The organism is Bacteriovorax sp. Seq25_V (assembly GCF_000447795.1).
Taxonomy (GTDB): Bacteria; Bdellovibrionota; Bacteriovoracia; order Bacteriovoracales; family Bacteriovoracaceae; genus Halobacteriovorax_A.
On sequence record NZ_AUNI01000016.1, the window covers coordinates 1 to 57671 of the forward strand.

53 protein-coding genes (1 of these 53 running past the window's edge) are annotated in these 57671 nt (G+C 36.5%); 26 read left to right on the top strand and 27 right to left on the bottom strand.

Annotation, left to right across the window (positions count from 1 at the left end; all coding sequences use genetic code 11):
• Positions 1-130: 130 nt before the first annotated feature.
• Together M900_RS10190 and M900_RS10195 are read right to left on the bottom strand one after the other, a co-directional pair.
• Positions 131-1270: a hypothetical protein gene (locus M900_RS10190; protein ID WP_021274835.1), complete on the bottom strand. Its 1140-nt coding sequence runs from the start codon at positions 1268-1270 to the stop codon at positions 131-133.
• A gap of 15 nt (positions 1271-1285) precedes the next feature.
• Positions 1286-2812 carry a hypothetical protein gene (locus M900_RS10195; protein ID WP_157680632.1) on the bottom strand — a complete coding sequence of 509 codons (1527 nt, stop codon included), beginning with the start codon at positions 2810-2812 and terminating at the stop codon, positions 1286-1288.
• Positions 2813-2926: 114 nt separating this feature from the next.
• On the opposite strand from M900_RS10195, the gene M900_RS10200 reads away from it, so the two are divergent.
• Together M900_RS10200 and trxB are read left to right on the top strand one after the other, a co-directional pair.
• A complete protein-coding gene (locus tag M900_RS10200) occupies positions 2927-3124 on the top strand; it encodes a hypothetical protein (RefSeq protein ID WP_021274842.1) in 198 nt (65 codons plus the stop codon).
• Between the two features lie 41 nt (positions 3125-3165).
• The gene (gene trxB, locus M900_RS10205) at positions 3166-4089 is read left to right on the top strand and encodes a thioredoxin-disulfide reductase (protein ID WP_021274792.1); all 924 of its coding nucleotides are present in this window, start codon (positions 3166-3168) and stop codon (positions 4087-4089) included.
• Between the two features lie 55 nt (positions 4090-4144).
• On the opposite strand, the gene M900_RS10210 is transcribed toward trxB, so the two are convergent.
• Positions 4145-6091, bottom strand: a complete 1947-nt coding sequence (locus M900_RS10210) for a sigma 54-interacting transcriptional regulator (protein WP_034732398.1) — start codon at positions 6089-6091, stop codon at positions 4145-4147.
• Positions 6092-6184: 93 nt separating this feature from the next.
• Between M900_RS10210 and M900_RS10215 the strand changes: the two genes are divergently transcribed.
• Both M900_RS10215 and M900_RS10220 read left to right on the top strand, forming a co-directional pair.
• Entirely contained in the window at positions 6185-7903 is a 1719-nt protein-coding gene (locus M900_RS10215; RefSeq protein ID WP_021274840.1) for a hypothetical protein, read from the top strand.
• A 110-nt stretch (positions 7904-8013) separates the two neighbouring features.
• Positions 8014-8841, top strand: a complete 828-nt coding sequence (locus tag M900_RS10220) for a hypothetical protein (RefSeq protein ID WP_021274854.1) — start codon at positions 8014-8016, stop codon at positions 8839-8841.
• Between the two features lie 49 nt (positions 8842-8890).
• Here M900_RS10220 and M900_RS10225 read toward each other — a convergent pair whose 3' ends face one another.
• From M900_RS10225 to M900_RS10245, 5 genes are read right to left on the bottom strand one after another with little or no spacing between them, the layout of a single operon-like run.
• Positions 8891-9805, bottom strand: coding sequence for a mevalonate kinase (locus M900_RS10225; protein WP_021274822.1), 915 nt, complete (start codon positions 9803-9805; stop codon positions 8891-8893).
• The gene (gene mvaD, locus M900_RS10230; RefSeq protein WP_021274833.1) at positions 9798-10874 is read right to left on the bottom strand and encodes a diphosphomevalonate decarboxylase; all 1077 of its coding nucleotides are present in this window, start codon (positions 10872-10874) and stop codon (positions 9798-9800) included. Before mvaD ends, M900_RS10225 begins: the two co-directional genes overlap by 8 nt.
• Positions 10864-11892: a GYDIA family GHMP kinase gene (locus M900_RS10235; protein ID WP_021274848.1), complete on the bottom strand. Its 1029-nt coding sequence runs from the start codon at positions 11890-11892 to the stop codon at positions 10864-10866. The genes mvaD and M900_RS10235 overlap by 11 nt, the downstream gene beginning before the upstream one ends.
• A gap of 16 nt (positions 11893-11908) precedes the next feature.
• Positions 11909-13225: a hydroxymethylglutaryl-CoA reductase, degradative gene (locus tag M900_RS10240; protein WP_034732412.1), complete on the bottom strand. Its 1317-nt coding sequence runs from the start codon at positions 13223-13225 to the stop codon at positions 11909-11911.
• Between the two features lie 9 nt (positions 13226-13234).
• Entirely contained in the window at positions 13235-14254 is a 1020-nt protein-coding gene (locus M900_RS10245; protein ID WP_021274844.1) for a type 2 isopentenyl-diphosphate Delta-isomerase, read from the bottom strand.
• A gap of 138 nt (positions 14255-14392) precedes the next feature.
• On the opposite strand from M900_RS10245, the gene M900_RS10250 reads away from it, so the two are divergent.
• The gene (locus M900_RS10250; protein ID WP_021274855.1) at positions 14393-15547 is read left to right on the top strand and encodes a triacylglycerol lipase; all 1155 of its coding nucleotides are present in this window, start codon (positions 14393-14395) and stop codon (positions 15545-15547) included.
• On the opposite strand, the gene M900_RS10255 is transcribed toward M900_RS10250, so the two are convergent.
• Positions 15544-16233, bottom strand: coding sequence for an SAM-dependent methyltransferase (locus tag M900_RS10255; protein WP_021274800.1), 690 nt, complete (start codon positions 16231-16233; stop codon positions 15544-15546). The two genes, M900_RS10250 and M900_RS10255, sit on opposite strands and share 4 nt — an antisense overlap.
• Complete coding sequence (locus M900_RS10260; RefSeq protein ID WP_021274834.1) at positions 16233-17180, bottom strand: phosphatase PAP2 family protein; 948 nt, start codon at positions 17178-17180, stop codon at positions 16233-16235. The genes M900_RS10255 and M900_RS10260 overlap by 1 nt, the downstream gene beginning before the upstream one ends.
• A 46-nt stretch (positions 17181-17226) precedes the next feature.
• On the opposite strand from M900_RS10260, the gene M900_RS10265 reads away from it, so the two are divergent.
• Positions 17227-18387, top strand: coding sequence for an RNA methylase PF01170 family (locus M900_RS10265; RefSeq protein ID WP_021274821.1), 1161 nt, complete (start codon positions 17227-17229; stop codon positions 18385-18387).
• On the opposite strand, the gene M900_RS10270 is transcribed toward M900_RS10265, so the two are convergent.
• Positions 18369-19553 (bottom strand): U32 family peptidase, encoded by a 1185-nt coding sequence (locus M900_RS10270; protein ID WP_021274809.1) that lies wholly within the window; start codon positions 19551-19553, stop codon positions 18369-18371. The genes M900_RS10265 and M900_RS10270 overlap by 19 nt on opposite strands.
• A complete protein-coding gene (locus tag M900_RS10275; RefSeq protein ID WP_021274818.1) occupies positions 19550-20746 on the bottom strand; it encodes a U32 family peptidase in 1197 nt (398 codons plus the stop codon). The genes M900_RS10270 and M900_RS10275 overlap by 4 nt, the downstream gene beginning before the upstream one ends.
• 71 nt (positions 20747-20817) lie before the next feature.
• Between M900_RS10275 and M900_RS10280 the strand changes: the two genes are divergently transcribed.
• Together M900_RS10280 and M900_RS10285 are read left to right on the top strand one after the other, a co-directional pair.
• Complete coding sequence (locus tag M900_RS10280) at positions 20818-21954, top strand: hypothetical protein (RefSeq protein ID WP_021274845.1); 1137 nt, start codon at positions 20818-20820, stop codon at positions 21952-21954.
• Positions 21951-22385 (top strand): Crp/Fnr family transcriptional regulator, encoded by a 435-nt coding sequence (locus M900_RS10285; RefSeq protein ID WP_021274853.1) that lies wholly within the window; start codon positions 21951-21953, stop codon positions 22383-22385. Before M900_RS10280 ends, M900_RS10285 begins: the two co-directional genes overlap by 4 nt.
• Positions 22386-22417: 32 nt before the next feature.
• Here M900_RS10285 and M900_RS10290 read toward each other — a convergent pair whose 3' ends face one another.
• Positions 22418-23404 (bottom strand): malate dehydrogenase, encoded by a 987-nt coding sequence (locus M900_RS10290; protein WP_021274831.1) that lies wholly within the window; start codon positions 23402-23404, stop codon positions 22418-22420.
• Between the two features lie 150 nt (positions 23405-23554).
• On the opposite strand from M900_RS10290, the gene M900_RS10295 reads away from it, so the two are divergent.
• The gene (locus M900_RS10295; RefSeq protein ID WP_021274827.1) at positions 23555-24163 is read left to right on the top strand and encodes a hypothetical protein; all 609 of its coding nucleotides are present in this window, start codon (positions 23555-23557) and stop codon (positions 24161-24163) included.
• 52 nt (positions 24164-24215) lie between these two features.
• On the opposite strand, the gene M900_RS10300 is transcribed toward M900_RS10295, so the two are convergent.
• Positions 24216-24530, bottom strand: a complete 315-nt coding sequence (locus tag M900_RS10300) for a helix-turn-helix domain-containing protein (RefSeq protein WP_021274806.1) — start codon at positions 24528-24530, stop codon at positions 24216-24218.
• A gap of 413 nt (positions 24531-24943) precedes the next feature.
• Entirely contained in the window at positions 24944-26251 is a 1308-nt protein-coding gene (locus M900_RS10305) for an amidohydrolase family protein (RefSeq protein WP_021274813.1), read from the bottom strand.
• A 32-nt stretch (positions 26252-26283) separates the two neighbouring features.
• Here M900_RS10305 and M900_RS10310 point away from each other — a divergent pair, with 32 nt between their 5' ends.
• The 4 genes from M900_RS10310 (at position 26284) to M900_RS10320 (ending at position 29200) form a co-directional block, all read left to right on the top strand.
• Complete coding sequence (locus tag M900_RS10310; protein ID WP_021274810.1) at positions 26284-27615, top strand: nodulation protein NfeD; 1332 nt, start codon at positions 26284-26286, stop codon at positions 27613-27615.
• A complete protein-coding gene (locus tag M900_RS17970; RefSeq protein ID WP_021274847.1) occupies positions 27608-27742 on the top strand; it encodes a hypothetical protein in 135 nt (44 codons plus the stop codon). Before M900_RS10310 ends, M900_RS17970 begins: the two co-directional genes overlap by 8 nt.
• A gap of 160 nt (positions 27743-27902) precedes the next feature.
• Positions 27903-28655 carry a slipin family protein gene (locus tag M900_RS10315; RefSeq protein ID WP_021274850.1) on the top strand — a complete coding sequence of 251 codons (753 nt, stop codon included), beginning with the start codon at positions 27903-27905 and terminating at the stop codon, positions 28653-28655.
• Entirely contained in the window at positions 28655-29200 is a 546-nt protein-coding gene (locus M900_RS10320) for a hypothetical protein (protein ID WP_021274851.1), read from the top strand. The genes M900_RS10315 and M900_RS10320 overlap by 1 nt, the downstream gene beginning before the upstream one ends.
• Here the strand turns inward: M900_RS10320 and M900_RS10325 are convergent.
• Positions 29197-29577: a hypothetical protein gene (locus M900_RS10325; protein WP_021274814.1), complete on the bottom strand. Its 381-nt coding sequence runs from the start codon at positions 29575-29577 to the stop codon at positions 29197-29199. The two genes, M900_RS10320 and M900_RS10325, sit on opposite strands and share 4 nt — an antisense overlap.
• A gap of 140 nt (positions 29578-29717) precedes the next feature.
• Here M900_RS10325 and M900_RS10330 point away from each other — a divergent pair, with 140 nt between their 5' ends.
• On the top strand, positions 29718-30533 hold the full coding sequence (locus M900_RS10330) for a TIGR02147 family protein (protein ID WP_021274841.1): 816 nt from the start codon (positions 29718-29720) through the stop codon (positions 30531-30533).
• A gap of 4 nt (positions 30534-30537) precedes the next feature.
• On the opposite strand, the gene M900_RS10335 is transcribed toward M900_RS10330, so the two are convergent.
• Genes M900_RS10335 through M900_RS10345 form a run of 3 tightly spaced genes read right to left on the bottom strand, consistent with a single transcriptional unit; the run spans position 30538 to position 36710 of the window.
• Positions 30538-33294 carry a S8 family serine peptidase gene (locus M900_RS10335; RefSeq protein WP_021274826.1) on the bottom strand — a complete coding sequence of 919 codons (2757 nt, stop codon included), beginning with the start codon at positions 33292-33294 and terminating at the stop codon, positions 30538-30540.
• Positions 33294-36389, bottom strand: coding sequence for a hypothetical protein (locus M900_RS10340; RefSeq protein WP_034732399.1), 3096 nt, complete (start codon positions 36387-36389; stop codon positions 33294-33296). Before M900_RS10340 ends, M900_RS10335 begins: the two co-directional genes overlap by 1 nt.
• 24 nt (positions 36390-36413) lie before the next feature.
• Positions 36414-36710 carry a hypothetical protein gene (locus M900_RS10345; protein WP_021274839.1) on the bottom strand — a complete coding sequence of 99 codons (297 nt, stop codon included), beginning with the start codon at positions 36708-36710 and terminating at the stop codon, positions 36414-36416.
• 190 nt (positions 36711-36900) lie between these two features.
• On the opposite strand from M900_RS10345, the gene M900_RS10350 reads away from it, so the two are divergent.
• Positions 36901-37308 (top strand): hypothetical protein, encoded by a 408-nt coding sequence (locus tag M900_RS10350; RefSeq protein ID WP_021274830.1) that lies wholly within the window; start codon positions 36901-36903, stop codon positions 37306-37308.
• 28 nt (positions 37309-37336) lie between these two features.
• On the opposite strand, the gene M900_RS10355 is transcribed toward M900_RS10350, so the two are convergent.
• The 4 genes from M900_RS10355 to M900_RS10370 all read right to left on the bottom strand — a co-directional run bounded on the left by M900_RS10355 (position 37337) and on the right by M900_RS10370 (position 42984).
• The gene (locus M900_RS10355; RefSeq protein ID WP_021274791.1) at positions 37337-39151 is read right to left on the bottom strand and encodes a GMC family oxidoreductase N-terminal domain-containing protein; all 1815 of its coding nucleotides are present in this window, start codon (positions 39149-39151) and stop codon (positions 37337-37339) included.
• Positions 39152-39320: 169 nt separating this feature from the next.
• Entirely contained in the window at positions 39321-40919 is a 1599-nt protein-coding gene (locus tag M900_RS10360) for an SDR family oxidoreductase (protein WP_021274808.1), read from the bottom strand.
• 20 nt (positions 40920-40939) lie between these two features.
• Positions 40940-42013, bottom strand: a complete 1074-nt coding sequence (locus M900_RS10365) for an RluA family pseudouridine synthase (protein WP_021274812.1) — start codon at positions 42011-42013, stop codon at positions 40940-40942.
• 107 nt (positions 42014-42120) lie between these two features.
• The gene (locus M900_RS10370; RefSeq protein ID WP_157680634.1) at positions 42121-42984 is read right to left on the bottom strand and encodes a hypothetical protein; all 864 of its coding nucleotides are present in this window, start codon (positions 42982-42984) and stop codon (positions 42121-42123) included.
• A gap of 363 nt (positions 42985-43347) precedes the next feature.
• Between M900_RS10370 and M900_RS10375 the strand changes: the two genes are divergently transcribed.
• Genes M900_RS10375 through M900_RS10415 form a run of 9 tightly spaced genes read left to right on the top strand, consistent with a single transcriptional unit; the run spans position 43348 to position 51793 of the window.
• Positions 43348-43959, top strand: a complete 612-nt coding sequence (locus M900_RS10375) for a GbsR/MarR family transcriptional regulator (RefSeq protein ID WP_021274849.1) — start codon at positions 43348-43350, stop codon at positions 43957-43959.
• Positions 43956-45194: a beta-ketoacyl synthase gene (locus M900_RS10380; RefSeq protein WP_021274793.1), complete on the top strand. Its 1239-nt coding sequence runs from the start codon at positions 43956-43958 to the stop codon at positions 45192-45194. Before M900_RS10375 ends, M900_RS10380 begins: the two co-directional genes overlap by 4 nt.
• A gap of 18 nt (positions 45195-45212) precedes the next feature.
• On the top strand, positions 45213-45458 hold the full coding sequence (locus M900_RS10385) for an acyl carrier protein (protein WP_021274802.1): 246 nt from the start codon (positions 45213-45215) through the stop codon (positions 45456-45458).
• A gap of 49 nt (positions 45459-45507) precedes the next feature.
• A complete protein-coding gene (locus M900_RS10390; RefSeq protein ID WP_021274856.1) occupies positions 45508-46887 on the top strand; it encodes an NAD(P)/FAD-dependent oxidoreductase in 1380 nt (459 codons plus the stop codon).
• A 15-nt stretch (positions 46888-46902) separates the two neighbouring features.
• Positions 46903-47934 (top strand): 3-oxoacyl-ACP synthase III, encoded by a 1032-nt coding sequence (locus tag M900_RS10395; RefSeq protein WP_021274828.1) that lies wholly within the window; start codon positions 46903-46905, stop codon positions 47932-47934.
• On the top strand, positions 47934-48824 hold the full coding sequence (locus tag M900_RS10400; protein WP_021274797.1) for an alpha/beta fold hydrolase: 891 nt from the start codon (positions 47934-47936) through the stop codon (positions 48822-48824). The genes M900_RS10395 and M900_RS10400 overlap by 1 nt, the downstream gene beginning before the upstream one ends.
• The gene (locus M900_RS10405) at positions 48802-50430 is read left to right on the top strand and encodes a fatty acid CoA ligase family protein (protein ID WP_021274837.1); all 1629 of its coding nucleotides are present in this window, start codon (positions 48802-48804) and stop codon (positions 50428-50430) included. Before M900_RS10400 ends, M900_RS10405 begins: the two co-directional genes overlap by 23 nt.
• Positions 50427-51398: an NAD-dependent epimerase/dehydratase family protein gene (locus tag M900_RS10410; RefSeq protein ID WP_021274807.1), complete on the top strand. Its 972-nt coding sequence runs from the start codon at positions 50427-50429 to the stop codon at positions 51396-51398. Before M900_RS10405 ends, M900_RS10410 begins: the two co-directional genes overlap by 4 nt.
• Positions 51399-51406: 8 nt before the next feature.
• Positions 51407-51793 carry a response regulator gene (locus M900_RS10415; RefSeq protein WP_021274799.1) on the top strand — a complete coding sequence of 129 codons (387 nt, stop codon included), beginning with the start codon at positions 51407-51409 and terminating at the stop codon, positions 51791-51793.
• Here M900_RS10415 and M900_RS10420 read toward each other — a convergent pair.
• Complete coding sequence (locus tag M900_RS10420) at positions 51767-53824, bottom strand: hypothetical protein (protein ID WP_021274852.1); 2058 nt, start codon at positions 53822-53824, stop codon at positions 51767-51769. The genes M900_RS10415 and M900_RS10420 overlap by 27 nt on opposite strands.
• A 280-nt stretch (positions 53825-54104) precedes the next feature.
• On the opposite strand from M900_RS10420, the gene M900_RS10425 reads away from it, so the two are divergent.
• Positions 54105-54842: a glutathione peroxidase gene (locus M900_RS10425; RefSeq protein ID WP_021274803.1), complete on the top strand. Its 738-nt coding sequence runs from the start codon at positions 54105-54107 to the stop codon at positions 54840-54842.
• Positions 54843-54967: 125 nt separating this feature from the next.
• Positions 54968-55735 carry a TSUP family transporter gene (locus M900_RS10430; RefSeq protein WP_021274795.1) on the top strand — a complete coding sequence of 256 codons (768 nt, stop codon included), beginning with the start codon at positions 54968-54970 and terminating at the stop codon, positions 55733-55735.
• Here M900_RS10430 and M900_RS10435 read toward each other — a convergent pair.
• The 3 genes in view from M900_RS10435 to M900_RS10445 are tightly spaced (each overlapping or abutting the next) and all read right to left on the bottom strand, a layout consistent with a single transcriptional unit that may run on beyond the window.
• Positions 55732-56796, bottom strand: a complete 1065-nt coding sequence (locus tag M900_RS10435; RefSeq protein ID WP_021274798.1) for an AI-2E family transporter — start codon at positions 56794-56796, stop codon at positions 55732-55734. The two genes, M900_RS10430 and M900_RS10435, sit on opposite strands and share 4 nt — an antisense overlap.
• Positions 56797-57210 (bottom strand): thioesterase family protein, encoded by a 414-nt coding sequence (locus M900_RS10440; protein WP_021274825.1) that lies wholly within the window; start codon positions 57208-57210, stop codon positions 56797-56799.
• Positions 57210-57671: the 3' portion of an enoyl-ACP reductase gene (locus M900_RS10445; RefSeq protein ID WP_021274843.1), read on the bottom strand. The gene runs 333 nt beyond the window's last position; 462 of the gene's 795 nt are visible here — the last part of the coding sequence; the start codon falls outside the window, past its right edge; the stop codon is at positions 57210-57212. The genes M900_RS10440 and M900_RS10445 overlap by 1 nt, the downstream gene beginning before the upstream one ends.

The following is a 57671-nucleotide window of genomic DNA, read 5'->3' on the forward strand; positions in this document are numbered from 1 at the left end:
CAGAACTATATGCAAGATCAGGCATAATGGAGGAGTTGTATTTAACTGAAATTACAGATGAGATTTTGGTGTTAAATCAAAAATTGAATATTTATTTTTAAAATTTAACACCAATACACTGGGGCAATTACTAGAGGAAACGATATGATAGACCAAACATCACACGTGGCCCAGAAAGAGAAAACTCGTCAGTTACCACCTCAGTCCCCTCTTCGACATCAAATGAAGAAGCTCCTTGATAGTAATCAAGCTTTGCGATAAAGCCAAACTCTTGATTCATCAAGTACTTTGTCCCAAGACCAACAGAAATAAAAGTTCCACTTCCTTCAAGAGTCCCAGAAGTATTACTTGAAGAGGACGTGCTTACGTTATCTTGGACTTCAAGTGATACAGTTGAAATACCAAAGTTCGCATCAGTAAAGAACATAAAAGAATTCGTTACAAATGGACCTTTACCAAAGTAATAACTAATACCGCCACCCATATCAGAGATTGATGTGATATTGTTGACACCTGTTCCAGCAGATGAGTTCGTCATTGAGTAATGAGCTTTAATAGAGATATTTTTAAAGAATGAAGTTGCTTCAGGGAAGTATTTTTCCATACCAATTGAAAAGTTCATACTTGAACTTTGTGCATCATAATCACCAGATTGGTTACTGTACGTTCCGGCAAGAGAGCTTACACTCAAAAGTGAATAGACTTCGAGACCATGTGAAGATCTCCCGGCCCTTGCAAGTGGAGATTTTCCAACTGGAATATCTTTAATAGAAGTGTTATCTTCAGACATTTCCATATCACCATCTTTCATCAAGGCACTGACTTCGTCAGAGTCTGATCCCGAGCTAGCCACTTTAGAAGTTGTTATTTTATATCCGGCATTTATATCATTTGGCTCGCCAATTTCTGAGTCTCCAGAGTAGAGGCCACGGATACTTTTTGTTTTGTCGTCAGTAAGTTTTACTGCGGATGAAATTTTAAGATTAATTACATTATTTTTGACAATTTCGTCAGGATGGATCAAGCGGTAGACGGCCCAGATTGAACGAGAGGGAGAAGCTTTTACAACAACTCCACGAGCAATCACTCCTTTTGTCAAAAAGAACTTTGCGTGATCTCCAACGACAAGTCCATCTTCGAGTCCTCTGTTTACAAGTAAAGTTTTCTTCGAAGATGAAACTTCTAGTACTCGAAGAGTGAGTTTCTCGTCTATTTCCAAGGCGTTCGTTGCTGTAGAGAATAGTAGTGATAAAAATAGTAAATACTTCATAAAAAATCCTATCTTTTAAAAGAAAAAACTTAATCCAATATCTGCTTTTACATTATTAATTGTTGTGCTGCTTGAAATTTCATCATCAAGAGATGATATTGCCTGAAGCTTTGTCGTTTCAACAGAGACTTTAAAGTTAAAACCAAAGCCAAGGCTTGAATATAATTCGTAATCACGAGCAGCCGGTGCGCGATATTTCGCTCCAAAGTGAAGAGATGGAAGGGCCAAGACTTCATACTCATAATCTTTTGTAAGGTTAATAGAAGTCATATCACCATTACCTCTTTTGATTCCTGCTCCGACGTACATTGAGACACGATTTCTTGAATGTGGGTAATTGTAGAAATAGTAATTTAAATGGCCAGCAAGTGCACCGTAAGTTACGCGACCATTGATTCCTCCGACATCAACATTGAGTGTTCCTTGTTCAATCAGCATATCAATACTTAAGCGAGAAAAACTTTCGCTGGCGCGAACAAGGTGAAGTTCGTAGGCTAGGCCAAGAGTAAAACCATTGCTTTGGTGAGATGGGTCTTCATTTGTATAATTTGAGGTAAGATTAGAGCCTAAGAATAATGTAACTTCATTTCCAGACTTAAATAACATTGAATTTTCGCGCCGAACTTTCTCACGAGCAATACCAGTTTTAAGAAGGTAAGTTTGAAGTTCTTCCTTTCCCATGTCCGCTGACCAGAGAGGACCATTTTCTTTAATCATGATTTTTGTAGATTCAGGGATATCAGATTTTTTTGTGATCTCTTCGTAGTACTCGTTAGACATATTTGCAATTGAACTTGGGGCATCAGAAGGTTTTCTGACACGTACACCGTTGTAATAAAGCTGTTCATATCCATACTCTTTAGATGTGATGCTTTTAAGTTGAGCTTTATTTTGTTCCTTTGCGATTTTTTGTTTGTATTCGCCTGTCTTTTGTTTGATATCAATTTCTGCCTCATCAGCACGTAGGAATTTAACTTCCTCATAATCATCATCAAGTAATATATCTGACTTATTTCTAAGAGAAATTTCTTTGATATTGAGTCCTACTTTATTATCAGGGTCTTCGAGATCGTAGATGCGAGTTTGCTCGACATCATTTTTCATGACAAGATCTTGTGGCAACTTACTAACTTGAGACTTTGTCAGTGCCTGTTTAGCTTTTGCATTTTCAAAAGATTTTACTTTGTAACTAGGGGTAACACCTTCACGGCCAGCGATAGTTTCACGTCGAAGATTGAGAGAGTATTTTTGTCCCTCAACAAAATTCTCCTTGTCTGCATCAGGAAAGTGCCAGTAAGAAAAGCTTGGAAAAACTTTCAAAACCTTCCCAGACGAAACCTTTTCAAACTTAGGAACCTCGAGACTACCGCCAATTTTTGCAATCTCAGCTGTATCATCGACAACGAGACCACCAAGGCTACCGATGTTAAGCTTAACCGTCTTACCGGAGTCGCTTTTGCCCTGCAATATGACCTCACGGGCCGCAGAAACAGAAATTGCTAAAAAAAGAGTCAAAATTGTCGTTTTTATTATAATTTTCATCTTATTTATAAGGATAACAAATGGAAGTATTTCAATCAATGTGGTAACCTTTTATCTATCTTAATATTACCTTGCACTATGTTAAAAAATAGAGTTTAAATTTGGAGTGAAAACGTGGCCAAGAGAAAAAAGCAAAAGCAGATTTTCCGTTATGATTGTACAATGACAGGAGAAACTTATAAGACGACTCGTGAGGCTCCTAGCCCAGACGATCTAGTATCAGTTCAAGCTTACTACGAACTAAATCCAGAAGAAGATGACAGACCAGCTGACATAAAGAAAGAACTTGGTGTTGAAAGCTCTGATTCGTAGTTATTTAGTCAGATATTATATTCAAATTCAAGGAGAAGAAAATGTCTCATAGAAAACTAATTATCATTGGTTCGGGACCTGCTGGTTATACTGCAGCCCTTTATGCTTCTAGAGCAGACCTAAAACCACTTGTGATCGAGGGGCATGAGCCAGGTGGACAATTAACGACAACAACAGAAGTTGATAACTTTCCAGGATTCCCTGAGGGGATCATGGGGCCAGAGCTTATGGCCAACATGAAGAAGCAAACTTTAAGATTTGGGACAGAGTATTTAACATCTCTAGTTACTGATCTCGATACTTCAAAAAGACCATTCACTCTAAAAACTGAAAATGGACAAGAGTTCACTGCAGATACAATAATTTTAGCAACTGGTGCCTCAGCAAAATATCTAGGGCTACCAAATGAAAAAGCACTTATTGGACGTGGTGTAAGTGCTTGTGCAACTTGTGACGGCTTCTTCTACAGAGACAGAGTCGTGTATGTAGTTGGCGGTGGTGATACAGCAATGGAAGAAGCAAACTTCCTAACGAAGTTCGCATCAAAAGTTTATATCGTTCATAGAAGAGATACACTGCGAGCTTCGAAACCAATGCAACAGAAAGCATTTGATAATCCAAAAATTGAATTTGTTTGGGATAGTGAAGTTTGTGAAATTATCGCAAACGATGCTGGAGTTAATGCAATTAAAATTAGAAATCTTAAGACAGGCGAAGAAACAGTTCGTGAAACAGATGGTCTTTTCATGGGAATTGGTCACAAGCCAAACACAGACTTCCTTAAAGGAAAAGTAGAGCTTGATGAGCATGGTTTTATTGTAACAGGTAAGCATCCAGATACATCTGTTCCAGGTATTTTTGCATGTGGTGACGTTCAAGATTCATACTACCGTCAAGCGATTTCGGCTGCGGGGAGTGGGTGTATGGCCGCAATTAGAGCAGAGAGATTTTTAGAAGATAACTAGAATTTATCAAAATTCAAAATAATAGAATAGGGGCCTGATTGGCCCCTTTTTTATGTTAAGAAACTTTTCTTTGTAATACCTGATCGACCATATCGCTACCGACTCCAAAGAAATGGATGGCCTTATTATGTGCATGGTATAGTCTTTCTTCAAATTCAGAAAGTTCCATATTAAATATTGCAGGAATTTCATAAGGGCCAAGTCCTTCATTAAGTAGCGACTCAGTATAAAAGTAGAAATAAAGCTCTTCTATGTCGCCATTTTCGTAGAGAGATTTATCTTCAACCATTTCATTATTCAGTTCGATACCAAAATAGAAATCATCATCAATCTCGCGATCGATCAATGGCATGATGCGAGTTCGTTTATAGTTTAAAGTTTTTAAGTCTTGCCCCATAGTAATTAATCGATCAATCGCAATTTTTAACTCACTGATATTTCCTGGCCAGTCATAATTCATGAAGTGTGTACAAACGTCGGCACCAAGTTTTTTTGGAGATAATCCCTGCTGAGTACAAATTTGAATGACAAAGAATTTTGCAAGGGGAATAATATCCTCACGTCTCTCTTTTAATGGAGGAATGCGAACTTCCTTCTGTGCAAAGAATTGAATCAAAGGTTGATATGTTTCATTGAAATGAGAGAGTAGGGCCCTCGATTCTGTTGTTGTTGCAAGAAAACGAATATCTTGCCTGATTTTAATCTTATTAAAAATATACTCTCCTAATTGATAATTTAAGAAATTAATATCTTTAAATACAATTGTCCCACCACTATAAAGCTCAAGAAGCCCTGTGTGCGAATGATTAGAATCAAGAATCTTATCGACGTCAGCAAAAGTCTCGATATCATGACAATTGATATGGCCAATTCCATACTCTGATCTTTCACTACTTTTATGTATATTTACCGCCATTAACTTTTTACCAACACCATACTCACCAGAGATGAGAATACGATCATCATTTCTTGCACATTCAAGAATAAATGAATTTAAATATTGATTATCATCACTAGGTCCAATCAAAAGATTTTTACTAAGCTTTGACATATACTTTTTAGATAACAGCGCGATTGTTTCATCTTCTTCTGTCGAAAGAGTTGTCCCAACGACATTTGAAAAGATTGAAACTTCAAAAACACATTGATCAGTGAATGCATCGTTAAAAGATTTATTCGCAAATTCAACAGCACCTATAATACTTCCCGACTTATCAATTACGGGATAAAGGATGAAGTTCTTGATATCTTTGTCATAAAGTGCAAATTGAAGGTTATAAAATGGATCTCTAACACTTTTGGCCGTTTTTTGCATACAGACAGTTTCAGTATCACGAAGTGTTGCCATAGATCCAACCACCGGTAGCAAAGTCTCCATCACTTTACCTGTACTGAAGTCAAAAATACTCACATCATTCATACCATTTTCGAAAATGTAGAACGTAAAAATTTCTGCCTCAATACTTCGCTTAACTTCATTTGCAAAGATTTCAATAATCTTATTAGATTTAATATGTGCCTGAAATAACTTAAATAGATCAAACAAAATTGTGCTGTTAAAAGACAATCTATTATCATCTTCTAATTGTAAAGAATCTCGACTTTGAGCAACGTCACCTTCATTTTGAATCATGTCCAACATAAGAGCTTTAAGACGACTTAGCGATAGTGAATGGAGATAATATGATATTAACTCATTAGAAAAATCTTCATCGATATTGAGGTATTCTAAACCAACAAGATACATTCCACGATGTTCGTAGTAACTACTTGTACGAATAACTCGAGCGTTAACTTCGAACTTTCTTTTCTTGATGACCAGAGTAAGATCCAGCTGACCTGAAATTTCTTTATCAATGGCAAAAGCACAACCTTGATTTGAAATATTGACTAGCTTGATATGTGAGTTACTGTAGTTATAAACTTTGCCTCCACTAAAGGCCGTTATTTCAAAGTCATCATGCTTATCTACTGGAATTCTGTACTGTCTTAGTTTTTTCAAGTGTTTAACCTCGTTAATTGCTAATTCCCCTATCGGTTCAAATACACCTAAACTTTAGTCAAGTATTGCCGATAAGTAATAGGTGAGGTTTAAATGAAAAACAGTCTACTTAACTATCAATTTTTTAAGTCATACCGCTTACCCCTTGAGAAAAATGACAAGGTCTACGCAGATATATTCTCAACCACTTTCAACTCAGGTGCTTGCAGACAAATAGAAATTGAATCAATTAATCTTTCTGGACTAAACTTCACATCAAAATCTTATTTCCCTCATGGTGAGGATGTTGAGATACAAATCTACACTAAAAGAATTTTTAATAACTGGGATTTTTCACTTAAAGGAAAAATTGTAAGAAGCTTTATTAGTGAATCTAAAAAAGGCGAAGTTGTCTACGGTGTACTACTTGAGAGACAGAGCAAAGATAGTGTCCTCAATTACTTTTTGAAAGATTTTCTAAATCATTATTCTGAGACAAAATTAATTAAAAATATACAAATGGCCTGTTCACTTTCTCGTACAGTTGGTGCCGGCGAAAGTGTTGAGCTATTTTCACTTTTTAATTCTATCATTCAAGACTTTCAAGAATTGCCCCTTGATAACTTTCTACAGGACCTGCAAACATCCTTTCGTTGTGAAAATTATCATCTCTTCTTATACAATCATACAAAGAATAAGCTTGTTTCATACCGAAGCTCAGCAAAAGAGAATTTACTAAAGACCGATATGAAAAACAATATCTATATGGTCTACGAAAATAACGTCATTTCAAATTTGTCCCTTGCTGAAAATGATATAAATAGGGAGAAAACCAAGACACTACTCGCCTATCCTGTTTACAATTTAAAACATAATGTTGTTGGCGTCATAGCCCTAACAAACACAACAAGTGGAAATGCATTTACTGCTTTTCAAGAGTCGTGCATTAGACTTATTTCACAAATTATTTCTTATCATGTAAAAGATTTTGCGACGAATATTAATTTCGAAATAAATCATAAAGATATAAAATCAGACCTATTCCTAGGACAAAATAGGACTTCACTTGAGATTAAAAATTCGGCAGACTTGTTAAGAAATATCACAAAGAATGTCTTCATACTTGGAGAACAAGGTTCAAGAAAAAACGAACTTGCAAAATATCTCCATGAATCAGGGAAATTTAAATCAGAACAACTTAGATATATTAATTTTGACTCTCCTGATAAAATCAATACATTCTTTGAAAGTATTGACGACAATGAGCTATTTGAAAAAGGGACAATCATTATCAATGAGATTGGAAACCTGAATCACTCACAACAGATCAAGTTATATGACTTCTTGAAAAATTTAAATATGAGAGTCATTAGTCTTTCATCTAAAGAATTATATCATCGAGTAAAAACTGGAGCATTTTCAAAGAAACTCTACTTCTATATTGCAGATATTTACCTACATATCCCCCCTCTTAGAAATAGGAAAAACGATATACTGGAAATAGCTGATATTATTTTATCTGAAGAGCAAAATAAGAGAGGACATAAATTAACGGGATTTGATGAACAAGCAACAAGAAATATTCTTGAATATAATTGGCCAGGGAATTTAACTGAACTACGAAATGAAATAAAGAAGGCCGTAATTCGATCAAATGGCAAAGAGAGTCCTGTGCTTAATCTTCGAAAACAACAAAGCGACTACAAGGCACAGAAAAACAAACTCTTATTTAACTTATTGAAATCAATAGTTAAACACTCCGACAAGAGCATTGATTACCAGGCACACACTGAAACGCTCAACTACTATATCCGAGCAAAGAAGTCTGCATGACAAAAAATGTAAGATGAATCTTTTGACAAAGCATATTCAAAAATAGAATAATTTATTCAGAGGTTTGATCACGGATTGATCAATAAATCGAAAATGCCAAGGAAGGTAAAATGACATCACTTTTTAACTACGCTTACTTAAGTGTATCCTTTGAAAGAGAAACAAGAACTTGCAACGTAAAAATTCTTAACTCCGCAGGTTTCAAACCACAAGTCTTAGCCGCTGAATTAGAAAAGTTTTTTGACTGGCTCACCTCTCGAGTTGAGATCTACTCAGTCGTAATCGAAACGCAATTCAGTGATCTCGAATTATTAAGTAAGGACCTTCTTAAAGAATTAACAGAAGTTGAAGTTTATAATTATCTCAAAACTCTTCAAAGAGTATCTTATGGACAATTAGTTCTACCACAAACAATCACATGGAATGTCGAAGGTGTCTTTGATCAGTGTGCATTCGAGCTAATGGCGGGAGCTGACTTTAAATTTATTTCACAAAACTTTAAAGTATCTTTCGACTCATTAACAAAAGGAATTTGCTCATTCAATGGATGTGCTATCAACTCACAGCTGACAAGTTCAAATTACTATAAAAAAGTGGTAATGAGTTCAAGTGAGTTAAACTCTACAGAGTTAATTGAAAGTGGCCTTGTATCTTTTATTTTCAATGAAATAAAGTTTAGATCACATATCAACGCAATAAAGTCGCAATCGCCAATCACTAGAATCCAATTCAAGAGATCAATCAATGATTCAATCATCAAGGAGATGGATGAGATTATGGCCAGTGAGTTGAGTTTCTCTAAGGCGGCACTAGCTATTGGAGACTGGAAGAACTGGGCTTATGATCAAGAATTTCACAACCCAAGAGAAGTAGGACGAAGCTTAAAGTCGATACCAACAATGGCCGACTCAAAAAAAGCTCCAGCAATGGCAAATTAAAACTGATTTTGAAAGATAAGAGAACTGCTCTTTTGAAATAAGAGAGCAGTTAGAAATAAAATAGTGGTCTAACCTCTGCCGAGCAGAAATCTTCACTTAGTTTCGAAATATCACGAGTAATTCCAAGTAGGAATCCTCCCCCACCTGCTCCACATAGCTTTAAGTGGTAATTTCCAGTTTTTAAACCAACTTCCCACAGTTCTTGAAAAAGATTTGGAATCATTGGCCTAAAATGCTCAAATTGAAAGTTCGATAGCTCTTCCATTGCGGTATAAAGCTCTTCCGTATTTCCATTTAAAAAGTATTCGATACAACGATTTGATATCGGACTAAGTACGCGGTCACAAAGATAAGCAAAGTCTTTAGAAGAGCATTTTTCAAGGAATAGATTCACAAGAGGTTCTGTTCTTCGCGTACGCCCAGTATTTAAAAGAAAAATTGCACCAGGACCATTTTCATATTTAGGGATTTCAACTTTTGATAGGCTACCAGAGTCTCCAATGAGAATTGCAGAATTAAGATAACTAATAACAGGATCGATTCCAGAGCTTGAGCCGTGAAAATGTGATTCCATTTTACTAAAGCAGTCTTTTAAAAATTTGATATCTTTTTTTTGCTCATCACTAATCTTTGCATAGCGATCAAATACGGTCGCACAAAGGGCACCAGAGCTTCCAACACCATATCCAGGAGGGATTGAAGAGTCAAAAATTAAACCACCCGAAATATCAAAACTAAAAGACTTATCATCAAATTCAAATCCAAGCTCATCTTTTTCAATAAGTCTTTTCATATACTTTGAAAAGGCCTGCAGTTCGGGATCAATTGAACGATTTTTATCTTTTTGGAAAATAAGGTGTCCATCAAATAATGCATATGGCAGAGCAAGAGCATTGGACTTTCTAATAACCGAATATTCGCCAAAAAGTAGAACCTTGGCGCCAAAAGTTCTCTTGTTAAGCATTGAGGCTCCTACTTCCCTCACCCATCTTGTCATGAAGAATAAATTCATTCTCACATAAAGGCTGAATCGACTTTTCAAGGAATGAGCGAATTTCCTCTACATTCTCATTTAAATAAAGAATGTGGACGTTTGGTCCAGCATCAAGAGTGAAGCAAATATTATGACCTGTCTCGGCCCTAAACTTTCTAATTCGAGAAATGGCCTCGAGAGTATTAGGCTCCATTAAAATAAACGAAGGAGATGAATTCATCATTAGACCATGTAGTTCAAGCGCTTCACTTTCAACGATCTCAGCAAACTTATCAAATTCGCCATCCCTAAGTGCTTTTAGAAGCATTTGAAGATTATTTCTGGCATTTGCAAATCTCACTTCTGCAAATGGATGCGTCTGCATTAGAGCATGCCCGGCCCTTGAAGAAACAACTTTCTCAGATTTTGATACAATCGCGATTGAGTCATGAATTCCTTCAAACTTTGGATGAAAATCTAAATAAGAAATTCCATAATCATCACTCGATTTAGATAGCCCCTCAGCTTTTCCCCATACCGACATTTTTGGAAACAACGAGCGACAAGCGCTCCCCGAGCCAAGCCTCGCAACATAAGATGCCTTACTTAGGTAATACTCATCCTCAAAAAGTTTTAGCGATAAAAGCTTCTCAATTTCCACAAGCGCAAGTCCTAGCGCACTCATACTTGATGCGGAAGAAGCAATTCCAGAAGAGTGTGGAAAAGTATTTAGTGAGTCTATTGTGAAATGATAATTCACAAGAAATGGAAAGAGAGGTGTTATTTGCTCAAAAAAAACAGCTATCTTCTCCTTGAATTTCTCGTTCGGAGCCCCTTCAAAACTAAAATCAAAATCAATTCCTGAGGACGACTTCTTTGCAAACTGAATCGTTGTTCTTGTGTGTGCATCGTCGAGAGTAATACTAATTGAAGGATTACATGGTAATTGATTTCCATGCTTGCCCCAATATTTTACGAGAGCAATATTAGATGGAGAGATAACACTTACCTCTCCATTTAAAACATCTTTTTTTAAATCAAAATTTTTATTAGTGAACATTATGTGAAGTACCGATTGTATTTTCAGAATTAAAAACAAGCTCAGAATAAGGTATAACAACTTTTAAGCCATGAACTGAAAAGTAGTTTTCAACATACTCTTTCGTCTCTTTAGTACTTGCTAGGATGAAATCTCCACCCCAAGCTCCGAGAGACTTGACCTCTCCAAGGAAATCTTTGAACAGACGTTCTTTTATCGGTGTAAGACCTAAGTTCTTTCCTACTATTTCCTCGTGCGCGTTAATTAAGAAATTAAATTCATCAACAGTTTTTGAAATAGAGATAGAATCTGTTAAATCACTAACTGCCTTGATAATTTCAGGAGCATGAGGTTTTCTTGAATTATAATACTCAATCGCAGAGCGAGAGTTTTGTTTCTTATCGAGATAAATAAAATATAAATTCTCTTTAAATTCTGGATCAAAAAGAACTGGTGACCAATTAGGACCTTCGTTCGTCTTCTGATAGAATATTGGCCCGTCACTTTGAGCACAAGCAATATCATACCCAGAACCACCCAGAGTATTAAATAGCAGCTCAAATGGCGATACGTACGCCCATGTAGCAATATTGTGAATCAGTGTCGAGCTCGAGCCAAGCCCCCAATTAAGTGGGAAGCCAAGTTGTGTTTCAACGTGAACATCAAGATCTTCTCTTAAAAAGTGTGCATTTTGTTTTCTCACACTTTGAAGAATATTTTGAAGAACAAGAACCTCAGGTGTCACTTCTCCTTCACTTACAATATTAAATTGCCAAAATTCAAATGTTGCTTCAAACCAAAGTTTTCCTGATGGATCATAAGATTTCCAGTAAAGTCTTGGTCTAAATGATGATGAATATTTTACTGAAAGAGACTGACCAACTTGCGTAGGTAAGCCAAGGGCCTTAGCTCCATCTAGCACAAAGTACTCTCCACTGAGTAATACTTTCCCGTGCCCATAGAAATATTGATCTCTCTCAGGGATCTCAATTCTATTTGTTCCAGGTATATATTTTAAAATATGTTCGCCTTGTTGCATTTTATCTTCCCTAATTTTAGTGTAGACCTCTAAGTTTTTCCAAAACTTCTCTTACCGATTTAAAAGACACTACTTTTGATTCAAATTCTTTACGTACGATTTCTTTTTCTACTTCTGTTGCTTCAAGTTGATTAAGAATATTCATCAGGTGCATCTTCATGTGACCTTTTTGAATACCGCTTGTAACGAGACTTCTTAAAGCTGCAAAGTTCTGAGCAAGACCAACACTTGCACAAATCATCATTAGCTCTTTTGCACTTGGACCACCAAGCATTTGAAGAGATAATTTTGAAAGAGGGTGTAGCGAAGTTAATCCGCCGACAGTACCAAGAGAAAGAGGTATTTCAATCTCAAATCTAAACTGATTATTATTGACTGAACACTTCGTTAAACTACGATACTGTCCGTCACGAGCAGCATAGGCATGCCCACAAGCTTCAATAGCTCTGAAGTCATTACCTGTCGCGAGAACAACACCATCGATACCATTGAAGATACCTTTATTATGAGTAGTAGCACGATATGGATCTATTGTTGCGATTCTAACTGCACGATGAAATTTAGAGATAAACTCATCGGCACTCATTCCGTTACTTGGATCGTTTAATTCTTCAACTCCACATTCAACCCACGCCTTAACAAGACAGTCAGGAGTATAATTAGAAAGAATACACATTACTATTTGAACATCTCTTTCATCATCCGAGAATCCATAATAATTAGGAATTGTCGATTTAAGAAACTGCCCAAGCGACTCAAGTACAGAGTTAATGAAGTTTGCACCCATCGCATCGCAAGTTTCAAAAGAAACTTTTAATTGATAGTAACCAGGTTCTTGCTCTGTTAGATTGATTAATTCAATGTCTTTTAGTCCACCTCCACGAGCTTCCATATTCATTGTTAATGGAGCAACATGTGCGAACATTTTTTCTTTGTTAGCATTGAAGAACTTTATTAGATTTTCAGTTTCACCATTCCAAATGAAGTGAACCTGTCCAAGCTTAATTGTTGAAACAACTTGAGCGTGAAAGCCTCCACGCGTAGACCAAAACTTTGCAGCTTTTGAAAGAGCAGCGACAACAGAACTTTCTTCAATAACCATTGGGATTATTTTTACTTCGTCGTTTAAAACAAAGTTAGGAACAAGTCCGTATGGAAAGTAGAAATTTGAGATTGTATTTTCACTAAACTCATCAAAGATTTGTTGGGCATCAAGATCCTTGTGCCAAAACTCTTTTAATTGACTCTTAACTCTCTGACTTCCTTGAAAACATGTATCAACAAGATAATCAATTTTTTCGAGTTTATTTAACTTTGAAAAACCTGAAACCATTTCCAAGCTCTACTCCTTCACAGAAAGATATCGAGATGCGACTTCAAGCCCTCTAATCATTTCCGCAGTAAATTTTCTAAGTTTATCTATACCTTCGTTTGCTGAATTCAAAAACGGTGAGGCCATACCAAAGACAGCATTCCCTTTCGAAAGGGAAATTAAATAATAGCCGTCTAAATAAGAGCGTATCCCACCAGAGATAATGAAGTTCTTGCAAAGAACTTTATCACCTAATCTATCAATTATTTCGTTCGAGATTTCTACCATTTCTAGCGCAGTATGTCCAACAAAGCTTAGTTCTTCATGAGTGGATAAGTCACTTGAATTACGTTGTTTTTCCATAAGTGCGAAATTTGTCCCACCAAAAGCAGCAAACTCAATAGCAGCAAGAGGCAAACACATTAGGGACTCGAGAGATTTTGGACCTAATCCTTGACCCACTTCCTTAATGATCACAGGAATCTGCGTAAGTTCAAGAAGCTTTTTCACTGTATCAATTGGTGCTTGCTCAATGATATCACCTTCTGGCTGAAACCATTCTTGTAAAGGATTAATATGAACTATTACTCCGTCGGCACTTAGGGAGGTCACAAGTTTTTCGATAGCAGCTATATCATTATTTTTTAAAAGCTGTTCAACTTGAGCGATCCCAAGATTTGCATAAAAAGGAAGAGCGTCAGTCAGACGAGGTCTGAGATTAAAATCTTCAAAGTATGTTTGATCTGTTAGAAGCTGACGACAAGAGCCTAGCCCCATACCTAGTCCGAACTCCGAAGCAACTGTTGCTAAATTTTCATTAATATATCTCGCATCACCAGTACCACCAGTCATTGAACTTATCCAAATCGGGGCACGCATTTCTTTTCCAAGAAACTTAGAGGCCTTAAAATTTTTAAAAAATGAGAAATTTGAAAGCATTGGCTCATAATTAAAACGTTCATCAACCATCAGTTCTGATGTTTGGGAACTATTAGTCAGCGCTAGATGCTGATGCTTTCTATTACTTGAGTTTTCTGTTGTTTCGACCATGGCACAAAGTAGCAAAATTCTAATAATTTTACTAGTTTTTACTCGTCTTAGTATTTTTTATAAGACTTAGACGATCAACAATTTCAAGCACTTAAGTGACATAATAAAGAAACATTAAATTATTCCGATTGAACAAGTATGAAAAAATTAAAAATACTTATAGCACTGATGATCGTGATGACAGGAAACACTATCTACGCGAACTCCTGCGCTCAAACAGAAAACATTGTTCTAATCCATGGAATAGCTTCTGATAAAGGAACCTTTGGACATATGAAGTCGGCGCTTGAAGCAGACTTCGAAGGATGTGCAAAAGTTCATGAATTTGAATATGCAACAGGTGATGATAAGAAAACTATTTTTGATTTTTCTGATTCACTCGATCAATTCATCACATCATTATCAATAAAGCGTGAAGATAAAATTTCTTTTATTATGCACTCTCAAGGGGGACTTGTAGGCTTAGCTTATCTAAGAAAAATTCAAGACCGGCCACTCTTTAAACAATTAAGATCTTTTATTACACTCGGTACTCCTTTTCACGGAGCACTCATTGCAAAGGTTGGAAGAGATGCTCTTTTTCTTGGTGGAAAAATAAAAGAAAGCAAAATATCCCCTTTTGGGAAAAAAGAGCTAGAGGGAATGACCTATGGTTCTGCGACATTAAGAGTATTAAAGGAATCTCTCTTTTTATTAAAAAAGCTTAATACGCTAGCAATCGGCGGTTTTACACGCTTTAAAAGAGGCATTTCAGAAAGTGATTTAGTTGTTCCTATCTATTCTGCAAATCCAAATAATATTTACGTTGCGCCAAATGGTAGCGAAATAAATGAAAATGATATTCCATTTATTAGTCTCAATGCTCAACATATTCGTGCGCTTGGGAAAGGTATTTCTTATATTGAAAAGTCATGTCGGGATTCTTTAAGAAGATGTAAAAATCCAGTAGCACAAGCGATAGCAAAGAAACTTGTTGGTATTGATGCACGTGAAGAGAATATTGATATTGAAGAGAAAAGTTTTAGAGTTAATCTTTATATAAAATCAGCGAATCGCCCTTATGTAATGGCGAAGAAAAGTAGTGATACAAAGAAAATTAAAAGCTCATCACTATTTAACCTTACCAAGAAAGTTTATAAAAACCTCTATTCAAAAACTATCTATGGAAAGACGAGTAAAGGAAGTACAGAGATCAAAGTCGTCATTAAAAATCTGAAAGGAAAACATAAGGAACTCACTGTTCCTGTCCAATCAGGTAAGACAAGCTATGTCGATGTTAATCTCGATAGCTAGTCTAAAATGATTATAAACTCACGCTTCACTTCATCAAGCTTCTTTAAAATCTTCGATGCCTTCGCGTAGAGAAGCTCTTCACTAGAACTGTTAAGGTCCATCCCAAGGAAAAGCTTTCTTTTTGGCATCACCTCATCAATTTCTTCGAGAGTTCGCTTTAAACGATATGGAGTATCCATAAGAATCACGGGATACTCTAATAAACTATATTCATTAAGAACTCGTTTTCTATCATCTCCATCCTTTGGAAGAAAACCTGTAAAAAGAAATTTTGAACAGTCAATTCCAGAGAGAGCAACGGCAAGGGAAATAGAGTTTGAGTGTGGTGTACATGTCACTCTTATTCCAGCTTCGTGGGCAAGACGAACCAAAACTTGTCCAGGATCACAAAAAGCCGGAAGTCCCCCATCACTCATAAGATAGGCGTTTTTTCCTGAGTTTATAAGGGAGATAATTTTAGGGGCGAGCTCTCTTTGAGTATGTTCATTGAACTGAATGAATGATTCAATTGATTCACGAGGAAGACCAAAACGTAACCAACGACGACGACATGGCTTAAGATCTTCTATTAAAAGAATAGAGTTCTGTTCATCAGCACTGGCCTTCATCAATAAATCAAGAGCGATAGGCTCTAATGGACTCTCTTCATCAATTGGGGTTGCAATTAAAAATAATGTACCGGCCATTAAAATCTCCACTTCCTATGTCTTCTAATATCAATATCAATTGGAACTATAAAGTAAGCTAATTTATAACAAATAAACGCAAATGGAAATGCGCAAAGAACATCAAGTAGATAGTGATACTTTAATGCTAAAGTTGCCTGAATCATTCCGACACAGAAAAGAAGAAAGATATAACGATAATGATTTTTAATTTTAAACATCCATATTGTCACAAGAACAGAAATTCCTGTGTGCCCAGAGGGAAAGCAATCAATGAAATTAGGGTGCGAATTTAGAACAATGTTGTTAAAAAATACACCAAAAGCTGACAACGGTAGTGAAAGCTCCTTCACACTGGCAAGAAAGTACTGAGGACCAGAAACTGGAACCAGAACATACAAGAGAAAGTTAAAAAAGAAAAAAATCATCAAAGAGGCAAAGAACCTTCCTATCTTGTACTTATTCCTTTCGCTTAATTGTTGATAGTAGAAAATTCCACCAAGAAAGGGAAATAGAAAATAAGTCATATATGAGAGTTGCAAAAAATCATAATAAAGAGATTGAAGAGGACCTAAAAAGCTAGTCACCTTCAAGAAAAAAGCGGCAGAGGTAAGACCAAGTATTTGCAAGTCAAGGTCAGCAAAGTACAGATCGTAACGAGTAAGTCCACCAGCAAGCTTATCAAATGTCCCAACGAAGACGTAATTAAAAATAATACAGCAAGTGAGAAAAAGGGTGTTTATCAGAAACCGATGAACATTTCTTAGTCGATGAATATAAGCTTCTAGGGAGATAAGAAATAAAATTAAGATAACAGGGAGTAGTGGCTCAATAATAATTGCTTCAAAAAAAAGTAAACAAATAAAGAAAATGAAAACTTCAAACAGAGAGACCCAAAGACCTATTCGTCCAAGGCCAAAGTCTCCCCTATAGTCCTGCCAAGCTTTTTGTATTTTTGATTCAAACATCATTGAATTATAACAATATTTAAAAAAATACGCTATACTAGAACTTATGGAAAACTACACTCAACTATTCCTTGTCATCATCCCAGGACTTGAAGGCCTAGCGATGGATGAAATTAAGAATAAAGTTCCACTGGATATCTCTTCAAACTGGAATGCCCTTGAAATTCACAAGGGTGGGATTTCTATTAAGACAAATAATATAAGAGATATTCAAACTCTCCATCGAATATTAAAAATACCGACTCGCATTCTAATAAGACTCTCGACATTTAAAGCAAAGGATTTCCCTAAACTTTACAAACAGCTTTTGAAAATCGAATGGGCAAACTACATCCCTTGGGTTCTTCCAGAGTTAAAGTTTTCAAGTTTTAATGCGAAGTTATTTGACGATAGAAAAGTGAAAAAAACGCTCATCGATGCCATTAATGATCAGACCAAGGCCAGTCCTCCCAAACTCAAATATAAGGATCTAAAGTGGCAGGAGTGCCCAACTGTTTATATTAGAAATGAGGAAAATGAAGTTACAGTAAGCCTTGATCTAACTGGAGAGCGTCTTGATCGTCGTGGAAAGAAGCTTTTAACAACCAAGGCCCCAATCAGAGAATCAATCGCGGCAGCAATGTTTCAAAATATTACAAACCTTTGTAAGGACAGAGCTTCGTCGCTCACTCTCTTCGATCCAATGGCCGGCAGTGGAACGATTCTTTTTGAAGCTCATGATTTTAGCTTTACAAATCCAAGGCATTTTAACTTTCAAGAGATGCCTTTTTTCTTTAAGAATCAATTCTCACAAAACGTAGAAATGCTCCCCGCGAATCTTGACCTTATCAAAATTCTAAGCAATGACATTGATGAAGAAGCGGCCAATACTCTTAAGGAAAACGCACAAGAATATGATATTGAGAACCTTTCGGTTCTGACCGGAAACTTCTTTGAAAAGAAGTTAGATGAACTTAAAGGACAAGATAATCTCGTAATCCTTTCAAATCCTCCATATAATAAGCGAATAAAGACAGATGTGAAAATGGATGAGTTCTTAGAAATGTTTATGAAAAAAGCAACAGAGCTGAGTCCAATTATAATTTGTATTATCACCCCAATCGAGCACCCAATTCCAGTTCTCCCAAATTACAAGAGAACTGAGCTTAAACCCGTTTTAAATGGTGGTCTCGAAACAAAGATAGTCTCTTACGTTAAAAGCTTGTAGACCATTGTTTTAACAGAAATCGCTGAGACATGAGGGATGAGAACAATGTCCCCAGACTTAGCACTTTCGATATCAAGTAACTGACTATTTCTTAGAAAGTTTATTTTAACTTTTTTCTCTCTGCCATCAGGAGTAAGAAGAGATAATTCATCTCCTAGCTTGAGAGTCACGTCACGACCTTTGATAATCAGAGCAATATAGTTTTTCTTATTTACATCAATAACTTCACCAACGAAGTTATCATCTTGTCTCACAATTCTTTGATTCTTCAATTTTTTAAAGAGAACATCACTCTTGTTAACATGGAAAAAACCACGAATGACTGTTCCTGGATAGCTATCTTTGACCTTTTGGACGAAATCAGAATCAAACTTGTCGTTCAAAGATGCTACGTCTTTTAAAATACTCTTATCTTCAATGTGACGGATATCAATTCTTAAAAAATCCAGCCCAATATCTTTTAGCTCATCAATATACTCAAGAATAAAATGATCTTTAGTATTAAACATAAAAGTTCCATGGACATTTTCAATCACGGGAAAACCCTTATGGGCAGACTCCTCGCTTGAAGCACTAACTTCAACAGGAATTTCGTTTACTTGATAATACTCACGCTTCTCTTCTTCAAAAAGTGGAGTTACTAACTTTCGTGGCGTATAAAAAAGAAGAATGCGACCAACACCAAGAAATTCAATTTCAAGTCCTAGCTTCTCAATATACTCTTTGATTGTTTCTTTATTAAGTTCAAGAGAGAGAATAACACGCTTTAATCTCTCACCTAGAAGCTTCTTCCAAACTTCGATTGAGCGATAATTATGGTAAGCACCACTTTCTAAAATAAGTTGAATATCAATAGTTGGAAAATTATCCTGAACATAGCTAACAGCTCCAGGGTCTTGTATTCTGATTGCTGTAAAGTTTTTAAAATCAATACGACCAATATGTGACTTTACCATATTAAAGTCAGTCTCAGTCATTAAGATATCCCATTCAAGAATAGGACGAATTCCCTCTTCATTTAATTTTGTAGCAAGAGAATTGAGTTCATCAATTTTGAGTGTCCCAATTTTTGAAAGTAGACTTGGAGCAAGGATCGCTTCGTTATAGCCAGCATCCTTTAGGATTTTAATATCTTCAAAACTATTTACATACGAAACTAATTTCACTGTATGACCTTTCTTCTTAAAAGGTTATTCCCATCAATTCCTGGAACAAATGGAATTTTAACAATGGAACCAGGATTAGATCTCTCAATATTCTCTCCTAGTACGTTCTTTATAAAATCAATATTAAACGAAACAGATGGTCCCTTAAATGGAAGAACTTCTAACTGATCTCCAACATTAAATGCACTTTTTACTTCAACAAGTAGAAATTTTCCTTCAACTGCTTCAAGAACAGCACCAGTTGCAGCGTATTCTTTTATTTCATGTTCCCTATCGCTATAGATAGTATCAGCACCTGCTGGGTTTATCAGAGATGCTTCCGTATATGCACGGTGAGTAACTTTATTAAGCTCGGCCTCCCAACGACCAAGATCGTCGCTGAGGAAGTTTCCATGTTCACGATAATAGTCCAGGGCTTCACTATATACTTTAGAAATTGTTCCAGCATAGAGATAAGACTTCATTCTTCCTTCTACTTTTAATGAATCAATACCTGCATCGATAAATTCTTGAAGGACACGAATTCCCTCAAGGTCTTTAGAGCTCATGAAAAAGCTATTTTTTGCTTCCATGTCAGCGCCTTCAAGCTTATATTCGAAACGACAGCTATGAGCGCAACCACCACGATTACTATCACGGCCTTGTGTATAATTTGAGATGACACAGTTTCCAGAAAATGCCATACACATTGAACCATGAACAAACATCTCAATCTCAATATCAGCTTCTTTTTTAATCTTGCCCGCGTCTTTTATTGTTACTTCTCGGCCAAGAACAATTCTTGTCACCCCAAGTTTTTTCCACATTTTTGCAGCTTCTACGTTGAGGCAAGATGCTTGTGTCGAAAGATGAATTTCAAGCTTTGTATTTTGACTAATATACTCAATTACTCCGGGGTCAGAAACAATAACCGCATCAACTCCAACTTCATCGAGATAAACAATAAATTCATGGAGACCGTCAAAGTCTTTGTCATGGAAGAAACTATTTAGAACAACATAGACGAGTGCACCCTTTCCATGTGCATACTCAACACCTTCTTTAATCTGTTCGACTGTAAAGTTCTCTGCTGCCGAACGAAGGCCAAATTTTTGTCCGCCTAAATAAACAGCATTAGCACCGTAATTAACGGCAACTTTTAATTTATCTAAACTTCCCGCCGGTGCTAATAACTCCGGTGTCCAATAATTCATAAATAGGCTCCTTTATCCATCTTCTATGTAGCAGAAATTTCATGTAGAATAAAGGGTATCAAGGTAATAAGATGAAGTTTTTACGTGTTTTAACAAAATGCATCATTTATGGATTAATAAGTATTATTGTGCTTGTTACAGGCGCAGGTATATACAAATACAAGTCGACTCCTGAACGAATTCGGCCAGTCCCCTTCAATATTCCAAATAACTTATACTTAGAAAATGAAGTTGCTGAATTAAGCGATATTTTGATAATTGGAGACAATTTTGCCATTGATTTCAACGACCAAATTGAAGGAATGATCGAATCATTATCAAAAGGGCTAAAGAAACCAATATCTATTTATAACTATGCAACTGCAAATGAGGCCATCTATCGCACGATCGAAAAAGTAAAGGCGCTCAAGACATTGCCTCCAATTGTTATCTACATGGGTGGTTCCAGTGAGTTTGCTGAGGACATTTATCCTCCAAAACTGTCAAATTTTTGGATGAATTTTAAACGATACCAAGATGATTATCTTAATACCCTAATGATTATCTCCCCAGCAACTTCGAGACTGATCTACAAAAAGGACGAAATAAAAATCCTAAACAAGGAAATTATTCCATTTCAATTTCATGGAGACCTTTGGTACCAACGAGTATCTGAAGCTACTTATTTCATTTACCAAGATTATTTAAGAGACCTCATTGATTTAATCCAAGAGAAGAAGGCAATAAGCTTAATTATTACTCCGCCAGTGAATCTTCAGGCCGAAGTTAAGAAGGCTTGCGACAATTCAGTTCTAGATGAAATAACAATCTCACAAAATGAAATCAAAGTACTAATGGATGAGAATAAATATAAAGACGCTTACAGACAAATTGTAGCTCTCGATAAAACAGCGATCGGAAATGCTCGCACAAAGTATCTCAGAGGAAAGGCAGAGTTTGAATTAGGAATGTTTAAAGAAGCAAAAGAAACATTAACTCTTTCAAAGGCTCTCGAATGTTCTCCACCGCGAGCTAGTGTCATCATTAACTCAATACAAAAGAAAATCGCACAGGAAAAAAACGTTGATATTATTAAGTTTGATGAAATCATCAATAGCAATTTTGGTAAAGATGTACTCTTTATCGACAGTGAGAAGCCACAATTCATTTACTGGGAAAAACTTGTTAATCGCCTTACAATCAAACTTAGAGGATTATTAGAGTTATGAGTATTGCAAAAAAAAGATTCAAGAAAAATGATATTATCTGTAGAACAGGAGATGATGATCAAACACTTTACTTCGTTGAAAAAGGCAGTCTTCTTGTCTTCGTAATTGATGGTACACAAGTTACGCCAATAGCATATATTGGAACAGATGAATTTGTTGGTGAACTTTCATACTTTGATAAGAATAATAGAAGTGCATATGTCATGGCCCTTGATGAAGCAGAACTTCTCTCAATTCCAACAACTCAACAAGAAGATGTTATGCCAGACTGGACAATCAAGTTAGCGAGAAACTTAACAAAAAGAATCCGTCACATTGATCACTTAATTTCCAAGCAGGGTATAAAAAGAAAGAATGTTGAATCAATCAAACCATTATCAATCGAGCAACAACGAAATATTCTTAAAATAATTTCAGAAACAAAGAAATAAAAAAGGCCAGGTAAACCTGGCCAATTTTATTATTAGATTAATCCAAGATCTTTTACAGTATCTCTTTCAATTCTTAACTCTTCAAGAGTTGCATTAAATTTTTCAGTTCCAAATTCATTGTGCTCACGACCTTCAACTACAATTAGTTTTCCGTTTTCAACACGACAAGGGAAAGAAAAGATAAGACCTGCGTCAACTCCGTATTGACCAGTAGAAGAAAGACACATAGAGAATGTCTCTCCTGCTGGAGTATCGTGAGTTAGGTTATATACACCTTGAACACAAGCGTTTGCAGCTGAAGCAGCAGAAGAAGCTCCTCTTGCTTTAATAATCGCTGCACCTCTTTGTTGTACAGTCTTGATGAAATCACCTTTCAACCACTCGTGGTCAGTGATAACTTCGTGTGCTTTTTTACCACCGATTTTAGCATTGTAAAAATCTGGGTATTGAGTTGCAGAGTGATTACCCCAAATCGTCATATCTGTTACAGTCTTAACATCTGCCCCAGCTTTGATTGCTAATTGAGTTTTTGCTCTGTTCTCATCAAGAGTTGTCATTGCAAAGAATCTATCTTTTGGAAGTCCTGAAGACTCCATTGCGATTAGACAGTTTGTATTACATGGGTTTCCAACTACGAATAGTTTACAGTCTGAAGCACCATGAGCGGCCATTGCTTTTCCTAGAGGTCCAAAGATTCCACCATTAACTTTTAGTAGATCTCCACGCTCCATACCATCTTTTCTCGGAACTGCACCAATTGCAAGAACCCAGTTAGCATCTTTGAAAGCAACTTCCATTTTATCAGTACAAACAATATTCTTTAATAGTGGAAATGCACAATCCTCAAGTTCCATTTTTACACCTTCAAGAGCACCAAGTGCTTGAGGTAGTTCTAAAAGCTGTAACTCAACTTCAGTATCTGTTCCAAACATTTGCCCTGAAGCGATTCTAAAAAGAATTGCATAACCAATTTGACCAGCTGCACCCGTAACTGCAACCTTTACTCTTTTAGCCGTCATACGTGACTCCTTTATATGTTGTGTGAAATAATTAGATGGCTATAATGTATCACAGAGTGTAAAAATTAATAGTCTCACCATGTTATGCAAAATTTGACTGGTTCGAGAATTAAATCTAAAATTTGTTTTTAGAATCATTAGGGAAGTTAAATGAATAATCCAAATAGCAATAAGCAGGGCGCACCAGGTCAAGGGAAGAAGAATAATAACCGACGTCGCCACTACAATAAGAACAAATCGAAAAATCCAAATGCTCAAGCAAATGGTAATGGTAATAATCCAGGTAGTTCAAACTCAAGTAAAAAAAGACCATTTAATAATCGTCGTAAACAAAACCCTGTTAAACTAAGTGGTCTTGATTTTGTAACGACAAAATATTTAAACCTTCTTGAGCAACACCTTCAAGCGCGCAGAAAATATTTTGAGAACTTTGATAAGGTACAAGGTCCGGCCTTAGAAAAACTTGAATATAATTTTATTGAGTCGCAGAAAGTTTTTCTGGCCTTCAAAGAAAGACTGAGCCCAGAGGACCTCGAAGCATTTGAAAAGCACTTCAACTCTTACAAACCGGATTTTACATATTCATCAAACCATAATATTGACCCGCTTGAGACTACTATTGAAGTGGCAGACGAACAAATCCAGGACCCTCACCTATTAGAAAGTCAAAAAAGAGCGTTTCAAGACTACTCTGATGATACAGAGGAGTCGATGGGAAGCATTGATGACTATAAGAAATATAAAGGTATAACAGAATAAAAAAAGGCCGCATCATGCGACCTTTTTTTTTATCATTAAAAATAATTTTTAATTAAGAAAGAACTTGCGAAGCTTGTGTGTCAGTTGTAGCTCCAACTACTCCACTACCTTTAGTTAGATAATTATTTAATGTATTCTCGTGATCTTTAAGAATTGCATCTCTTAAGTCATCGTGTGAAATGTCTAGGATCTCTGCAACTCTGTTAAGCATTTTCAGAGGAATGTTACAAAGAGCTCTTTCAACGTTAGAAATGAACTGACCATTCTTATAACCTAAAAGGTGTGACAACTCTGATTGAGAGTAACCTTTTACATGTTGCGTTCTTTTGTCCTTTATTAGCTTTGCAATGTTTTCAAAACTTCTCATATATTTCTCCTTTTAAAATAGCTAGATAACTAACTTACTTATAGACTATATAAACGATTCGGATTTTTTTCAAATAAAAAAAGGTTAAATTTCATTAACCCCATTTTATTGTAATATCAGAATTACGACCACTTACACGTCTTTTCTAAATCTTAGCTTTAATTATAATCAATTTTATCGAGAAATCAATAGATTTTACTTCAAATCTTAATTTAATATTAACACTTTATTAGTCATTATCAAGAAATATTGATATTTATAAATAATTTTTGGCATTATTCTCTATGAAAGCTATTGAATATTTTTCAGAGTAACTGAAGAACCGACCTCATTGTTTAACTAGCCTAACTAAAATTTGCGTAAATAGATAATAGAGACACTTAGGAATTAAGTGTCTCATCAATTATTTCTACTTAATTAAGAATATTGCCACGATAGCTTGTCATCTGAATTTGACTATCGAATTGAAACCTATTCTTTTGAGTTCTCTTTATTAGCTTTTTAAGAAGCTCTTCTGCTGTTAATACTGTCTTCTTAGGCATATCACCGATAACAACAAAGTTTAAAAACTTTCCTTCTCCAAAATTACCAGAAGAATCCCCAATTTTTAATATCTCTGCTCCACGCTGAGTTGAACGATAAAGGGCCTGAGAATAAGAGGCATCTTTGTGACCACGCTTTAGGTTTTGATCAACAAATGAATTCATTACATCAAGCATTGATAAAAATGGACCTCCACCAATATCAGAAGCTAGTGACCAATTAACTTTAAACTTATTGGCCTTTTTGTAATCAAATAGCCCTGATCCAAGTCCTAGCTCTTTGTGTGGAGCATTTGAAGTTGGACAGTGAGCAATTGAAGTTCCTGTTTCAGCAAGTCTTTTTAGTTCTTGGTTCGAAAGATAAATTCCATGGCCCATGATTGTTTTTGGTCCAAGAATATTACATCTATCATAAATTTCGGTGTAAGTTTTTACGTCTTCAAAACCTTTTATAGAGCGATAAATAGAGAGTACAAAGTCAATTTCATTCTCAGTTTCACTTAAGTGAGTTTGAATAAAGCTCTTATGCTTATTTGCGATCTTTGCACCTTCGGCCATTGTCTTTGGGTCAGTCGTAATAGCAAAACGAGGAGTCATGACGTAGCGATTCTTATACTTCTTTGCAAGATCTTTAACGATAGCAATGGCATCTTTTGGGTTTTGTAAAAGGTAATCCGGTGAGTTTAAAGTCATAAGCACGTTACCGATAATGAAGTCACCTTCAAATTGCTCAAATGCTTGCTCAACGCTATGGGCATGGATTGAACCATAGCATGCACCACCAATAGTTCCAGTTTGCGCCAACTCTTTAGTAAAGCTTTTAGCTTTCTTGGTCGCAAATGCCTTGCTCTTGAAATTTGCTTCGTAAGGCCAAGTATGATTTTCAAGCCACTGTAGTAAATTTTCTTTTGGCATCATGCGGACTTCATCTTGTACCCAATGAAAATGGTTATCATAGAAACCAGGAGTTATTACTTTTGTTGAAAGATCGACCTCAACAATATGATCATTTTTTGATACTTTAAACTTTGATGCAACTTGTGACTTAGGGCACATTAAAACGATTTGATATCCTTGTTTTCCTTCTTTAGAAATGATGGCATAATCTGTAAGTAAGTTACATTTCTTATCACTAATTGGGTTGATAAAATTTGAATATATAATTTTGTAATTTGCCATAGTATCTCCAATAAATAAAACGAGGAAGCTCCATGAAATACCATCATTTTTATGGTCAAACAATATTAAAGGCGATCTTAATTTGGATCTATATTCTTTTTAGCATTACTTATGCAAATGAGACACACTCCATCAATAATTTCTTAAGGCTTGAAATTGATTCTAGCATCAATCCAGCAACGCTGAATTATATTCAGTATAATACTCAACAAAAAGAATATGATGCCATTATTTTAAGTATTAATACTCCTGGTGGAATATTATCTACGACAAAAGAAATTATCACGACTCTATCAAAAACGAATAAACCAATTATTGTGTGGATCGGTCCAAGTGGCGCGAGTGCAACTTCAGCAGGAGCGATTATTGCAAGTAGTGCCCACTTAATTTATATGGCCGAAGGAACAAATATTGGTGCGGCAACTCCAATTAGTACAACAGGTGATCTCGACAAGAAATCAGATATGCGCCAAAAGGCCGTGAATGACATTAAAGCTCTTGTTCGCGCTCAAGCACAAAAGAATTTCAGAAACTATAAGCCATTTGAGGATATGATCACAACGGCCCAAAGTTATTCTGCTAATGAGGCCATCGATTTGAAAATAGTCAATGGAATCGCTAATAGTATCGATGAAGTGATTTTAAATCTTCAAGGCAAAGAGATTCATCTTGATTCACAGACTGTTAATCTTAAAGTTCTTGGAAGTTATAAGATAATTGACGCTCATATGGATTTAGGACAAAAAGTTTTAAATATCTTAAGTGATCCTTCTCTGGCCTATATTCTTTTTCTCTTAGGAGCAGCCCTTTTATACATCGAGTTTCAAGCCCCCGGAGGTTATATCAGTGGTTCAGTAGGAGTGGTTTCTCTTATTATCGCGGCCATCGGAATGCAGGTTCTTCCACTTAACGCTGGGGCACTAGCTCTCATCCTTTGTGCTGTAGTCTTACTTATTCTAGAAGTTTATATTACAAGTTTTGGACTCCTCACCATTGCCGCGCTTGCTTGTCTGATTTTTGGATCACTATTTCTTTATCGTACTGATGATTCGTATTTGTCACTTTCACTTGGAATAATCATGTCCGTTGTCTCGGCCATAGGGGTCTTTATCTCACTCGTGCTCTATGTCATTCTTAAGAGTCAAAAGAATATTGGGAAGCAACTATTCAATCAGATTGATGGCGAAGAAGGAGTGGTTATCTCGCATCTTTCAGACACACTTTATTCAATAAAAATTAAGGGAGAAATATGGAAGGCCAGTTCCAAAATTGGCTTAAATGGTGGAGACAAAGTTAGAGTCCTATGTAAGAATGAAGACCTCACAGTGAGTGTTGAAAAAACAAAAGGAACTAGTAATGACTAAAAGAACTTACTCTCAATTAATGTCGATTATTTTTTCTCTTTCAATGGCCGAAAATGTTGGCATCAACGAGATAAAATGGCTTAGAAAAGAAATGAAGAATTGGCTTTTCTCAATATTTAAAATTTAGCTAACGACCCTCGGGACTTTGTTTTTTTTAAGCAGAGACAGACAAAGTTTGAGGAGGGAGAGACGAAGGTCGCTAACTCATTAATGAGTATAGCGAAAAAATCCCTGCGAGAAGTCAGGGAAATGTCAAAAGTTTGTAAAATAAAAACACTGGAGTATTTATGTTATTTAGTTTTTTACCTTTCATTATTTTCTTAGCAATCCTTGCCCTTAACAGTGTTAGAATATTAAAAGAGTACGAGAGAGGAGTTATCTTCTTTCTAGGACGTTTAACAGGCGTCAGAGGCCCAGGACTAATCATCCTCATCCCAGGCCTTGAAAAGATGACGAAAGTTGATCTTAGAACTGTAACGATGGATATCCCATCACAGGATATTATCTCAAAAGATAACGTTACATTAAAAGTAAATGGAGTTGTTTACTTTAGAGTTGAAGATCCAAAGAAATCAATAATAGCTGTTGAAGATTTTCTTATGGCAACGGGCCAAATTGCCCAAACGACATTGAGATCTGTTATTGGCCAGTTTGAGCTTGATGAAATTCTCTCTCTAAGAGAGCAGATTAATGTTAAACTACAAACTATACTTGATGAGCAGACTGAGCCATGGGGAATTAAAGTTTCAGCTGTTGAAGTAAAGGCGATTGATCTACCTCTAGAAATGCAAAGGGCCATGGCGAAGCAAGCTGAAGCAGAAAGAAATAAGAGAGCAAAAGTTATTTCAGCTGAGGGTGAACTTGAGGCTTCAAAAAAACTTTCAGAAGCCGCAAAAATTCTTGATGAAAATAAAAATGCAATTATCCTTAGATACCTTGATACAATGAAGGAAATCTCAACAGGAGAAGGAAAATCAACAACATTCTTTCCACTCCCGATTGACTTTTTAAATACATTAGCAGGAAAAAACGACAAGTAATGGATAGTCTAAAAAAAGATTTTACATTAAAACCATTTGAAGAAGCTGAGCATCCCTTCACTATTACAACAAGGGTTGCTCTTGCTAACAAAAAACTCCTTCTATCTTTTGAAGTAGCTGGTGATATTTCCGCGATATTTCTTCCAAAACAAAAAATAAATCCTTCAAGGGCAATAGGTCTATGGAATCAAACATGTTTTGAGTGCTTCTTAAAGTCGAATTTGGATAACCAATACATCGAATTTAACTTTTCCCCTTCGCATGATTGGAATTGTTTTCATTTTCACTCTGTAAGTGATGAACTAAAAGAATGGACGCAATTAAAAGATATCATTATCGAATCAAAGACAACAGAGAATGGTATCATTCTTATGGCAAAGATAGATCTAAAATTTCTCCCTGCATCACTTACGATGGCAAATGAGCTAAGAATTTCGACAACTGCTGTTATTAGTACTGACAAAGGGATAAGTTATTGGGCGATTAAGCATATGGATGACAGACCGAATTTCCATCATCCAGAAAGTTATGTGAGATTATCTTAGTTTACACACTGAAAGTTAGAATCTTCGGCCAAGACAACTTTAAACTCCTGACTCAATTGAAGATAAAATACTTCAACAGTAAATTCCTGATTAATAAAGTTTCTTTCAAATTTACTAAATACACCAAGGCTTACATTAAATTGTGGAGCAGAAGAGCCAAGATAATCAACAGCAGTATCAACTCTTTCTACTGATACTATTGGGTTTAATACAAAAGCTTTCATACCTTGTAGACCACATTTGTCATTATACATTTCAATAATTTTATTTTGAACAATAACATCTAGCTCAGTTTCTCTACCGGACCAGCCAGTACTCGCCATTGATAAACTTTGTGATACGAAAAGTGCAGCTAAAATAAAATTCTTAAAAATCATAAATTCTCCTAATCTGAAATACACTTATGCCAAAACAGAGCAATTTCATCAATTATTTAGATCCAACTATTACCTTTTTACATTCACAAAATATGTGAAAAATTCTAATAATTTTAGGTGTATATACCGAAAATATTGTCGTGAAGAAATTAAAAGTTCCAAATATTTTTGACTACAAAGATTATCGTAAGTTTTTAAACGATATTTTTGAACTCAATAAGGCACAGGATAAGAATTTTACTTATGGTGCCTGGGCAAAGGATATCGGCCTATCTAGCATATCGGGACTGACAATGGTTCTAAAAGGACAAAGAGATGCGGGAAAAAATATTCAAAGCCTACTGATCAAAAACTTAAAACTTGATAAAGAACAGGCACAGTATTTCTCTAGCCTAGTTAAGTTTCAAAAGCAGGCCAAGAATGACTCTAACCTTCTAGTCTATATGGTTGATAACCACAAGCTTGAGGAAAAAATAGAGGACTCACACAGACCTCTACAATTTAAATGGCAAATGGGCTTTATTCGTGAAGCAGTTAAGTGGAATGACTTTAACCCGAATGATGATTGGCTGAGACAGAAATCTCGCTTTGAAGTTCAACCTGAAGAGCTGGCCGATATTCTCAATGAAATGAAAGAAGAGAAAATGCTTATCAAAAGTGATGATAAGTATCTTGTAAATGAATCATACCGTCCACTGAATCTTGATACGCGATACTTTCAATACCTTCACAAAGAATTTCTAAGAATGGTTGATAATGCATACGATATTGATTTTAAAAAGCGTGCTTTAGAGTATCGAATGGTCGTCATAAAAAAAGATGACGTCCAAAAAGCAAAAGAACGTATCCAAGAATTTCTACAAAGTTTTATTGAGGAATTTGATCAAAGAGATATTTCAAGCGAGGAAAGTGACATTTATCTAACATCACTTCACCTCACTCCATTTTCAAAATAAGTGACTAGAGCTCTACGCGAGAGATCCAAGAGTTTTGCGCATTTCCACAGTGCATTTGCAAGAATGCCTTACCAGAAACTTCAGTAACCCCAAGAGATACGCAGTCAGCTGGGATAGTGTAATTAGATTGGAGTGGCTTAATTAATTTACCATCAACAAACTTTAAAACTCCTACCGTATCACCATAGATTGACTTTGTATCAGTGAAAACGCCTGCGCTTCCATCACTAAGCAAAACAGACTGGAAGCTTTGAGAGAATGCAAACCCAGGGTAACCCGATTCACGATCCACAGGAAGCTTCGACTGTGTCATTATTCCATCTGAATCGACTTGGATGGCAAATACATTATAGCGACTTTCTAGAAAGTAAGTCATCCCCTTCTCCTTACCATCAATGATATCAATCGTAGAAATAAGAAGGTCTGACCATGAGCCTGAGTCAAACTTCAACTTCTTCCCATCAAGATTGCCAAATCTGATAAAGTTACGAGAAAAGACTGTTGAGAAATTAATATCGTCTGAAAAAATATTTTCAAAAGACTTCGGTCTCATGAAGTCATTTCCAAAAGTATTAGTGGTTGATTTTTTAATAATAGAGAATGTCTCTGCATCGTAGAATTTAACAAGAGCTGTTTTCTTATTATAACCAACCCCATAATTTACAACTACATTTACTGCACCTTTGACAAGTTCAGACTCTGACTGAAGAACAACCTCAGACATATTAATCTCTTCAAACTCTTCAATATCAAGACGAGCGATGAGACTTCTCATATTCTTATCCGAATTCAGAGTTCTAATTTTAAGATCAACTCCTCCTTCTTCATTTGTTTCAGGAAGTAAGAAGTATGCTCTTTTTTCAATAGAATTCGCCTGTCTATCGATCGGATCAAGTCCATTATCTTCAAATGGCATTGACCAATTTCTTTCAAAAACTGGAAGCTTTACTATACCAAACTCTGTTTTAAGCTTTAAGTAAGAAAAATTCTCAAAGCCTCTTGTAAATGATAGCCCTTCAAAACGACTGGCCTTAAACTTCCAGTAATTCTTTTCAAATAGTGGTTTTCCATCTTCATCAAAAAATGCAAAGAAGTATGATTTCTTATCAGCAGTCGCACCGTAAACAAAATAATCATCCTTTCCGTCAAAATTTGCATCATATTTCATGATTGCGGAAATGGCTGAGTCTTCTTCAAGATTTAAAAGAATAGGATCCATTGTTCTACTCTCTTCTTTAAGAAGATAAATACGTTTCTTATTGCCTCCGTCTACGAAGAACATATCTTGAGCTACTTTATTAGAATTTCTAATAAGAACACGCTGAAGTGAGCTTCTCTTCACGGCCGGATTGATTGTCAAGATCGCCTTAGCGGGGATTTTTGTGATAAGCTTCTTTTCTTGCTTGCTAGCATTGATGTTAAGATCAATTTCGATATCAATATTTTGTATCTTGGTATCGGCACTCACAGCGACAGATAAGCTTTGATTCGAGTTGATATTAAGATCTCTTACATGACCTTTTATAATCATTTCATTTTCAACAACAGAAATTGAAAGTTCTTTGATCTCAGATGTATTGTAAGTTAAAGCTAGATTTTCTTCAGCAATAGGAAGAAGTGAAGCAAAGTCAAATTTAAAAGAAAAGCTTGTGCCATCTACCGTTACTTCATCAACATTCTTCAAGTTAACATCGAGAAAGTTATTGTACTTACGAGCAAGGGCAGCATCATAATCAATCAGTCGAAGACCATTCACACTTCTTGCACTATTTAAAATGATCTCTCGTACTTTTGCGACAGAAAGACTCGGGTCTTGAGATTTCAACATTCCTGCTAGAGCAGCAACATATGGAGCAGCATAAGACGTCCCTGTTTTAACATCATACTTATTAATACGAAGGATTTCTGACTCCATGCCAGTTGGTATTGTTGATATAATATTCTCTCCCGGAGCATAAATATCAACTTTTTGACCAAAGTTTGAACTTACAACTTTGTCGCCATTACCGTCTATTCCTCCGACACAAATAACTCTTGAATAGTTACATGGAAAAACTGGCTTATTTTTATTATTATTTCCTGCCGCTGCAACAATCACCACACCATTATCCATTGCATAATCAAATGCAGCTTTTACTTTTGGAGTGATTACAATTTTAGGAAATCCCATACTAAGGTTAACTACACTTGCACCATTTTTAGTAGCAAAGATAACTCCGTTAGCGATGAGCTCTGAAGTTAATTTTCCATCACTCGTAAAACCTGAGAACTTATCATCAAGTGCCTTTATTCCCATGATTTTGATTTTTGAGTGGGCCGCTCCAGTAATACCAAGCTCATTATTAGTCGCAGCGATCTGTCCTGCAATGAATGTACCGTGACCTAACTTATCAGAAAGGTCAGATGTATTTGTGAGAATATTTATCCCATGACACGGGTACTTGAAACGGTCTTCACCAACAATATTTTTGCAAACAGGATTTTCCCACAGACTTGCTTTAATATCTTCATGCTCAATATCAAGCCCAGAGTCAATTACTGCAACAACGATAGACTTTCCTTCTTTTTCAAGTTTAGAAATATTTTTTGCAGCATTAATATCAATCCCTGGTGTCGCATGAACAACTTCTCTATTATACTCACCAACTCGACGCGTATACTTTTGACCATCATTTTTAACAGACCACTGTCTCGAGTCGAGCTCTGTTGTTGCTAATGTAGATAGTGTAAGTAGTGATGTGATTAGGATATTAATTTTCATTACAGTCTCTCCCTGAACCAATTCCCATCGAGTTCACCACCTAGGACACCAAGAAACTTCTTAATAGCATCAAATGGTCCAGTTTTATACTTACTATTTCTTCGCCCAAAAGAGTTACCTGCAATTGGTTTATAAATATACTCATGATTTTTTCTAAATCCATTCACACTAGATTCAAGGTAAATATTATCAATTCCTACAAAATCAATCAGGTCGTCAATATTCACATAGTGAGCGTAGTAATAAACAAGGCGGGCAATACATTTTTGTCCATCTTTTATTTCGTCATCATAAAACTTGTTTAAACAACCACGTGCAAATCTTTCAATATGATCATAATCTCCACAACGTAACTCTTCAGCGATTGTTTTCGAACCTCCATGCTCATTATTATGGTAGCATCTTGCACTTACATGCTTCTGAGCTGCTTTCTCAAGTTTTTTGATATCCTCGCTCGAAGCAAATAACATTTTCTTCACGGCCTTATCAAAGAAGTGAAGCTTGGATTCAATTTTATAAAGTGAAAGATCACCCGCATCATTAGAGTGCTCCCCTGTAAATATCTCTCTTTGGAATTTCTCATTTACTTTCTTCATCTTTTTCCAAAGTCTTTTTTGAGAAATTGACCCACCTTCGGTCTTATCTAGATAAGTCGCATACATTGTTGAGAAATTATCGACATCTCCATCTTTCTTAACATCTTTTAATTTAGCTTCAAATCGAACATCTGTAGTATAAGCTGTTCCGTAGAGGTTACGTCCAAGATTTCTATGTGGATCAACATCAAAGCTAAAAAAGTTTGAATACATTTGAAGATAATAATTAGCTACATCTTTAAAGAAGTTAACATAATTAAATCCTGATTTATTTCCATATGTCGAAGATACAAAGCGTGTATCCTCTGCTCCTTTGAACTTAACAAGCATATCAGTCAATTTCTTTGCCCATTTGCTTACATAGAAAAGAAAACTAAACTTTGTTGAACCATCGTTAATTTTACTCGTAACTTTCACAGGAAAATCAGCTACTGCCTCAGTGTCTCTATTTTCAAGAATAGACACAAATTTCGCTACGTTCTTATAGAAGTCAGGGTTATCATTAAGATTTGGATCAAAGTTAAAGCTATAGTAATTCATATTCATTGTTCCAAAGGCCTTCTTAGACTCTCCAGACAAGATAGGGATTAGATAATTAAGCCCACCACGCATATAAAGCTCTTTGATATTTCCATCATCGAAATATACTTGGAACTCAAACTTTGATTTTCTATAAACTTGTATTCTCTTAAGTACTTTAAATCTAGAACCAACAGTTCCTGTAATTGAACTTCCATCAATGAGTGGTCCTTTTAAAGATAGAGAAACATCGGGAACAAAGTTTTCAGAGATAATTAAAGATTCTCCGATCCCCAATTCTTTCGATATTTTTTCATAAATTTTAGAAATTTCACTGTAACGATCTTCACTCGTCATTGAATCAGTTTTCCCAACAGATTCAAAGTTCTTTCTCAATCGACGAGTCAGCCAATTAACAAGAATATTCTTATATGGTTCCGACAAGGCCTGCTTCATTGAAGAGATTGGCTTAACATGTGAATAGCTTAGTAGTACTCCCATATTAGGAAACACGCTTCCACTGATAACCTGATTAATAACCCTTTCAAGTCCAAAGAACCAACCAATCGAGACAGAAAGTCCCGCAGTATCGGCTAGCTGAACAAAGTTGTCTGTACCAAGGGCTCCACCAATAACAATGTCTCGACCTAAAATCAAATTACCATTTAGCACAGGCGTATTCCATGAACTCATAGGAAGCGCTGGAAATTCTCCATGCTCAGTAAAGTATTTAATTGCATATTCTTTATTTTCTTCAAAATCTTTAAGTAACCACTTATAGCGTGCCTCACCATTACTAAAAACACGTAGCTCATCATTTAACATATCGACGGCCGAAGAGATTACAGTTGATTGAAGTTCAGAAAGTCCATATCTCCAAATATCATCGAGAGGTCCTTTTTGAACTCCTGAGCTAAAGCGAGTAGCATAACCTGGAAAAACTTCTGTGTGTAAGAATCCATCTTCAACGCCTTGAAGATTTAACTTCTTCGTGTATTTCATCTCAGGAGCATCTAGTTTTAAAATATCAACAATACTATTTCTTCTCGCAATTAATCTTTCCACAAGTAGCTTGGAAACAACATATGGGAAAGCAGAAGCTTCGACGATTTCTTCAAAATCAAAACGTGTAAGCTTTGAAATTTTCTCCCCTAGCCATTTAATATCATCAAGAGTTGCATTGAATTCTGCTTCTGTATCGTGAGTTAGAATAAAGTTTGACTCTTGCTTTGCAATTGCTTGATACGGAAACTTGTTAATACTCTCATCAAGGTCAACTAAAGTGTAAGCTAGCAGTGCTCCACGTAGAGCACGAGATGTTAACTTTTCAGGGATCATTGTAAGAGCGATATCAAGCCCATCAGTTTCAGAAGGCTCTTTTACCACAACGTCCTGAAGAACAAGGAAGTCATCACCTTCACTAACAATCCATCTTCCTGGCGCAAGCCCTAGGTCGAAAACAAGATCGATATCTTTAAAATCGTTTTTTTCTTTTGCATTTTTAAATTGCACTTTTAGCTTTGGTATATACTTCATTCGAGGAACGATGTAGCCAAGCTTACGAAGGAGGTTCTTTCTAAGAAGAACAGTGTGAATGTTTTTTGAAAGGTGTACTTGAATACGCTTCCCATCTTCATTTGTAGCATTAAATCTGAACATTCCAGAAAAACTATTAATTTTTCCGTTATATTTAAGTTCATCATTTGTATTAACTGATATTTCTCTATCAATATAAAACTCATCAAAGTGATCTTTTCCATCCCATAGATCATTTGCGACAGGATTAAGCTTAGAAAGATCAACTCCTTCATTTTGATAAAGATCAAATGCCATTTCAGGATCAAGCACACCATACTTATTGTGAACAAGGTCATTAGCAGGGAGACCAGAGTTATCAACGGCAACTGCTGTCATGGAGGCAACAACATTGCTGGTCGATAAAATAGATAACAATAATGTGAGTGTAGCGAGTAACTTCATCTTAATCCTTAGGCTGATTTGCTTTTATTTTTGCAAATTAGATGCCACATCTCTTTGAGAATTCTGCAGATTTTTACAAACAAGCTCTGCAAGCTGATAAGTGTGAAAATAGATGGAGTTTTTAGAGTCAACAGAGTCAATATGCTCACGCTTATCTTTTTTTGATGATTTCTCTAACTTATTAGAAATATGTTCAAGCCCATTATGAACAACGTCCATTTTCAATACGTTAGCTGCGACATTTCTTTCACACTCAGAAGAGGCGAATGCACTTTGAACAAGGATACAGACAATAGATAGTAGAATGATATTCTTTAACATAGGGCCTCCAAAATTTTAAATATAGATGGAAACACTCTATCAAGAATCAAGGTAGGCCCATTAAATATTGTATAATCTATAGATAGTGTATAGAAGTTAGACAGTTGAAATTTTTGCAGAGTTAAATAGCAATGGTTGTCTTCATCTCCCTAGAAGGCTATATAGAGCAAAATATATTTCTGGAGGATTCATGAAAAACACAATCTTGGCACTGGCATGCCTTATAAGCCTATCTTCGCTTGCGAAAGATACATTTATCATCACATCTGATGAAACATTTGGTCCAATCATTGGTTTTAGCGACTCAAGCTTTAACTACAAGGAATCAGATTCAGTTCGTTCTAGAGAGTTCTGTTTCTATGGAAATATCAATGAAGTATGTTCGCAAATAGAGGAAGCAGCATTCCTCAAGTCTGCAATGTATGGGCAAGGTAACCATGACGACATGAAGCTACTTAGCTGTGAAGTTGTAGGTGGAGAAGATGAGTACTCTCCAGAATTCGTAAGAACTTCTTATAATTTAAGTGATGATTACGGTTCAGATTTTGATGTAACAAGAAAGATCGAAAAGTGTGTTCAAAGTTCAATGAGTAAATAATAAAAAAGCCTTCATACGAAGGCTTTTTTTATAAAATATTATCTTGAATCATTTTATCAGAAATCCTCTCGGCTAAAGCTGTAATAGTCAAAAGAGGTGTTGCACCAAGAGAGCGTGGAATTATTGATGCATCAACAACATAGAAACCTTCATATAAATTTCCATCATCAGAAAAGACTTGCCCCTTATGATTAACAACTCCTGTACGGTGACTATCTCCCATAGGGCAACCACCAAGAGGATGGGTCGCCATCATTTTATCTTTAAATATTGAAGTTCTTGGATTATCTAAGTAAAGACCACCAAGCTCATTTGAAACAGCTTTCATTCTATCAGTAATGACAGAGTAGAATTCCTCTTTTATGACATCCTTATAAATTACTTTGATCTTATCATTTTTATCTAACACATATCTACCAGCAGAAGCATCGTGCCCACAAGCAAGAAAAAGCGTTGAGTAATTAAGAGCACCATCAACCTCAAGTTTGCTCGAGTCGACAGAAAGTCCCTTGTCTTTTTCAACTCTATCCCACTGTGCCTTTGAAAAAGATATTTTATCTTTATTATGAATAGAATAACGAGCAAGTGCAGTAGCAACGAAACCGGCGATAGGAGAAGGAATAGATCCCTCTAATAAAAGAAACTGCTTCTCTAGATTTTTATCTTTATTTAATTCTCGATAATTTCCATAAGTTGAAATACCTGGACCAACTTTTCCCTGAGCAAAGAACTTCCGCTTTGAAACCCCTGTTCCCACAGAATTAGTTATCGCATTTCCATTATAGCAGAAACCCATAACGTCAGCATTTAATGATAGCCTTGTTCCAAGAACTTTTGAAAGCTTCAATCCGTTTTTTTGGGACTTTAGTAAAATAGAAGTACTCCCACGAGAACCTGCACCTAAAACAACATTCTTTGCTCGTACGACTTTATTCATCAATTTCATTGTCGTTGGATCTACAACTTTAACTTCATATCCAAAAGATGTTTTTGAAATATTTTCGACTTCAGCATTTGTGAAAATTTCACATCCATTTGCCTGAGCCTGATATAAGTAGTTATAAGGAAGAATATTCTTAGCACCAACATTGCAGCCAGAACAACAGTCTCCACACATAGTACAATCGCCGCGGTCTACGCTATATTGAGACTTATCAGTATATTTAATATTAAGAGTTAAAAAACCAACATTTACCTTAAGCTTCTTTACTGCTTTCCCAAATATACTCGACTTGGTTGTTTGCTCAATATCAGCTTGATTCGCTCTTGACTCAAGTTTCCGCTCCGCTCTTCTATAATAATCTTCGAGCCCACCAAGAGCGTGAATAGAATGCTTTTCAACATCCTCCCGTATTTCTTTAGGCCACTCATCTTGAAGTAGTACTGCACGTGTTGGTCTAATGGCAATTGCAGCATTTATCAAAGATGTTCCACCAAGACCATTTGCCGAAATGATATCAAGATCACCTTCATCATCTTTTCCTAGCGTTTGATCAATAAGGCCATTAGGGTTAACACTACTTCGAACAGCTGTGGCCATATCAGTAATTTTTTTGGGAAAATCTCCTGGATTAAATTCCTTACCTCGTTCAAGAACGCAAATACTTGCATTAGGATATTCTTCAGACATTCTTTGTGCCACTACGCTTGCACCATAGCCAGATCCGATGATTAAAAGATCATATTCATCCTTAAGATTCTTAATACCCTTAATTGAGAGAGAATTGTTTTGTGAGCTTGGGAAGAAGTAGTCAACTATGGAAGATGGCCTTCTTTTCAAATTTTGAGCACAAGAAGTGAGAAAAGCTGTAGTTGTTAGTAAAAAAGTTCTTCTTGTTGCCATAATACACTCCTTGGCCAAGGCCAATTACAGAATATATTTTAACAAACGAGAGAATATTTACTACATGAACAAAATATTGCCCTCACCAAACTGTTATAACGTAGAGGGGCCAAGAAAATCAGAGATGCGACAAGCGCATCTCGATCTTTATAACTGATTAATTTCGTTGCTACCAATCAATAGGAAAGTAGTCTTTAAGAAATTTTCCACACCAATGCTTACCAGTATTAATACCATCAATAAAAGGATCACATACCCGAGCGGCTCCATCAACGATATCTAAAGGTGGTTGAAAGTCATGAAGGTTTTCTTTTCTTTTTGCTAATTCAACTGGATCTTCATCAGTTACCCATCCTGTATCAACAGCATTCATATAAATACCATGATCAGCAAGCTCTGATGCCGACGTGTGAGTTAACATATTTAAAGCGGCCTTTGCCATATTTGTATGCGGATGCCTTGGCTCTTTCTTAAAACGGTGAAACTTCCCTTCCATTGCCGTTACGTTAACAATATGTTTCTTTCCAGTGTTGTCACGCTTCATCATCGGCGTCAGTTTGTTACAAAGAACAAACGGAGCGATAGCATTTACAAGTTGAACTTCAATCATCTCCGGAGTATTAATCTCCCCGATTTTCAAACGCCAGCTATTTGTCTTTCTGAGATCTACCTGTTGTAAATCTACATCAAGCTGCCCTTGAGGGAAAATTTCTTGAGTAACAAGAGAGTCATCAATTGTATATGGGATTTGCGAAAGCTTTGCTGATTCACGAAGTCCAAGTCCAGGGGCCTCATGCTTATGCCATGAAACAGGCATTGCTTCAGTATCAACTGGCCCAGTTAAGTGTTGGCCAGCATTTCTTAGCTCTATCAAACACGCCTCTTGACGTTGAAGGAGTTGTTGCGCTTCTGGAGAAAGATCAGAAAGTGCCTTCGCCTCATTTTCCATTAAGTGTGCATAGAACCCAGGTGGTCTACGTACGGTCTGGGCCGCATTATTAATTAAGATATCAAGACGATCATATGTGGCCTCGACATAGTTACAGAATAACTCTACAGATGGCGTATGGCGAAGATCAAGTCCATGGATATGAAGACGATGCCCCCATTCTTTGAAATCCTCTTCTTTTGAATATCTTATTGCAGAGTCTACAGGGAAACGGGTTGTCGCGATAACAGTAGCTCCAGAACGTAACATCATAAGAGTTGCGTGGTATCCAATCTTAAGTCTCGAACCAGTAATAAGCGCAACTTGACCAGTCAGATCTGTTCTTTGATGACGCTTAAAATAATTTAAGTCCCCACAATCAATACACATTGTATCGTAGAAGTGGTGAAGCTTTGTAAACTCTACCTTACAAACATAGCAATTTCGTGGAGAGGAAAGTTCCGGTTGTGCAGCATTAAGAGATGCTTGATCCATCCCAATCATCTTTGGAGCAACAAAAATTGCATCTTCGCGAGCAGTACGTATTCCAGTAGTCGCACGGGCCTCTCTATCAGCAAGAGTCTTCTTTTTCTTTCTAATACGCTTCACATCTTTTTGACGTTTAGCAATCTCTTTTCTATCTGGACGAGATAATCTTCCTGATAAAGTTAGAAGTTTAACTCGCTTCTCTTCACTTAAGTGAACAAGTTGCTCACTATGTTCTACAAACATACCAAGAATTTCGAGACAATTATCAAGCTCTTCATCAGTGAAGCGATGCTTGAGTTCATCAAGGTAGTCTTCGTGGGTTTCAATTTTCTTTTCTTCGTTTTCACTCATTAAGAATTCTCTCTTTTATATTAAATGGAGTTAAAATATTCTAAAATTCCGGCCTGCATTTTTTCCTCAATCTCGCTGATTGAGATTGAAAGCTTCTCTTTTAAGAAAGGAATAAAATCTCTTGGTAGACCAGAACGGAAAATACTCTGTCCACCTTGATAATTAATTTTAAGAGCAACAGCATGAAGAGCGTGGCGATGAAACTCCATCAACTCATGATCTTCAGGTGTTGCATAATTATCTTTAAAGCGTTGAAACATCTTGAAACTTCCAAGATAGAGCTTATCACCAACCAGTGGAAGTCCCCTTACCATCGCATGAACGCGGATCTGGTGCTGACGACCACTTTGTGGAAAGGCCAGACCTAGAGCATAACCATTTTCACGGTATATAACTTTAAATTTTGTATGGGCCTGCTTTCCTTCATGGGAGTCTTCAGGATAATGATCGATATAGACTCTCTTAAGCCCCGTATCTCCTGCCCCAAGCCTCTCTTTTGATTCAAAATACTCACGGCCATCATAGGTTTCATTTTCTTTTGAAATAAAGAAATAACACTTCTTCACCTTATCATGAAAGAACTCTTCACCAAGGGTATTTGATGTTTCAGGATTCTTTCCAAGTAGCATCACGCCTGATGTTTCACGATCAAGCCTGTGAATGCTGTGGATTGTCTGATTATACTTTTCACCAAAATAAACAGTCGCACAGTAAAAAAGATGTGATCCTGTCGGGTGGGCGGCCATGTAAGCAGGCTTTGCAATGACGATTAAATTCTTGTCTTCATAAAGAACTTCAGGGTGCTCATCTTTTTCAAGTAACTCCCCATTCCAGTACTCATCTTCTTGAGTAGTATTTGGAACTGTAAAAGTTAGTTCTTCTTGATAATGTAAAATAGTCGATGGGCGATGCTTCCCCTCGCGATTATGAATAACAACATCGCCGGCCTTGATGCGTTTTTTGATTTCTTGACGCGACCAGGTCTCCAAGTAAATTTGTAGAAACTGGTCAAGGCGCATTCCCTCGTGACTTTCTTCAACGTAGTAAGTCGCTTGATATTTTTCAGTGGTGAATGATTTCCTTAGTATGGCCATAACCCACCATATTTAGCTTATTTATGATGGCTTGTGAATTAGAAAAACGAAAAAGGCCCCGTCAATGACGAGGCCCTTTATATAATACTCTACTTTAAATTTATTTATTAAAGATCGATACTTAGAAGCTCTGGAAGGATAACGTTTTCAAGGTTAGATCCTGGAGTTCCAATGTGAGCAGATACTTCTTCGATTAGCTTTTCTCTAGCAGCTGAATCTTCTTTAGCAGCTTCGAAATCTGCAAAAGTTTTACCAGTGAAGTGCTCGATATTCTTAGCAATTGCTTGTTGATCTTCAGCTCTTAGCTCACCATTTGAAGAGCTCTCAAGCATTTTCTTAACTTCTTTTTCCATTGTTACAAGAGAAAGTGCTTTCTCTGCTGGAATTTTAAAAGCAACAGAGTAGTCAGAAGCTTTCTTAAACATTTCTAGGTCTTCTTTGTTTGCTGCCATAAGACCAGTATCTGTTGTTTGTTGCTCATCTTCGTATAGGTCACCTGTGATGATCCCTTCGTATACATATTCATCATTAAGAACATCATATCCGTAAAGATCTACGATTTCGTAGTTGTCACCCCAAGCATCACCGATAAATCCAAAGTCAAATTCATCATCCGCTTGTACATCTCTAAACTCACGTGCAAGTGAAGAGTTGCTTGAGTAGTAATCCCAATAAGAAAGTGTCTTAAGGTAATAAACGTCTACTGCAACGTACTCGTCATATTTACCATCATAATATACAAACCAACCATCTTTTAAAGATGCCCACTCGTCCTTTTCCATTGTGTTATACGGAGTATAAGCTGGATCAGTATTGTTTAGTGCGTTTACAAACTGTTGCCCATTGATTGATGGAGAAGTATATTTTCCATAAGTAGAAGTAGAACCACCTCCACCTCCGCCACCACCACATGACGCTAGCATGATTGCAGTTGTTGATAGTAGTGCTAAATTCTTAAGTGTCTTAGTCATTTTTTTCTCCATTGAATCCCTCTCTCCTATAAATAGTTTCTTGTTATGTGTGCGCGATAAATGAAAAACATTTTCAACACAGTGTGTATAACGTAGAAACTTCATGTTTGAAACGTAAGTGTAAAACTTATATACAATCCCCGTGCCAAAATTAGATAAGATATTGGAATGACTTTGACACCATTAATGCAAAGCGCACGAGTAAATAGTGGAGTCATTTAGTCACCGTTCAAGATTTTGGAACCGAAATGACCCCAAAAAGTTCAATATTTTTAGACACATAGCACATAAAATAAGTCTTTCAAGACGTAATAAAAGGAAGTAATATTTCATATATTTTATTTTTGTAATATAAGGTCACCAATGCAAAAAATTGAAGATGAACTATTCGATTTACTCCCTCACTTTGAGAGTTTCTTCTCTCGTGTGGGCTTTAAAAGAATTGATGGTGCAATTTTTGGACTACTAACCTTTTCTAAAGATGCATTAAGCTCTGAAGAAATTGAGAAGGTCTTAAATCTTTCACAAAGTGCAGTGTCACAATCTTTAAAGACGCTAACTTTATACTCAATGATTGAGACTCATGATCACAAAGAAATAAAGAGGCTAAAACTTCACACGGTAAAAGAGGATGCTATTCAAATTGTTTCAAGTGTCATTAGAAAGCGTGAGCTTGGTCATCTACAAGAATTTGAAAAGATGAGCATGAAGGCCCTTCAAATAGTTGGAGATGAAAAAAGAAAGTCGCGACTAGGCTCAATTCTTGTAACAACGCAATTTGCGAAAACAGTGAGTCAATTTCTTGTTGACCTCACAGATGAGATTGAAAACCCATACCCTATCATTGAAAAGCTTCCACAGGTATTTAATCTTTTAAAGACTAATATGCCACACCTTGGAAATGCAAAAGAACAAATACAGAACAAAATTATGGGGAAGCTTGGTAACTGGCTTTCAAATGGAGATATCAGATGAATTTATCAAGAGTTGTAATTACAGGTGTAGGATTAACTGCGCCAAATGGTAATAACCTACAAGAGTATAGAAAAGCTCTACTTGAGCAAAAATCAGGAATCACGGAGAAAGAAGTCCGCTTCATGGGTAAAATTCCTGTTGGCGAATGTAACTTCGATGAAGAAAAACATCAGAAGAAAAAAATGAGAAGACGTGGAACGAGAGTTGGTGCGATTTCTGTATATTGTTCTAAAGAAGCTTTAGACGACGCGGGAATTAATTTAGCGCAAACAGATGTTTCAAGAGTTGGAATCTATCTTGGTATCACTGAGCATGGGCCAGTTGAAACAGAAGAAGAACTTTTCCAATTCTATAAAAATAACGAAGAAAATACAAAACTTTGGACACATCATCATAATCCAAGAACAGTTGCAAATAACCCGGCAGGAGAAGTTTCTCTAAACCTTGGAATCACTGGTCCTCACTACACAATTGGTGCGGCATGTGCGGCAGGAAATATGGGAATTATTCAGGCCGTTCAGATGCTTCAACTTGGAGAAGTAGATCTTGCACTGGCCGGCGGTGTTTCAGAATCATCAAATAGTTTTGGAAACCATGTTTCATTCATGGCCCAAGGAGCACTAGCAGATAATCCAACAGATCAGTCAATGGCATCGAAGCCGCTTGATAAAGATAGAAATGGAATTGTTATCTCTGAAGGTGGGGCTGTTTATACACTAGAAAGACTTGAAGATGCTATCGCTCGTGGGGCAAAAATCTACGGAGAGATTGTTGGTTACCATAGTAATAGTGATGCAACGGATTTTGTACTTCCTAATCCAACAAGACAACTTGAATGTATGAAAGCAGCTATTGCAAAAGCAAAAATTGAAAAGAATGAAATTGATATCGTTAACCTTCATGCAACAGGAACTCAAATGGGAGATATCCAAGAAATGAAGGGAATTATAGAAATGTTCGCAGATAGTCCAAATACAAAAGTAAACTGTACAAAAGGACTTATTGGACACTCAATGGGAGCTGCCGGAGCTCTTGAACTTGCAGGAAATCTTCCAAGCTTTAGCGACAACCTTATCCACCCATGCCACAAGATAGAGAATCTTGATCCAGAGTGTGCATTTGATGGACTAGTTCTCGATAAACCAATTACAAGAGAAGTAAATTATATTCTTAATAGTTCATTTGGAATGTTAGGAATAAATTCAGTACTAATCGTAAAAAAATATCATAACTAATTAAAACAGGAGTAGAAAATGACAGCTGAAGAAGTAAGAAAAATCGTATTAGACATTATCGCAGACATCGCAGTTGACGACGACGTAAATGATATTGTTGATGAAACACCACTTAGAGAACAACTTGATCTTGATTCAATGGACTTCCTTGATATCGTAATGGAACTTAAGAAAAGACACCAAGTAGAAGTTCCACAAGAAGATTACGGACAACTAGCATCAATGAGCAGTTGTGTTGCTTACTTAACACCAAAATTCCAATAATTATTTGAAGTAGCAGGGAGGTTTGCCTCCCTGTTTTCTTAAGGCCTTTATGAAGCAAAAGTACGATACAATTATTATAGGCGCAGGAATGAGCGGCCTGGCAGCTGGCATAAGACTGGCGATGTATGGGAAGAAAGTTGTTATCCTCGAGAAGCATTTTATCTCAGGGGGACTTAACTCTTACTACCAAAGAGGAAAGAGAAAATTCGACGTTGGTCTACACGCGATGACAAACTTTGTTGAAAAAGGAACAAAGGCAAAACCTCTAACGAAACTATTAAAACAATTACGTATAAGATATGAAGAATTAGAACTTAGTGAACAATCGACTTCTCTAATTAAGTTTAAGTCTGAATCAATGCACTTTTCGAATGATTTTGAATTACTCACAAGCGAAGTGGCCAAAAAATTCCCACATGAAATTGACGGTTTCATAAAGTTTGTAAAGCATATTGAAGACTTCAATGAAGTGGCCCTTGATAATGAAACATTCATGGCAAAAGATGTCGCCAGAAATTTTTTAAAGGACAATCTCTTAATCGAGATGATCTTTGCTCCCCTATTGATTTACGGATCGGCATGGGAGAATGATATGGACTTCTCTCAATTTGTTATCATGTTTAAAAGTATTTATTTAGAAGGTTTTTGTCGCCCAGATGGAGGTGTTCGCACAGTCATCAATCTTCTTTTAAAGAAGTATGAAGAACTTGGGGGAGAACTTCGTTTCAAGGCCGAAGTTTCAAGCATAGATCATAGAGACGGAAAAATTCAAAGTGTCACACTAAAAAATGGCGATATTCTAGAGACAGAAAAAGTAATCTCAAGCATGGGACACCCTGAAACCATGGCAATTACAGGAGAGACGAGTAAGGGACTACCAGAAGTTGGTCCACTGACTTTTTGTGAGTCTATTCTTTGTCTCGATAAGAGACCTGCTGATCTTGGAATTAATGAAACAATTATTTTCTACAATGACAGTGATATTTACGAATATAAGTCACCTCAGACATTCTATGACAATAGAAGTGCTGTTATTTGTTTTCCAAATAATTTTAAAAACGACACAAGTGATGAGGGAATTGCGAGGGTAACTTATATTGCTAATTATAAATTCTGGAAAGAACTTGAAAGAAAAGAGTACCTTGCGAAGAAAGAAATTCTGGCACAGGACTCATTTAATACAATAAAGAGTTGCTTCAATCAATTTGAGGCAAAAGTCTTATTTAAAGATGTCTTCACTCCAACAACAATTGAAAGATATACTGGTCACTTTGGTGGAACTGTCTATGGCTCAACGGATAAGCTTAGAAATGGCAAAACTCATATCGAAGGGCTTTATCTTTGTGGAACCGACCAGGGATTTCTTGGAATCGTGGGTTCGATGTTAAGTGGGATTTCAATGGCAAATCTTCACGGATTAATGGAATAGAAACAAGGAAAGATAATGAAGTTTAAAAATGTCGTCATCGAAGATTTTGCGACTTACCTCCCAGAGGAATATATTACAAGCGCTGATCTTGAAAAGATGCTTGAGCCTATTTATACGAGACTAAAGCTTCCTGCGGGAAGACTTGAGCTGATGACGGGAATTGAAAAGCGTGGAGTATGGCCCGCCGGAACTCTCCCAAGTAGCTTATCTTCGGCCGCGGCGAATAATCTCTTTAGAAAAGGTAAAGTAAAAAAAGAAGATATTGACCTTCTTATTCACGGTTCTGTTTGTCGTAATTTTTTAGAGCCATCGACGGCTTCAATCATTCACGGAGATCTTGAGCTTAATGAAAATTGTACAATTTTTGATCTTTCAAATGCTTGCCTTGGCGTGATGAATGCATTTGTTGTCGCTGCCAATATGATTGAGCTTGGACAGATTAAAAGAGCACTCATTGTCTCTGGAGAAAATGGCGCTCCTCTTTTACATGAGACGGTCAGAAGATTAAACACTGACGAAACAATCACAAGAAAATCAATTAAGAAGTACTTTGCTAATTTAACGATTGGTTCAAGCGCCTGTGCCTTTGTATTAACGAGTAAGGATCTGTGTCCCGATGGTCACGAAATTTGTGGAGGAGCAATCCTTACAGATTCCACGGCCAATAAGCTTTGCCAAGGAGATGGTGATCCTAACTCATTATTTATGGAAACAGATTCTGAAGCCTTATTAGAACATGGAAAAATTCTTGCGGATAAGACATGGTCAAAAGCGAAAGAAAATCTTTCTTGGTCTAATAATGACGTTGATCTTGTAATCGGTCACCAAGTAGGGAAGGCCCACAAGGAAATTGTCCTCTCAAGACTTGGACTTGATAAACATGGTACCTATGATTCATTTCCATTTCTTGGAAATACAGGTTCAGCTGCGCTTCCAACGACATTAATATTAAAACATGAAAATACACCAATTAAAAAAGGTGAAAGAATTGCATTAGTAGGAATTGGCAGTGGCCTATCTTCTCTTGCACTAGGAGTTAAGTGGTAATGCAAACACAACAATTACAAGAGACAACTTGGAAGACACAATATCCATTTAAAAGTAACTTCTTGAACATAGATGGGGTTAAACTTCACTATATCGATGAAGGACAGGGCGAAGCGGTGATTATGCTTCACGGAAACCCAACATGGTCATTTTTCTATAGAAATGTTGTTAATGAATTAAAAAAAAATCACCGTTGTATTGTTCCTGACCATATTGGTTGTGGGCTTAGTGATAAACCACAAGATTATGATTACACACTAGAGAATCATATTTCAAATATCTTAAAACTCATTGAAGAGCTTAAGCTTGAAAGTTTCTCACTTATCGTTCACGACTGGGGCGGAGCAATCGGAATGGGAGTGGCCACTCGCCTACCAAGTAAAGTTAAGCGCATGACCATAATGAATACGGCGGCCTTTCTTTCGCAGGAAATTCCATTCTCAATCTCAATTTGTAAGCTCCCATTAATTGGAGAGAAAATTGTAAGAAACTTCAATGCATTTGCATGGCCTGCAACTTTTATGGCCGTGGAAAAGAAGCTTCCAAAAGAAATTAAAGAAGGTTTTCTTCATCCATATAATAACTACGAAAATAGAATTGCGACAGCGAGATTTGTAAAAGATATTCCTCTCAATACTAATCACGTAAGCTTCAATACACTAAAAGAAATTGAAGAAAAGCTACCAACAGTTACTTGTCCAAAACTCTTCTTATGGGGTGCAAAGGACTTCTGTTTCACACTCAACTTCTTAAAGCGCTGGAGAGATTTCTTCCCAAGTGACAAGTATGTAATTCTAGAAAATGCAGGTCACTATCTTATGGAAGATGAGACCGAAAGATGCATGCAAGAGATCAAAGGATTCTTTAATGAACATAGCCAGTCGAATTGAAGCACAGGCAAAACTTAGACCACAGCAGATAGCTGTTAAATTCCCCAAAAAACTTGGGGATGATACTTATTTATATAAGTCTCTTACATTCAAAGAGCTAAATGATAGAAGTAGTCACTACGCCTCTTATCTTAGAGATCAAGGAATCGTAAAAGGAAACAAGGTTCTTCTTTTCGTTAGGCCCTCACTTGATTTCTCTGCTCTCGTTTTTGCAATCTTCAAACTAGGTGCGGTACCTGTTTTAATTGATCCAGGTATGGGAAGAAAGAATCTTATTACAGCGATCAAGCAAGTAGCCCCAGATGCACTAATGGCAGTTCCAGAAGTTCACTTCATGAGAATCTTTTTTAAAGAGGCATTTGCAGGAATCAAAACTTTTATTTCAACAGGAATTGCTTTTAATAAAGATACACATACACTTCGAAAAATGAAGAAGGCCACACCGAAGGAGTTTATCACAGAACAGTGCGATCCTGAAGATATGGCAGCAATACTTTTTACTTCTGGGGGTACAGGAATTCCAAAGGGAGTTGTTTACACCCATAAGATCTTTAATAAGCAGACAGATATTTTACAAGAGATGTTTTCTTTAACAGATAAGGATATTGATCTACCAGGTTTTCCACTATTCTCATTCTTTACAATGGCCATGGGAATGACAAGCTGTATCCCGGATATGAATCCATCAAAGCCGGCAAAGTGTAAACCAATGGCACTAGTTCAAAATATTGCAGATAATAATGCTACATTTGTCGCTGGTTCGCCTGCCATTTGGGAGAGGGTCGCTGATTACTGTCTTGAAAATAATCTTATCCTTCCAAGCGTGAAGTATCTTGTGATGTTTGGTGCACCTGTTCGTGTTGAGCTTCACAAGAAACTACAACGAGTTCTTACCAATGGAACTACATATACTCCTTACGGAGCAACAGAGGCCCTTCCAATCTCAAACGTTAGTGGAAAGTATATTCTAGAAAATACGGCTAAACTCTCAAATGATGGAAATGGAACCTGTATTGGGACACCGGCTCCAGGTATTGAAATTAAAATTATCAAGGCCCATGATCGCGTCATTACCTCATTTGAAGACATCGAAGAAGTGTCTTCTAATCAAGTTGGCGAAATCATCGTTCGTGGAGATGTGGTAACGAAAGAATATTACAAAATGCCTGATAAAGCTCTTGAGGCGAAAATCAAAGATGGAGACACTTTCTGGCACAGAATGGGGGATGTCGGCTACTTTGATGAACAAGGTAGACTTTGGTTTATGGGGCGCAAGATTCATCGTCTTGAGCTTGAAGATCAAATCAAGTACTCAATTCCTGTCGAGGCAATCTTTAACAATCACCTACTCGTAAGACGTTCAGCACTCGTAGGAATACAAAAAGACGGAAAGATGAAACCAGCGATCGTTATTGAGCCTAATGAAAAGTACTACCATCAGTATCAGTTCAAAAAAGATCTGATGCAACTTGGTAGTCGCTATAAACATACTCAAGATATTGAAAATATCTACTTTATGGAAAAGTTTCCAGTTGATATTAGACATAATATTAAAATCGATAGAAAGCTCATTGAAAAGCTTGTGAACGCAGGAAAAGTGAAGTGAAGATTTTAATTACAGGGGCAACAGGCTTTCTTGGATTACATATTGCTGAAGAGCTAAAAAAAGAAGGACATGAAGTAGTTAACTTTTCACGTTCTCACACAAAAGAACTTGATGCCATTGGTGTTTCAACAATTCAAGGTGATCTTTCAAATGTAACTGATGTTCAACATGCCCTCTCACAAAACTTTGAAGCTATTTTCCATGTCGCTTCCAAAGTTGGAATGTGGGGAAAATGGGAAGAGTTTTATCGTATCAACTTTGAAGGCACTAAGAATCTATTTGATGAGGCTAAGAATTGTGGAGTAAAGTACTTTGTCCACACAAGTACTCCAAGTGTTGTTTTTGGAAAAGATGCTATTGAAGGAGCCAATGAGTCACTTGGGTACCCGAAAGAATACTTGAGCTATTATGCTAAGAGCAAGGCGATGGCCGAAGAATATATCTTAAACGACAATAGTCCAATTAAAAGATGTGCTTTAAGACCACATCTTATTTTTGGAAAGCGAGATCAAAATATCATCCCACGCCTACTTGAAGCGAATAAAAATTCAAAACTTAAAATTATCGGTAATGGCTCTAACCTCGTTGATGTAATCCATGTGACCAATGCCACACATGCTCATCTACTGGCCTTTGAAGAGCTGCAAGGTGACGCTAAGAATAATCATAAGGCATACTTTATCGCTCAGGAAAAACCTGTAAATTTATGGAGCTTCATCAATTCTATTCTTGTACATAAAGGTCAACAACCCGTAACAAAAAAAGTCAGCATTAATACTGCTTATGCTATTGGTTACCTTGTTGAATTATTTTTAAAAACATTTAAAATATTCAATATACACCCGCCAATGACGAGGTTCGTGGCATTGCAACTTGGTACTTCGCATTACTTTTCACATGATAATGCAAAGAGAGATTTTAACTACTCTCCGGTAGTATCAATTGATGAGGCCATTAAAGACTTATAAGGATTGTTATGTCTAAGAAAGTTTTAATTGTTGATGATGAACAAGAAATCAGATCTCTTTTGAATTTAATTTTTGAAGAGATGGGTTTTGAACCAACTCTATGCAGCAATGGTAAAGAAGCATTCGACATCTTAGAGAAACAAGACTTTGATCTACTCTTCACTGACAATCAAATGCCAGTAATGTCGGGAGAAGATTTACTTAGAGAGATTGAAGGGACGAAAAACCCTGAAATGAAAATAATTCTTGCAACTGGAAAGTCCCTCTCCCTCATCCAGTTAGTTGAGGAGAATGACTTATACCTATCAGTTGATTACCTTCTGAATAAGCCGTACAGCCCAACGAAAATTGGTGATGCACTAGAAGAACTATTCGGCACTAGCAGGGGCGCGTAAATTATTTTCTAATTGGAATTGTGTAATAATATTTGCCTTCACTTTACCTTCGTTAAAATAATTCTTATATCCGGTCGCTCCATTAACAGTGGCCTGAAAATAGCCTTTATTATTAAAAGAACCAAAGATCTGGTGAAGCGAATTTACGGTTTCCACATTATTAACGAGATCATTTGAAAAGTCTTTAAAACGCCAAAGTGGTAGTGATTTATCACGTAAGTCCCCAGCGATTTTATTTTCTGTTTCCATACACTTTTGAATCATCACTTTTTTCTTGCTAGGCCTAAAAATATATTTCCATCTATATTTCTTACTACACTTCTTATAAACATATCCACCAAAGTTTACAGTGGTCCACTCTTTTAAAAAATTATTATAACTTCCATACAGCTGGTGCTTACAACCACCAAACAAGGACCTAAGCTTAGAAAAAATATTTTTTGACTTTGAACTACAGATATTATTTAAAATTGAAAATACATTAGAACTATTCTGCCTAATGAAAACTTCAAGATTTGTATTATCTAGCATAATCTGAGAATTAAATTCAGCAGGCGCAGTGATGGCATTATTAAATACAGCTTGAAACAGTGAGTAGCTATTAGTTCTATTTACAAGGCGATCTTTCATTGCACTCTTAACCTTGTCCTTGGCAAGCTTTGAGTTTTGATCAATTCGATAACGGTTACCTAGTTCAACAGTTAAGATATTATCAGCAAAAATATTAAAGTCTCGTTTCGTATTTAGAATATTTTCAGAGGCCTCGTAATTAATTGAAACGGTTTTACTTTCAACCTCTGTACGAGCTGCCAACTGTTCAAAACCAAGTAGTTTACCAAGGGCCGCAGTTAAAAGTTTAGAGAAGAAATTTTCTTTATAACTTAGCTTTTCATAGTTATGAGTGAAGAACTTAAAAACGACACCTTCTTTTAGAATCTCACTAAACTCAGTGGCAGCATTTCTAATACCACCCCAGATGAAGGCAAGAAATTTTGAAGTCTTCACTTCCTTCTGTCTCATTTCTTTAGTCTTAATATTGTCCGCAAGAATAGCATTATTATAATTTTTGAATTTTAGAACTTGTTCCACCTGTCCCATCACCTGACTGTCTGTTAGGTCTTGCTGGTAAAGAGAGAGATACGTCTTATAACTTCCTTCGTATGAGTACTCAAAGTCATACTGAAAAAGAGTGAGTTTTAAAAGTCCGAAGAAATCCATTAGAAGAGTAGCATTTGCACCTGCTTCAATACCTTTTGTATCTTCAGCAGTAAGTCTTAGAACTTCATTTTCTTCCTTCTCATCATCAGGCCCAAGCTTTTGAACCGTGACCTTAGACTTTTTGACAAAATTTGAATAGACACCAATTCCACCCGAAAAGTATGTTCCAATTGGAGCAGTGGCCATTCCTCCAGCTCCAAGCGTAAAAGAATCTTCCTTAGTCACATAGTCATAGTCGGAAAGTTGATGAAGACTTTCTGGTTTGAAGTATTTAAAAATGAAAAAGAGATGGTCAAACTTTGTCTGAAGACCATCACTCACATTATCTGCAAAGTGATTAAAGCGCATAGTTCTCTTATATGTAAGACCAGCATATGCGAGTAAGTTCTTGTCACTGATATTAATAACGTCCTCATTTTTAAGTTTCTTTAAAAATGCAGCGGCATCAATCTCAATAATCATTTCATCATTAACGATATACTTATCTTCAACAAATAATGCTGGTGCAATTGAGCGATTAAAAAGAACCTTGAAACTAGAAAAGTCATTGGCATGTTTCCAACCAACCATATTTGTTCCACCAAAGATTCCATTATTAATTGACTGGTCAGCTAAACGTGAACCGATTGTTTCATAATTAGTTTGATAGTGAGAAAGAATCTGACCATAAACATCAGAGTAGTTAGCAATGTTATTTGGATTGGTACTTGAAGCTTGCGAGTTTAATAATGCCTGCCCTAACTGAAAAGTAGAGAATTGTTGTGCAAATGAATTTAGAGAAAAGAACACTACAAGAATCGCTAGTATCTTCACTTTACACCCCCAACAGGCCCATAACTTTTGCCTGAGTGATGAAGTAGCTTAGAAGATCCAACGTGCAGCTAAAAGTAACTTCGATTATCCGTCAGGGAAAAATTATACAGACCTATCGGGAAAAGCGGTAATAACGGTTAAAGAAATAAGTTAGTCCTATTAATCCATATATTTATAGTCTAATTTTAATAGATTTTAACTATATCAACATATTCTTAATCGATTTCACCTATTCGAAAAAATGCTCGATAATCACTATATATCGAATCTAGGAGGATTTATGGCATTTGAAAGTATAGAAGGAAAGAAGGTTCCAACAACGAATTTCAAGATTCACAAGGATGGGTCTTTATCAGAACAAACACATGAAGAAATATTCAGTGGCAAGAGAGTGGTTATATTTGCACTACCTGGGGCATACACTCCGACGTGCTCTTCAACTCACCTTCCACGCTATAATGAATTAGCGAAGGTGATTAAGAAGCAAGGAATTGATGATATTTACGTTCTTTCTGTGAATGATCCATTTGTCATGAGTGCATGGATTAAGGATCAAAATGCTGAACACTTAAAAACAATTGCTGACGGGAATGGTGAATTTAGCGCAGGCCTTGGACTTCTTGTGGATAAGACAAATCTTGGCTTTGGAAAGCGATCGTGGCGTTACTCAATGGTTGTTAAAGATGGCGTCGTCGAGAAGGCCTTCATTGAGCCAGAGAAACCAGGTGATCCGTTTGAAGTTAGTGATGCAGATACAATGCTTAAATATTTAAATGATAAGGCAACACCACCTAAATCGATAACTTTATTCACAAGACCAGGTTGTCCACACTGTGTGCGTGCAAAAGAGATTTTCAAAGAACGCGATGAAAGCTTCAACGAAATTGTTCTTGGCCGTGACACCAACAACTCTGCCCTTTTTGCGATTACTGGAAAAACGAAGGTTCCACAAATCTTCATCGATGGTCAGCACATTGGCGGGCGTGATGATCTGGAAAAGTTCTACGGTTTAGATTAAATATATAAGGCCTTCGGGCCTTTTGCATCAGATATCAAACTACTAAACATAGTACCTTTATAGCAAAAGACAAAAATGTTATATCCACATTCCCTACTGTTGTTTAAAATAATGTAGAGGTAATTATGGAACTATCACTCATTCAATATGTAATACTTTTTGTCCTTGTCGGTTTTGCGGGCTTTGTAGACTCAATCGCCGGAGGCGGAGGTCTTATCACTATTCCTACATATATTTCCCTTGGTGTCCCATCAGAGTTAATTCTTGGAACTAATAAATGTGTCTCAACAACTGGTGGGACCATGGCAATTTTTCGCTACCTAAAAAGTAAGTCAATAAACTTACACGTAATGGTCTACGGAGTGATCGCTGGAATCATCGGTTCTTATACAGGCGCATACTTCAGTAAGTTTCTCGACAACCAAAAAATGGTTTATCTACTGATCATTCTTGTACCAGTAATTTTATATTTAAACTATAAGAGATCAAAAATTAAACCTGATCAAGTGAATGACCTCACAAAGAAACAGATGATCGCACGCATTGCTCTCATTGGTCTTGTCATTGGTTGCTACGATGGATTCTTTGGCCCTGGAACGGGGACATTTCTCATTATTTCAATTTCAATTTTTCTTCATATGGAAATGGTAAAGGCATCTCCAAATGCAAGAATCATCAATTTCTCAAGTAATATCTCTGCATTTATCTATTTTATCTTTAAAGGTGCGATTGCATGGAAAATTGCATCGGTGGCCATTTTTGGTTCACTACTAGGTAATTACTTAGGCTCAGGCCACGTGATTAAGGGAAATACAAAAGTCGTGTCGATTATATTTAATCTGGTACTTATTGCTCTACTCTTAAAATCATTTTTTGATCTCTACCACTCTTAATCGAGTGACTTTGTGTAGTATGTTCTCAAGATCTCAAAAATTGTCATAAGAACGACACAAATAACCGGCCCGTAAAATATTCCGGCCATGCCAAAAGTCATCATTCCGGCAATGATATAAAAGAGCATTAGCATCGAATCGACCTTGATTTTTTTACCTATAAAAGCAGGTTTAAACCAATTTTCAACGAGCGTAGAAGTCACAATTGTTACAGCAACAAGAATTAGACCCGAAGCGATACTGCCTTTTAATAAAAGATAAATCGCAGCAGGGACTGTAATAAAAGAAATTCCAACGAGTGGAATAAATGCCAAGACAATCATCAGAGTCGTCCAAAGAAACATTGAACCAAACCCTAAAACCAGCATCGTAAGCCCGCCGATTAACCCCTGAATCACTCCCCCAAGTCCATTACAAATAAGAGTCACGTAATTCATCTGATTAAACTTAGAAAGAAGTAACTCTTCAACGTCACTAGGCAGAGGAGAAATTGCAAAAACGTACTCTTTAAGTTGAGTTCCACGAGAAAAGAAGGAATAGATCATCATAATGAGTAGTATTAATTGAAAAATAAAATTTAACCCACTTCCAAGCAGTCCATTAAGCCACTTAAAAATATGGCCAGTGACTCCTTGAACTTTGGATAGAATCATATTGATAATATCTTCCATCGTTACAGAGATACCAATCTTATCAAGCACAACAAGAAGGTGATCTGTTAAGTGTTTCTTAGAGAGAATATCGGCCTTAAAGTTAGAAATATTTTCAGGCGTCGAAATCATCTGGTAAAAAGTAATAAGTTCCTTACTGATTCCAATAAGTAGAAGTACGATTGGAACAACAATCACAAGACTGATAAAAAGAGTCGTCAAGATTGCAGCGTTATTTTCAGAGACTTTAGTTTTGGTTTTGATATAAACATGGAGAGGCCAAAATGTACTTGCGATAATCGCAGAGAACATAAAAACCCCAAAGATTGGAGAGAGAAGATAGACGTTAAGTCCGATAAGTAGAAATAAAACTAAGAAGAAATAGGTACTCTGTATTTTTGAATTATTCACTTATTCCACCTCATGCGGTCTTTTAGAAATTTTTCTCGCCTCATAGTCAAAGAAGACAATCCCAGTCTTAGCTCGGGCAATTTCTTTTCCTGTCGTCTCATTTGTAAAGAGATAGAAAAAGTCCATACCATATTCATTAAGATCATCTAGGTATAATTTTACCGTGAGTTCATCTCCAAGGAAACCCTCACCTTTATAAACAATCGCTGCATCCGCCTGAATAATACTCTTCCCAAAGTAATTTAGTTCACTAAATCCAAGCGACTTCAGATAACGAATACGTGCCTCCTGACAGAGTGTCAGGATAGCATCATTTCCCATGTGTCCACCATAATTGATAAAGTTAACTGTCAGGCTAACTTTTGTTTCAAAAACTGGATGACTTTCAGGAATTTGAAGCTTAATTCGGGCCACTAGTTATTTCCTCTGACAACTGAAGAGTCAAAATGATTTGATCTCATTCCAGCGTCAACCAAAATACCAGTTGCATTAATCCCGCTTGAGCGAGGGCTTAGAAGGAAAGTAACAGTATCCGCAACTTCTGCTGTCACCAAGGCCTTCTTTCTCATTGTAAGCTTTTCAGCAAAGATATAACTATCAATATAACCAGGTATGCCCGCAGAAGCAGATGTCTTAAGAGGTCCCGCGCAAACAGCATTCACACGATTATACTTTGTACTTTCATTTTCTGATAAGCTCTTTGCAAGATATGAAACTGTTGCATCAAGCATCGCCTTAATAGGTCCCATATAGCCATAACTCGTCGCTTTCGTATCAGAGATTGAAATCGTTACAATGCTTGCGTCTTCCATTAGAATTGGGATAAGAGCATTTGTAAGTTCAACTAGCGAGAAAGATGAAATTTGTGTTGCTTC

Excerpts from the sequence above, each read along its gene's own strand:
- M900_RS10305 (WP_021274813.1), bottom strand. The coding sequence starts at position 26,251 with ATGGCAAATTACAAAATTATATATTCAAATTTTATCAACCCAATTAGT.
- M900_RS10345 (WP_021274839.1), bottom strand. The coding sequence starts at position 36,710 with ATGTTAAAGAATATCATTCTACTATCTATTGTCTGTATCCTTGTTCAA.
- M900_RS10430 (WP_021274795.1), top strand. The coding sequence starts at position 54,968 with ATGGAACTATCACTCATTCAATATGTAATACTTTTTGTCCTTGTCGGT.
- M900_RS17970 (WP_021274847.1), top strand. The coding sequence starts at position 27,608 with ATGACTAAAAGAACTTACTCTCAATTAATGTCGATTATTTTTTCTCTT.
- M900_RS10405 (WP_021274837.1), top strand. The coding sequence starts at position 48,802 with ATGAACATAGCCAGTCGAATTGAAGCACAGGCAAAACTTAGACCACAG.
- M900_RS10265 (WP_021274821.1), top strand. The coding sequence starts at position 17,227 with ATGGAAAACTACACTCAACTATTCCTTGTCATCATCCCAGGACTTGAA.
- M900_RS10355 (WP_021274791.1), bottom strand. The coding sequence starts at position 39,151 with ATGGCAACAAGAAGAACTTTTTTACTAACAACTACAGCTTTTCTCACT.
- M900_RS10335 (WP_021274826.1), bottom strand. The coding sequence starts at position 33,294 with ATGAAAATTAATATCCTAATCACATCACTACTTACACTATCTACATTA.
- M900_RS10225 (WP_021274822.1), bottom strand. The coding sequence starts at position 9,805 with ATGCTTAACAAGAGAACTTTTGGCGCCAAGGTTCTACTTTTTGGCGAA.
- M900_RS10220 (WP_021274854.1), top strand. The coding sequence starts at position 8,014 with ATGACATCACTTTTTAACTACGCTTACTTAAGTGTATCCTTTGAAAGA.
- mvaD (WP_021274833.1), bottom strand. The coding sequence starts at position 10,874 with ATGTTCACTAATAAAAATTTTGATTTAAAAAAAGATGTTTTAAATGGA.
- M900_RS10260 (WP_021274834.1), bottom strand. The coding sequence starts at position 17,180 with ATGTTTGAATCAAAAATACAAAAAGCTTGGCAGGACTATAGGGGAGAC.
- M900_RS10390 (WP_021274856.1), top strand. The coding sequence starts at position 45,508 with ATGAAGCAAAAGTACGATACAATTATTATAGGCGCAGGAATGAGCGGC.
- M900_RS10285 (WP_021274853.1), top strand. The coding sequence starts at position 21,951 with ATGAGTATTGCAAAAAAAAGATTCAAGAAAAATGATATTATCTGTAGA.
- M900_RS10365 (WP_021274812.1), bottom strand. The coding sequence starts at position 42,013 with ATGGCCATACTAAGGAAATCATTCACCACTGAAAAATATCAAGCGACT.
- M900_RS10370 (WP_157680634.1), bottom strand. The coding sequence starts at position 42,984 with ATGACTAAGACACTTAAGAATTTAGCACTACTATCAACAACTGCAATC.
- M900_RS10280 (WP_021274845.1), top strand. The coding sequence starts at position 20,818 with ATGAAGTTTTTACGTGTTTTAACAAAATGCATCATTTATGGATTAATA.
- M900_RS10315 (WP_021274850.1), top strand. The coding sequence starts at position 27,903 with ATGTTATTTAGTTTTTTACCTTTCATTATTTTCTTAGCAATCCTTGCC.
- M900_RS10310 (WP_021274810.1), top strand. The coding sequence starts at position 26,284 with ATGAAATACCATCATTTTTATGGTCAAACAATATTAAAGGCGATCTTA.
- M900_RS10240 (WP_034732412.1), bottom strand. The coding sequence starts at position 13,225 with ATGGTTTCAGGTTTTTCAAAGTTAAATAAACTCGAAAAAATTGATTAT.
- M900_RS10425 (WP_021274803.1), top strand. The coding sequence starts at position 54,105 with ATGGCATTTGAAAGTATAGAAGGAAAGAAGGTTCCAACAACGAATTTC.
- M900_RS10325 (WP_021274814.1), bottom strand. The coding sequence starts at position 29,577 with ATGATTTTTAAGAATTTTATTTTAGCTGCACTTTTCGTATCACAAAGT.
- M900_RS10300 (WP_021274806.1), bottom strand. The coding sequence starts at position 24,530 with ATGAGAAGTTTTGAAAACATTGCAAAGCTAATAAAGGACAAAAGAACG.
- M900_RS10250 (WP_021274855.1), top strand. The coding sequence starts at position 14,393 with ATGAAAAAATTAAAAATACTTATAGCACTGATGATCGTGATGACAGGA.
- M900_RS10255 (WP_021274800.1), bottom strand. The coding sequence starts at position 16,233 with ATGGCCGGTACATTATTTTTAATTGCAACCCCAATTGATGAAGAGAGT.
- M900_RS10375 (WP_021274849.1), top strand. The coding sequence starts at position 43,348 with ATGCAAAAAATTGAAGATGAACTATTCGATTTACTCCCTCACTTTGAG.
- M900_RS10395 (WP_021274828.1), top strand. The coding sequence starts at position 46,903 with ATGAAGTTTAAAAATGTCGTCATCGAAGATTTTGCGACTTACCTCCCA.
- M900_RS10190 (WP_021274835.1), bottom strand. The coding sequence starts at position 1,270 with ATGAAGTATTTACTATTTTTATCACTACTATTCTCTACAGCAACGAAC.
- M900_RS10235 (WP_021274848.1), bottom strand. The coding sequence starts at position 11,892 with ATGCAACAAGGCGAACATATTTTAAAATATATACCTGGAACAAATAGA.
- M900_RS10275 (WP_021274818.1), bottom strand. The coding sequence starts at position 20,746 with ATGAATTATTGGACACCGGAGTTATTAGCACCGGCGGGAAGTTTAGAT.
- M900_RS10195 (WP_157680632.1), bottom strand. The coding sequence starts at position 2,812 with ATGAAAATTATAATAAAAACGACAATTTTGACTCTTTTTTTAGCAATT.
- M900_RS10415 (WP_021274799.1), top strand. The coding sequence starts at position 51,407 with ATGTCTAAGAAAGTTTTAATTGTTGATGATGAACAAGAAATCAGATCT.
- M900_RS10350 (WP_021274830.1), top strand. The coding sequence starts at position 36,901 with ATGAAAAACACAATCTTGGCACTGGCATGCCTTATAAGCCTATCTTCG.
- M900_RS10295 (WP_021274827.1), top strand. The coding sequence starts at position 23,555 with ATGAATAATCCAAATAGCAATAAGCAGGGCGCACCAGGTCAAGGGAAG.
- M900_RS10380 (WP_021274793.1), top strand. The coding sequence starts at position 43,956 with ATGAATTTATCAAGAGTTGTAATTACAGGTGTAGGATTAACTGCGCCA.
- trxB (WP_021274792.1), top strand. The coding sequence starts at position 3,166 with ATGTCTCATAGAAAACTAATTATCATTGGTTCGGGACCTGCTGGTTAT.
- M900_RS10340 (WP_034732399.1), bottom strand. The coding sequence starts at position 36,389 with ATGAAGTTACTCGCTACACTCACATTATTGTTATCTATTTTATCGACC.
- M900_RS10215 (WP_021274840.1), top strand. The coding sequence starts at position 6,185 with ATGAAAAACAGTCTACTTAACTATCAATTTTTTAAGTCATACCGCTTA.
- M900_RS10245 (WP_021274844.1), bottom strand. The coding sequence starts at position 14,254 with ATGGTCGAAACAACAGAAAACTCAAGTAATAGAAAGCATCAGCATCTA.
- M900_RS10400 (WP_021274797.1), top strand. The coding sequence starts at position 47,934 with ATGCAAACACAACAATTACAAGAGACAACTTGGAAGACACAATATCCA.
- M900_RS10290 (WP_021274831.1), bottom strand. The coding sequence starts at position 23,404 with ATGACGGCTAAAAGAGTAAAGGTTGCAGTTACGGGTGCAGCTGGTCAA.
- M900_RS10320 (WP_021274851.1), top strand. The coding sequence starts at position 28,655 with ATGGATAGTCTAAAAAAAGATTTTACATTAAAACCATTTGAAGAAGCT.
- M900_RS10360 (WP_021274808.1), bottom strand. The coding sequence starts at position 40,919 with ATGAGTGAAAACGAAGAAAAGAAAATTGAAACCCACGAAGACTACCTT.
- M900_RS10385 (WP_021274802.1), top strand. The coding sequence starts at position 45,213 with ATGACAGCTGAAGAAGTAAGAAAAATCGTATTAGACATTATCGCAGAC.